Origin of the sequence: Lacrimispora amygdalina (genome assembly GCF_003432035.1) — a bacterium.
Classification (GTDB): Bacteria; Bacillota; Clostridia; order Lachnospirales; family Lachnospiraceae; genus Lacrimispora; species Lacrimispora amygdalina.
Map to the genome: position 1 here is coordinate 1 of NZ_QOHO01000063.1, position 47,324 is coordinate 47,324.

44 protein-coding genes are annotated in these 47,324 nt (G+C 45.1%); 34 read left to right on the forward strand and 10 right to left on the reverse strand.

What is annotated here, in order from left to right:
- Positions 1-28 precede the first annotated feature (28 nt).
- The 5 genes from DS742_RS18635 to fsa are packed head-to-tail and all read left to right on the forward strand — an operon-like array spanning position 29 to position 3,705.
- Positions 29-865 carry a carbohydrate ABC transporter permease gene (locus DS742_RS18635; RefSeq protein ID WP_117418523.1) on the forward strand — a complete coding sequence of 279 codons (837 nt, stop codon included), beginning with the start codon at positions 29-31 and terminating at the stop codon, positions 863-865.
- A gap of 25 nt (positions 866-890) precedes the next feature.
- Positions 891-1,691 carry a transketolase gene (locus DS742_RS18640; RefSeq protein ID WP_117418480.1) on the forward strand — a complete coding sequence of 267 codons (801 nt, stop codon included), beginning with the start codon at positions 891-893 and terminating at the stop codon, positions 1,689-1,691.
- Positions 1,692-2,618 (forward strand): transketolase family protein, encoded by a 927-nt coding sequence (locus DS742_RS18645; RefSeq protein ID WP_117418481.1) that lies wholly within the window; start codon positions 1,692-1,694, stop codon positions 2,616-2,618.
- Positions 2,619-2,636: 18 nt separating this feature from the next.
- A complete protein-coding gene (locus DS742_RS18650; protein ID WP_117418482.1) occupies positions 2,637-3,032 on the forward strand; it encodes a cupin domain-containing protein in 396 nt (131 codons plus the stop codon).
- 16 nt (positions 3,033-3,048) lie between these two features.
- A complete protein-coding gene (gene fsa / locus DS742_RS18655; RefSeq protein ID WP_117418483.1) occupies positions 3,049-3,705 on the forward strand; it encodes a fructose-6-phosphate aldolase in 657 nt (218 codons plus the stop codon).
- A gap of 61 nt (positions 3,706-3,766) precedes the next feature.
- Here the strand turns inward: fsa and DS742_RS18660 are convergent, their stop codons facing one another.
- Complete coding sequence (locus DS742_RS18660; RefSeq protein WP_117418484.1) at positions 3,767-4,012, reverse strand: TIGR03905 family TSCPD domain-containing protein; 246 nt, start codon at positions 4,010-4,012, stop codon at positions 3,767-3,769.
- A gap of 121 nt (positions 4,013-4,133) precedes the next feature.
- Positions 4,134-5,036 carry a LysR family transcriptional regulator gene (locus DS742_RS18665; RefSeq protein WP_117418485.1) on the reverse strand — a complete coding sequence of 301 codons (903 nt, stop codon included), beginning with the start codon at positions 5,034-5,036 and terminating at the stop codon, positions 4,134-4,136.
- A gap of 413 nt (positions 5,037-5,449) precedes the next feature.
- Between DS742_RS18665 and DS742_RS18670 the strand changes: the two genes are divergently transcribed.
- The 10 genes from DS742_RS18670 (at position 5,450) to DS742_RS18715 (ending at position 15,247) form a co-directional block, all read left to right on the forward strand.
- Positions 5,450-6,889, forward strand: coding sequence for a non-oxidative hydroxyarylic acid decarboxylases subunit C (locus DS742_RS18670; RefSeq protein WP_117418486.1), 1,440 nt, complete (start codon positions 5,450-5,452; stop codon positions 6,887-6,889).
- Positions 6,890-6,916: 27 nt separating this feature from the next.
- The gene (locus tag DS742_RS18675; RefSeq protein WP_117418487.1) at positions 6,917-7,123 is read left to right on the forward strand and encodes a non-oxidative hydroxyarylic acid decarboxylases subunit D; all 207 of its coding nucleotides are present in this window, start codon (positions 6,917-6,919) and stop codon (positions 7,121-7,123) included.
- Between the two features lie 35 nt (positions 7,124-7,158).
- Positions 7,159-8,541, forward strand: coding sequence for an SLC13 family permease (locus tag DS742_RS18680; RefSeq protein ID WP_117418488.1), 1,383 nt, complete (start codon positions 7,159-7,161; stop codon positions 8,539-8,541).
- A 24-nt stretch (positions 8,542-8,565) separates the two neighbouring features.
- Positions 8,566-9,129 (forward strand): UbiX family flavin prenyltransferase, encoded by a 564-nt coding sequence (locus tag DS742_RS18685; RefSeq protein ID WP_117418489.1) that lies wholly within the window; start codon positions 8,566-8,568, stop codon positions 9,127-9,129.
- A 33-nt stretch (positions 9,130-9,162) separates the two neighbouring features.
- Positions 9,163-9,543 carry a prenylated flavin chaperone LpdD gene (gene lpdD / locus DS742_RS18690; protein ID WP_117418490.1) on the forward strand — a complete coding sequence of 127 codons (381 nt, stop codon included), beginning with the start codon at positions 9,163-9,165 and terminating at the stop codon, positions 9,541-9,543.
- A gap of 11 nt (positions 9,544-9,554) precedes the next feature.
- Positions 9,555-10,079 (forward strand): isopentenyl-diphosphate Delta-isomerase, encoded by a 525-nt coding sequence (idi, locus tag DS742_RS18695; protein ID WP_242996607.1) that lies wholly within the window; start codon positions 9,555-9,557, stop codon positions 10,077-10,079.
- 67 nt (positions 10,080-10,146) lie between these two features.
- Positions 10,147-11,961 carry a methyl-accepting chemotaxis protein gene (locus DS742_RS29555; RefSeq protein WP_242996609.1) on the forward strand — a complete coding sequence of 605 codons (1,815 nt, stop codon included), beginning with the start codon at positions 10,147-10,149 and terminating at the stop codon, positions 11,959-11,961.
- An 84-nt stretch (positions 11,962-12,045) separates the two neighbouring features.
- Positions 12,046-12,744 (forward strand): 5'-methylthioadenosine/adenosylhomocysteine nucleosidase, encoded by a 699-nt coding sequence (locus DS742_RS18705; RefSeq protein ID WP_117418493.1) that lies wholly within the window; start codon positions 12,046-12,048, stop codon positions 12,742-12,744.
- Positions 12,745-12,871: 127 nt separating this feature from the next.
- The gene (locus DS742_RS18710; RefSeq protein WP_117418494.1) at positions 12,872-13,789 is read left to right on the forward strand and encodes a hypothetical protein; all 918 of its coding nucleotides are present in this window, start codon (positions 12,872-12,874) and stop codon (positions 13,787-13,789) included.
- 111 nt (positions 13,790-13,900) lie between these two features.
- Positions 13,901-15,247, forward strand: coding sequence for a glucose-6-phosphate isomerase (locus DS742_RS18715; RefSeq protein ID WP_117418495.1), 1,347 nt, complete (start codon positions 13,901-13,903; stop codon positions 15,245-15,247).
- A gap of 112 nt (positions 15,248-15,359) precedes the next feature.
- On the opposite strand, the gene DS742_RS18720 is transcribed toward DS742_RS18715, so the two are convergent.
- The 6 genes from DS742_RS18720 to DS742_RS18745 form a co-directional block, all read right to left on the reverse strand.
- Complete coding sequence (locus tag DS742_RS18720; RefSeq protein WP_117418496.1) at positions 15,360-16,964, reverse strand: recombinase family protein; 1,605 nt, start codon at positions 16,962-16,964, stop codon at positions 15,360-15,362.
- 91 nt (positions 16,965-17,055) lie between these two features.
- Positions 17,056-17,289 carry a transposon-encoded TnpW family protein gene (locus DS742_RS18725; protein WP_170313519.1) on the reverse strand — a complete coding sequence of 78 codons (234 nt, stop codon included), beginning with the start codon at positions 17,287-17,289 and terminating at the stop codon, positions 17,056-17,058.
- A gap of 160 nt (positions 17,290-17,449) precedes the next feature.
- Positions 17,450-18,667: an IS110 family RNA-guided transposase gene (locus DS742_RS18730; protein WP_117418498.1), complete on the reverse strand. Its 1,218-nt coding sequence runs from the start codon at positions 18,665-18,667 to the stop codon at positions 17,450-17,452.
- A 218-nt stretch (positions 18,668-18,885) separates the two neighbouring features.
- Positions 18,886-19,980: a relaxase/mobilization nuclease domain-containing protein gene (locus DS742_RS18735; RefSeq protein ID WP_170313520.1), complete on the reverse strand. Its 1,095-nt coding sequence runs from the start codon at positions 19,978-19,980 to the stop codon at positions 18,886-18,888.
- Complete coding sequence (locus DS742_RS18740) at positions 19,958-20,287, reverse strand: MobC family plasmid mobilization relaxosome protein (RefSeq protein WP_117418500.1); 330 nt, start codon at positions 20,285-20,287, stop codon at positions 19,958-19,960. Before DS742_RS18740 ends, DS742_RS18735 begins: the two co-directional genes overlap by 23 nt.
- Before the next feature lie 280 nt (positions 20,288-20,567).
- Entirely contained in the window at positions 20,568-20,930 is a 363-nt protein-coding gene (locus DS742_RS18745) for a hypothetical protein (RefSeq protein WP_117418501.1), read from the reverse strand.
- Between the two features lie 345 nt (positions 20,931-21,275).
- Between DS742_RS18745 and DS742_RS18750 the strand changes: the two genes are divergently transcribed.
- The 5 genes from DS742_RS18750 to DS742_RS18770 all read left to right on the forward strand — a co-directional run bounded on the left by DS742_RS18750 (position 21,276) and on the right by DS742_RS18770 (position 29,535).
- Positions 21,276-21,473: a helix-turn-helix domain-containing protein gene (locus DS742_RS18750; RefSeq protein ID WP_117418502.1), complete on the forward strand. Its 198-nt coding sequence runs from the start codon at positions 21,276-21,278 to the stop codon at positions 21,471-21,473.
- A 3-nt stretch (positions 21,474-21,476) separates the two neighbouring features.
- Positions 21,477-22,214 carry a LytR/AlgR family response regulator transcription factor gene (locus DS742_RS18755; protein WP_117418503.1) on the forward strand — a complete coding sequence of 246 codons (738 nt, stop codon included), beginning with the start codon at positions 21,477-21,479 and terminating at the stop codon, positions 22,212-22,214.
- Entirely contained in the window at positions 22,211-23,497 is a 1,287-nt protein-coding gene (locus DS742_RS18760) for a sensor histidine kinase (RefSeq protein ID WP_117418504.1), read from the forward strand. Before DS742_RS18755 ends, DS742_RS18760 begins: the two co-directional genes overlap by 4 nt.
- Positions 23,498-23,667: 170 nt before the next feature.
- On the forward strand, positions 23,668-23,892 hold the full coding sequence (locus DS742_RS18765) for a hypothetical protein (RefSeq protein ID WP_242996611.1): 225 nt from the start codon (positions 23,668-23,670) through the stop codon (positions 23,890-23,892).
- 15 nt (positions 23,893-23,907) lie between these two features.
- A complete protein-coding gene (locus DS742_RS18770; RefSeq protein ID WP_117418506.1) occupies positions 23,908-29,535 on the forward strand; it encodes an S-layer homology domain-containing protein in 5,628 nt (1,875 codons plus the stop codon).
- Between the two features lie 67 nt (positions 29,536-29,602).
- Here the strand turns inward: DS742_RS18770 and DS742_RS18775 are convergent, their stop codons facing one another.
- Entirely contained in the window at positions 29,603-29,953 is a 351-nt protein-coding gene (locus DS742_RS18775; protein ID WP_117418507.1) for a TnpV protein, read from the reverse strand.
- Between the two features lie 135 nt (positions 29,954-30,088).
- Entirely contained in the window at positions 30,089-30,355 is a 267-nt protein-coding gene (locus tag DS742_RS18780; protein WP_117418508.1) for a hypothetical protein, read from the reverse strand.
- Positions 30,356-30,523: 168 nt separating this feature from the next.
- On the opposite strand from DS742_RS18780, the gene DS742_RS18785 reads away from it, so the two are divergent.
- The 14 genes from DS742_RS18785 to DS742_RS18850 all read left to right on the forward strand — a co-directional run bounded on the left by DS742_RS18785 (position 30,524) and on the right by DS742_RS18850 (position 47,262).
- Positions 30,524-31,615 (forward strand): hypothetical protein, encoded by a 1,092-nt coding sequence (locus DS742_RS18785; RefSeq protein WP_117418509.1) that lies wholly within the window; start codon positions 30,524-30,526, stop codon positions 31,613-31,615.
- Between the two features lie 140 nt (positions 31,616-31,755).
- Complete coding sequence (yyaC, locus tag DS742_RS18790) at positions 31,756-32,355, forward strand: spore protease YyaC (RefSeq protein WP_117418510.1); 600 nt, start codon at positions 31,756-31,758, stop codon at positions 32,353-32,355.
- Between the two features lie 62 nt (positions 32,356-32,417).
- Positions 32,418-33,656 (forward strand): LysM peptidoglycan-binding domain-containing protein, encoded by a 1,239-nt coding sequence (locus DS742_RS18795; protein ID WP_117418511.1) that lies wholly within the window; start codon positions 32,418-32,420, stop codon positions 33,654-33,656.
- 72 nt (positions 33,657-33,728) lie between these two features.
- Positions 33,729-35,003: a DUF5711 family protein gene (locus DS742_RS18800; protein WP_117418512.1), complete on the forward strand. Its 1,275-nt coding sequence runs from the start codon at positions 33,729-33,731 to the stop codon at positions 35,001-35,003.
- A complete protein-coding gene (gene tkt, locus DS742_RS18805; protein ID WP_117418513.1) occupies positions 35,000-36,979 on the forward strand; it encodes a transketolase in 1,980 nt (659 codons plus the stop codon). The genes DS742_RS18800 and tkt overlap by 4 nt, the downstream gene beginning before the upstream one ends.
- 46 nt (positions 36,980-37,025) lie before the next feature.
- Entirely contained in the window at positions 37,026-37,970 is a 945-nt protein-coding gene (locus DS742_RS18810) for an ROK family glucokinase (RefSeq protein ID WP_117418514.1), read from the forward strand.
- A 342-nt stretch (positions 37,971-38,312) separates the two neighbouring features.
- A complete protein-coding gene (locus tag DS742_RS18815) occupies positions 38,313-39,983 on the forward strand; it encodes a putative manganese-dependent inorganic diphosphatase (RefSeq protein WP_117418515.1) in 1,671 nt (556 codons plus the stop codon).
- 15 nt (positions 39,984-39,998) lie between these two features.
- On the forward strand, positions 39,999-40,637 hold the full coding sequence (locus tag DS742_RS18820) for a flavin reductase family protein (protein WP_117418516.1): 639 nt from the start codon (positions 39,999-40,001) through the stop codon (positions 40,635-40,637).
- Positions 40,634-41,167 (forward strand): shikimate kinase, encoded by a 534-nt coding sequence (locus DS742_RS18825; protein ID WP_117418517.1) that lies wholly within the window; start codon positions 40,634-40,636, stop codon positions 41,165-41,167. The genes DS742_RS18820 and DS742_RS18825 overlap by 4 nt, the downstream gene beginning before the upstream one ends.
- A gap of 302 nt (positions 41,168-41,469) precedes the next feature.
- Positions 41,470-43,152 (forward strand): peptide ABC transporter substrate-binding protein, encoded by a 1,683-nt coding sequence (locus DS742_RS18830; protein WP_117418518.1) that lies wholly within the window; start codon positions 41,470-41,472, stop codon positions 43,150-43,152.
- A gap of 90 nt (positions 43,153-43,242) precedes the next feature.
- The gene (locus DS742_RS18835) at positions 43,243-44,190 is read left to right on the forward strand and encodes an ABC transporter permease (protein WP_117418519.1); all 948 of its coding nucleotides are present in this window, start codon (positions 43,243-43,245) and stop codon (positions 44,188-44,190) included.
- A complete protein-coding gene (locus DS742_RS18840) occupies positions 44,177-45,238 on the forward strand; it encodes an ABC transporter permease (RefSeq protein ID WP_242996613.1) in 1,062 nt (353 codons plus the stop codon). The genes DS742_RS18835 and DS742_RS18840 overlap by 14 nt, the downstream gene beginning before the upstream one ends.
- 10 nt (positions 45,239-45,248) lie before the next feature.
- Entirely contained in the window at positions 45,249-46,328 is a 1,080-nt protein-coding gene (locus tag DS742_RS18845) for an ABC transporter ATP-binding protein (protein ID WP_205692774.1), read from the forward strand.
- A complete protein-coding gene (locus tag DS742_RS18850; protein WP_117418522.1) occupies positions 46,318-47,262 on the forward strand; it encodes an ABC transporter ATP-binding protein in 945 nt (314 codons plus the stop codon). The genes DS742_RS18845 and DS742_RS18850 overlap by 11 nt, the downstream gene beginning before the upstream one ends.
- Positions 47,263-47,324 lie beyond the last annotated feature (62 nt).

A 47,324-nucleotide genomic window follows, 5' to 3' on the forward strand; every position in this document is an offset into this window, starting at 1 on the left:
CATCATTATTATACTAGGAGGTATAAAGATGAAGAAGCGAGTTGATATAAGACAAATCATGTGTGTGTACCTTCCGCTGGGATTAATACTGCTCTTTATTTTGTTCCCTTTTTACTGGACGTTTATTACATCGGTAAAACCCGAGGAAGAACTGTATGGAATGGTGGTCACATACTGGCCGAAATCAATTACGTTTGAGTCCTACAGGAAGCTTTTTACAACTACGGTTAATTTCCTTGCAGCGATTAAGAACAGTTTTATTGTGGCGGCAATGACCACTTTGGTATCTTTGACGGCATCGACCCTTGCAGCATATGCATTCTCCAGATACCAGTTTGCAGGAAGAAAAATTCTTATGTGTACCTTCCTTTGCAATAATATGTTCCCGACAGTATTGCTGCTGATTCCGTTGTATTCCATTATGCGTAAGCTGGGGCTTTTGTACACACCCACCTCTCTGGTTTTATCTTATACCACATTTACCATCCCGTTTTCCGTATGGCTGCTGCTGGGATTCTTAAATGATCTTCCCATGTCTCTTGAGGAAGCAGCCTTGGTAGACGGCTGCAACAGAGGCGTCGCTTTTGTAAAGATTATACTTCCGATTCTGGGACCCTGCCTGGTTGCTACCGGTGTTTATATTTTTATGACATCATGGAATGAATACACATTTGCTGTGATGTTTACCAATACAGAAACACGTACCATTCCAGTAGCATTAAAAAGTCTGATCGGACAGCTTGGTGTTCAGTGGGATTTACTTACAGCAGGAGGAATCATAACGATTATACCGGTATGCATCATGTTCTTCTTCGCTCAGAAACGATTAGTAGAAGGTTTGACGGCAGGAGCTGTAAAGGGTTAAGCCGATAATAAGGAGGAAAAAAATTATGCAGTACGATTTGAAGGCAAAGGAATTGCGGGCAGACATTCTTAAGATGTTATTTGCCTGCCAGTCAGGACATCCAGGAGGTTCCTTATCCTGTTTAGAGATGCTTATGGCACTTTATTATGAGGTAATGAACGTTGACCCTGAGAATCCTGATAAACCGGACAGGGACCGGCTGGTATTGAGCAAAGGACATGCATGCCCCGCGTTATATGCGGTTCTTGCAGACCTGGGATATTTCCCGAAGGAGGATCTGGCGGGGCTCAGGCAGATTGACAGCCACCTTCAGGGGCATCCGGATTGTACAAAGACACCAGGTGTGGATATGAATACCGGTTCTTTGGGGCAGGGAGCATCCCTTGCAATGGGATTGGCACTTGCGGCCAGGCATGCGCAAGCAGCCTATCAGGTTTATGCAATCTTAGGTGACGGGGAATGCCAGGAAGGGCTTGTATGGGAAGCCGCTATGGCAGCAGCACATTATAATCTGGATAATCTTACATTCATGCTGGATTTTAACAGGCTTCAGATTGATGGAAGCAATGAAGAGGTAATGAGTCTGGGAGATATTATAAAGAAATTTGAAGCATTCGGCTTTTCGTGCATGGAAGTGGATGGACATGATATCAGTGCCATAACCAGGGCGTTAAAGACACCGGCAACAGGCAAACCAAAATTCATTTGCTGCAATACCATTAAGGGGAAAGGAGTTTCTTTCATGGAGAATCAGTACGGCTGGCATGGGAGACCTATGAATGCAGAAGAATTTGCCATGGCAATGAAAGAACAGGAGGTAGTTTAAATGGGAAAGTCGCTTAGAGTTGCATATGGAGAATCCCTTGTAAAATTAGGGGCACAAAATGAGAAAGTAGTGGTGCTGGATGCGGATTTGGCACATGCCACTCAGACCTGTATGTTTAAAGAGGAGTATCCCGACCGTTTCTTTAATATGGGAATTGCAGAAGGAAATTTGATGTGTACGGCTGCCAGCTTTGCAAGTACAGGATACATACCCTTTGCAAGTACGTTTGCTTTATTTGGTGCAGGGCGGGCCTATGAACAGATACGCAATTCAATCTGCTATACCAATGCAAATGTCAAGTTTGGATTTTCACATTCCGGGCTATCTGTAGGAGAAGACGGGGGAAGCCACCAGTCTTTCGAGGACATTGCTCTTATGAGAGAGATGCCGCACATGACAATCTTTGTACCCTGTGATCCAAGTGAAACAGAAAAAGCAGTAATGGCCGCTGCAGAAATTAACGGTCCGGTATATATCCGTGTAGCCAGACCTGTTTGTGATGATATAACAACATCAGATACACCTTTCATTCCAGGCAAGGCAAATGTGATGAAGGAAGGCAAAGACGTCTGCATCATATCCTGCGGTCTGATGATTCCTGAGGCATTAAAGGCTGCTGAGGTACTTGAAAAGGGAGGAATCCATACCGCTGTCGTAAACATGCATACCATCAAACCCATTGATAAAGATATTATTTTGAAAATGAATGAAACCTGTAAGGGTATTGTGACGCTGGAGGAACATTCCGTAATCGGAGGTCTTGGTTCTGCAGTCGCTGAAGTTCTGGCGGGTCATACAGGATCTAAATTTGCAATTATGGGAATTCAGGATAAGTTTGGAAAGTCAGGGAAACCGGATCAGCTTTTCGAAGCTTATGGTCTGACCGCAGCACATGTAGTAAAAACCTGCACAGAGATGTTAAAATAAAAGGAGAGTTACTTAAAAATGAATATTGAACATTATGAATTTGCCGGTGAAGGTATGCAGCGAGTTTATGAAAATAAAAAATGGATGGTTGGCATTAAAAACTGGAAACCGGCCAATGACATTACTGGTATTGACTGCCTGGAAAGGCATAATAAAACAGATGAACTCTTTGTGCTGACAGAAGGTGAATGTACCCTGATTTATGCCAATGAAACAAAAAACGGACTAGAATTTGGCTGCGTTAAAATGGTTCCCGGTAAGGTGTTCAACATACCGGCAACCTTGTGGCACAATACGATAACGCAGAAAGATACTAAAATGATTTTAATAGAAGACTCAAATACTTCTATGGAGAACAGTGATATATTAAAGCTTGATGAAGACCAGATTAAAAATATCAGAAGTCTTGTATAGGGAAGAAGAGGAGAAAATGAAATTTTTTATTGATACAGCCAATGTAGAAGACATAAGAAAAGCAAATGACATGGGGATCATCTGCGGTGTTACAACGAACCCTTCCCTGATTGCCATGGAAGGACGGGATTTTAAAAAAGTTATAAAGGAAATAACAGCCATCGTTGACGGACCGATCAGCGGGGAAGTTAAGGCAACAACGGTTGACGCAGATGGTATGATCCGGGAAGGACGGGAGATTGCTGCCATTCACTCCAATATGGTAGTAAAAATCCCCATGACAACGGAAGGTCTCAAAGCAGTTAAGGTACTAAATGCAGAAGGGATAAAGACCAATGTAACTCTGATATTTTCGGCGACACAGGCCCTTTTGGCCGCACGTGCGGGAGCGGCTTATGTATCACCGTTTATGGGGCGCCTTGACGATATTTCCATGAAAGGAATTGTTCTGATAGGGGAAATAACCGATATTTTTAAAACACACCATATCAAAACAGAAATTATTGCTGCCAGTATCCGCAACCCCATCCATGTAATCGATTGTGCAAAAGCAGGTGCCGATATTGCAACGGTTCCGTATAAGATCCTGGAACAAATGGTTAACCACCCGTTAACCACTCAGGGAATTGCTAAATTTCAGGCTGACTACAGAGCGGTATTCGGGGAATCTTAAATATAAAATAAGCGCTGCCATATGCCGGAAAAAATCCGCTCATATGGCAGCGCTTTTCATATTAATGACTTTCCTTATATTCCTTTAATGCTTTGGATAACTGGTCCGGACAGGAGGTTGGGCGGAAACCGCATTTGATTCCTTCCAGACGGCGAATGGCATCGTCAACTTCCATGCCTTCCACCAGTCTTGATACTCCCTGTGTGTTACCGGAACAACCGCCTACAAACTGTACATGAGCGACCTTGCTGCCTTCTATTTCAAAATTAATCTCCTGGGAACAGACTCCGTGTGTTTTATATTTCATCATTGATACCTCCGTATAATCATGACTCTTATCAGAAACTTTAAAGAATTATAGCGAATTCCAGAGTCAGTGTCAATAGATCATAGAAGGAAGGAAAACAAAATAACACACGAATCCGGTTTTAATTCTGTTCCTTCTGCTCCTTTAAATAGTCAAACAGCATATTGGATTTGTCGGTTAACTGGGGATTTATACTGCTGGAGGATAGTTTTGTGAAACCGATATTTGTCTTTACCGAATCTCTTATCCTATAATATGTAAGCGCAGGAAACATTTGAAGATTAGCAAGCTGCCTGGGTAATATAGCGCAGCCGCCTTTTTGAGACAAAAAAGACAGAAGCATCATATGCCGGGGGAAAGTCCCGGCAATACTGCCTGTATATCCAATATCATATAGCTGTTTTTTTGTAAGTCTGTAAATATCAGACTCTTTGGCAATGGTGTAAATATTATCAAATTTAAATCCGGTCAGATCAATTTCGCTGCCCTGTTCAAAGGGAAAGACATTTTTGCTGCAGATAAGAACCATCTCATCCGAAACCAGAGAAATGGTATCATATTCCGGATCAGAGAGTAAGTCCGTACGGCAGATAGCAGCATCAATCTCCTGCTGGGAGAGCATCTTAAGCAGATGCGACTGGTCATCTTCCACGATCTCTATGGAATAATTACCGAATTTCTCCTGAAAATTAAGGAGCAGCTGCATGATACCGCTTTCTGCAAGACATGGAATTGTTCCTACCGTTAAGTGAGTAATATAGCAGGAGGTACCAAATTTTTCTAATTTAGTCCTTAAGTCCTGGGTACACTGGCGGATGTTTATTGCATAATCCAGGAAAACATTCCCTGCTTCTGTGAGTTCTGCCTTAGTATTGCTTCTGATAAACAGCACGATTCCCAGTTCATTCTCAATTGCCTTAATGTGTTTTGACAGAGCAGACTGGGAAATATAAATGCTTTCGGCAGCTGAAGAAAAATTTTTATACTTTGCCAATGCTAAGAAATCATCAATCCATTTCGTCATAATCAAATTGCCCCCTTTAGTTACTGATAAATCGTAAAAATCTAAATTCAGATGTACGTTTTGTCATTAACACTATTATAATACAGAATGACGCGAAGGAAAATATGTTTATACTATTTTGTGATGACATTTTAGAATACTTATAAATGTAAAATATTTATAAAAATTAACTATTATTTTACAGTAAAAGTTCACTATATATGCATTTTTAATCCGACGTTTGCTTGTTTTATATTTTGCAAGGAATCATAATTGCAAAGATTTAAAATTTTTTGTTTCCATTTTGGAATAGTTGTACGAATTTAATCGAATTGCCACGAAAATTGTAATTGATTATAATTTTATTATGTTGGAAAAATTAACCAGCAGGCAACCGTATCAGCAGTATATGAAGAAGATCAGGAGGAAAATTTATGGCAAAAGTTTATCAGGATTTGCGCAGTTTCCTTTCCACTCTGGAAGAAAACGGTCAGTTAGTACGAATCAAGGAGGAGGTTAATCCAGAACCGGATATTGCAGCGGCAGGCAGAGCTGCGGCAAACATTGAGAGCGGTCCGGCAGTTTTATTTGAAAAGGTAAAAGGATATCCTTACAGCGTAGTCACCAACGTACATGGTTCATGGGCCAATCATGCTTTGATGCTGGGAATGGACAAAACAGCATCAACCAAAGAGCAGTTTCATGAAATTAACCGCAGATGGGACCGCTTCCCGGTCAAACCTGAAATTCTGAAAAGAGAAGAAGCACCCTGTAAAGAAAATACCATTGATAAAGCGGAGGATATCAATCTGTTTGAGCTCCTTCCATTATACAGAATCAATGATCAGGATGGCGGATTCTTCCTTTCCAAAGCGTCTATTATCACGGCGGATCCCAATGAGCCTGATAATTTTGACAAGCTGAATGTAGGTACATACCGCATACAGGTGAAAGGCAAAAACCGTGTGGGCATTCAGGCTCTGGCATTTCACGACATCGCAATCCAGCTGGAAGCTGCTGAGCGGAAAAACGAAAAGGTTCCGATTTGTATTACGGTAGGAAACAGCCCGCTGGTGACTTATATGGCATCGACTCCGGTTATGTATACTCAGAATGAGTATGAATTTGTAGGCGCGCTCCAGGATGGGGTTCCGACCCAGATCGTTCAGTCCGATCTTTATAAGAATCTATATGTTCCTGCCGGTTCTGAGGTTGTTTTGGAAGGTTATATTGAGCCGCGGGTACGTGAGGTGGAAGGCCCGTTCGGAGAGTTTCCGGGTTCCTACTCAGGTTCCAGACGCCAGTGCGTAATTACAATTACTCATGTGACTCACAGAACAAACCCGATTTTTGAAAATCTGTATCTGGGTATTCCGTGGACCGAAATCGATTATCTTATGGCGTTAAATACATCGGTTCCCCTTTACCAGCAGATAAAACGGGATTTCCCGGAGGTTCAGGCAGTTAATGCCATGTATACGCATGGAATCGGATGCATTATTTCCACAAAAGTTCGGTTCGGCGGTTTTGGAAAAGAAGTGGCATTCCGCCTCCTTTCCACTCCTCACGGAGGTTCGTACAGTAAAATCATTATCATTGTTGATGAGTTTGTTGATCCATTTAATCTTCCCCAGGTTATGTGGGCGCTCACAACCCGTGTAAGACCGGATAAGGATGTTGTGGTTATTCCAAACTGCCCGGGAATGCCTCTTGATCCATCTTCTTACCCTGCCGGTATGCATTCCAAACTGATTATTGATGCGACAACTCCAAAGGATCCGGAGCCAAATCCAAGAGAAGTTGAACTTTTAGAGCCGCCTGCAGGCTATGAAAAGTATGAAGCTTTGATTCGTAAACTGATGGCTGAGATGTAAGCTCTATAACGAAAGGAGATTGAAACTATGAAGTGTCCCCGCTGTGACGGAAATAAAATTGAAGTGATTGCAACCTCTCCTGTAGGAAATGTCTGGGAAGTTTATGAATGTATGGATTGCTTTTATTCCTGGAGATCCACAGAGACTCCCCATATTCATGAAAAGTTTAAGCTTAAAAAAGAACAGATAGAAAATTTGCAGATTATTCCCCCGATTCCCCCTCTTGATAAATAATTTTTGAGACTCCAATCGTGAAAGGAGAAGCTTCAGTGACATTCACTAAACAGAAATCAGGTTTTTTAATCGGTATTATTATTTTTGTTCTTGTCCTACTTCTTCCGCTTGACGGCCTGTCCAGAGAAGGGCAGATCTGTCTTGGATTAACCTTAATGACCGTAGTCTGGTGGGCAGCACAGGTTGCCCAGTCAGGCTACGTGGGGGGATTCTATCTGGTCTCCGTCTGTCTTTTAAAGCTTGCTGATACGAAAGTGGTATTTGCAGGCTGGACAACTTCTACCCTGTGGCTGGTCATTGGTGCCTATATGATTGCAGCAGCTGTTAAAAAGTCGGGATTAGGGGAACGTATCTCTTATGCCTACATCCTGAAATTTGTAAGCTCATGGAAGAGCATCATCATCGGCATTTTTGTATTGACCTTTATTTTATCATTGTTTATCCCCCACCCATGGCCACGGGCGTTTTTAATCATGTCGGTCATGTCAGTAGTGATTAAGGCGGCAAATATGCCGAAGGAGGATGCAGTTAAGGTGGGATTTACGGTATTTGCCGCTTCTGTTCCGGTTTCACTTATATTCTTAACCGGAGACTCCGTCATTAACCCCCTGGTAGTGACTTACTGCACCACGGAAAGCATCAATTTTGTACGCTGGTTCCAGATTATGGGACCACCGGCCCTGTTTTTAAGTATTACCACCATGCTCTTGATTCTGATCCTGTTTAAGCCGTCAAAAGAGGTTGCAGTCAATTTTGATGAAGTGCGCACGGCTCAGTCAGCTCTTGGAAAGATGACTGAAAAGGAGAAGAGAACCCTGATCTGGATCCTGATCGCAATCGGTCTCTGGCTTACCAATGGTATTACCGGTCTTGATGTAGGCTGGGTCACGCTGGCAGTGGCAATGTGTATGGCTCTGCCGGTAATCGGTAATGTCCTGACGGTGAAAGAGTGGGGAGATGTTCCGGTTCATGTTCTGGTATTTTTAACTTCTGCCATTGCCATTGGAAAAGTGGGAGCGGTAACCGGCATGAATGAATGGCTTGCAGCGACCCTGCTTCCCAAAACCATGCCGGGCAACATACTGGTGCTGTCCCTGATGATTGCGGCAATCGCAATCCTGATCCATATGTTTATGGGATCTGTCATTGCAGTAATGGGTGTTGCCATACCGGCAATTCTAGTCTGTACCAATGCACTGGGAATCAATGAGCTGGCAGTGATTTTTGTTATTTATCTGGCCATTTCCGGCCATTATATTCTTCCTTTCCATCACCTTAATATTCTGGTTGGACAGGGAGAGGAAAACGGAATGTATACACAAAAGGAAACCGTAAAGATGGGGGTTCCGCTTCTCATTCCGATTTTCCTGACAGTTGCCTTTGCCGTAGCGTGGTTTGCGGTGCTGGGCGTTATTTAACTGTTTTTTAAGAGAGGTGTTTTAATGCGAATTATTGTAGGAGTATCAGGAGCAACCGGTGTAGTTATGAGCCTTTATCTGCTGAAAGCACTGAAGAGTTTTAAGGATTGTGAGGTACATCTGGTGGTATCGGATTGTGCCAGAAAAACCTGGAAGCTGGAGACGGATTATCCCTTTGAGAAGCTGACTGAACAGGCAGATTATTATTATGATGTACATAATCTTGCAGCAGCCATATCAAGCGGCTCTTATCAGACAGACGGAATGATTATATTGCCCTGCAGTATGAAGACGCTGTCTGGAGTTGTAAATGGTTTTACCGATAATCTCCTGATCCGGGCAGCTGATGTCTGTATGAAAGAAAACCGGAAAGTGGTTCTGTGCACAAGAGAAATGCCTCTTGGAAAGGTTCATCTTCGAAACATGAATGAGGCTGCGGATTTAGGCTGCACCATAATTCCTCCCATGCTGACTTTTTATAACGGTGCCCGTTCTCTGGACGATCAGATCAATCATGTGGTTGGAAAGATCCTGATGCAGTTTGGACTAGATTTTAAAAACTTTGTTCCGTGGCACGGTGCAGAATAGCTGCAGTGAAGAAAGGATAAAGGGAGAGATTTTATGATAAGCAAAACCTGGGGATCTGGAAAGTATGCAGTAAATCTTACGGTCCATGTGACGAAGGGGAACGGTCTGGCCGTTTTTATAAGCGGCGGTGAGAAACCCCATCTTGGCGGAGTGGCATTAGCGTCTCCCGGCGTACCAATAGATGGGCAGCAGCTTTCCAGCTGTGATTTATGGACCCTGACAGTACCCGGGCACAAGGATGCACAGCTGGCACAGAAAATTGCGAAGAAGCTTTGTAATGCAGCCAGAGAGCCGGTGTCTGTAAGCATGGGTGTTCATGTTGAACATGCAACAGCGGAAGATATTAAGCTTTTATGTGAAAATGTGGAAGCTGCAGCAGATTTATTTTTAAAGGAATATCTTGAAAATGACTGATTGGAGTAATTATGGATCATTTAATTTGTGTTGACATACTGGATCGGGAAATTGGAGAAGCAACCAAAGAGGAGTGTCACCAAAAAGGATTGCTTCACAGGGCTTTTTCGGTATTTCTGTATCATGAGGGGAAACTGCTGCTTCAGAGGCGTGCATTGGAGAAATATCATTCCGGCGGATTATGGACCAATGCATGCTGCTCCCACCCCCGGAGTCAGGAAACCTTAGAGGAAGCAGTTGAAAGGCGGCTTTATCAGGAACTTGGGGTCGCCTGCAGCTGTGAAGAAGCAGGTTCATTCGTTTATTATCACAAGTTCCATCAGAATATGTTCGAATACGAATATGATCATATTTTTATTGGTCAGTATAGTGGAGAAATCAGTCCGGACCCCAACGAGGTTATGGATCTGAAATGGATGGAAATTGCTGATCTCTCTGAAAGCATGCTGCAAAATCCCGAACGATACACCGTATGGTTTCTGACTGCAGCACCTATCGTTATTGAAAAACTGAAGGGCGGAAAAGAACCAGGGTAAAAACCTGGATTTTTCGCTGTCCAGAGATAGATTGGTTAAAAATAAATATACAATGGGAGGTACACTTATGAGTGACAAAAGAGGTTTTAAAGATTTTATCAGAGGGTTATCAGTAAAATGGAAGCTGTCCTTAGGATTTGGGATTTTATTTGCAATATTACTGGTTTCTCTTGCAACATCAGCTCACAGCATATCAAAAATCGGGGCGCAGGTAGGGATGTATTCAAAATTCACCTATCCCCTTACCACCTATAATTTAACTGCTCAGCGGGAAATGGTGTCTGTCCAGAGATATTTGCTGATGACAATTCTTCAGAAAGAAGCAGGGGAGGATTACCAGTCATCCCTTGACTTATCTGGAAAGAGTGCAGAAAACTTTATGACCGTTCTGGAAGAGTTTGCAACCCATCAGCGCAGTTCAGCAAATGATAAGAACATAGCGGATGTCAAAGCTCATGTACAGGAGGCTGAAACCGCACGTAATAAAATACTTGATTTGATTAAAGATTCCTCTAATAAAGATTCCAAGGAAGCTTATCTTATTTTTCAAAATGAGTTTTTACCTGCCTTTAATCAGATTGCAGATATTATGGAGCAGATGAATGTTGTTGGAGCACAGAAGGCAGATATTCAGAAACAGACCGCTCAAAGTGCAATTGCCCAGTCATGGGTTATTCTTTGTGCTGTACTGGTGCTGTCTACGTTAGCCACACTTGTGATCATTTTTGTACTTACGAGAGCAATTTTAATTCCTGTCAGAGAGATTGAAGCTGTTTATAAAAATATGGCAGAAGGAAATCTTCATTCCGAAATTAAGTATGAGAGCCGAGATGAACTTGGACGAATGGCCGACAGTATACGATCTACTAATATAAGACTTGTTTCATATATTGAAGATATTATTGCAAAACTTACAATGCTTTCACAGGGGAATATGAGCTTTACGGTTGACCTGGATTACATAGGAGATTTTTCTTTAATCAAACAGTCTTTATTAAATACCATTGCTTCTCTTAATACTACCATGCAGGTAATTCATTCTGCTGCGGAGCAGGTTAATTCAGGAGCAGGTCAGGTCTCTGATGCTTCCCAGGCACTTGCATCAGGAGCAACGGAACAGGCAGCAACCATTGAAGAACTGACAGCTTCCATTCACAGTGTAACAGAAAAAGCGGAAAAAAATACAGTATCAGTGCGCAATGCAACGGAATCTGTTTTCCAGGCAGGCCAGGGAGTAGGAGAAAGCAACAACAGAATGAAGCAGCTGAATGAAGCAATGAAAGAAATCAGCCATTCTTCTGAAGAAATATCCAAGGTAACAAAAATTGTGGAAGACATTGCTTTCCAGACAAACATTCTGGCGTTAAATGCGGCAGTGGAAGCAGCAAGAGCCGGAGAGGCAGGAAAGGGCTTTGCTGTTGTTGCGGATGAAGTAAGAAATCTGGCTGCGAAATCTGCAGAAGCGGCCAAACAGACGGCAGATCTGGTACAGAAATCTACTGATAAGGTAGCAGAAGGAGAGCGGATGGCCAATGAAAGCTTGAAGCTTTTAGATGATGTTGCGGAAAAATCGGCATTGGTCGAAAAAGCCATTAAGCAGATTGAATCCGACACTCAGGATCAGGCAAACACCATTGTTGAGATTAACCAGGGACTTTCCCAGGTTTCCTCAGTCGTACAGACCAATGCTGCAACAGCAGAAGAAAGCTCTGCTTCCAGTGAGGAGCTGGCTGCACAGGCGCAGATTCTGCGAGAACAGATTTCAAAATTTAAGCTTTCTGCTGTATCTGGCACCACAGGTATTGAGTCATTCTCTGTAAAGCGTGTGGAACCGGAAGTAAATCAGTCTGCTGTTTATGATCATACATCCGGAAAATATTGAAATTATTAACACAATTGCTCCGTTTTCCGTTATAATAATACGGTAGCCGGTGAAACAATGGATAAAACATAAAGGAGGACTGCTATGTTAGGGATTATCGGAGCAATGGATGTGGAAGTAGCTGAAATAAAAGAATCCATGAAGGGCGTGACGGTTGAAACCATAGCGGCAATGGATTTTTATAAAGGAACATTAAAAGGGATGGAAACAGTTGTAGTCCGGTGCGGTATTGGGAAAGTTAATGCAGCTATCTGTACACAGATTCTGGCTGATCATTACCATGTGAGTGCTGTGATTAATACCGGAATTGCCGGTTCTTTAAAGAACGAGATCAATATCGGGGATGTGGTGCTTTCCACAGATGTAGTGCATCATGATATGGATGCCACTGGTTTTGGTTACCCTGCAGGACAGATTCCCCAGATGAAAGAATTCTCATTTCATGCGGATGAAAAACTCCGCAATCTGGCTGAGAATTGCTGCAAAGAGGTGAATCCTGAAGTTGGAATTTTTAAAGGAAGAGTGGTTTCAGGGGACCAGTTTGTTTCTGACAGGGTTAAAAAGACCTGGATCTCTGATACATTTCAGGGATTTTGTACGGAGATGGAGGGGGCTGCTATTGCACAGACAGCCTACTTAAACCAGATACCATTTCTCATTATCAGAGCAATCTCAGATAAGGCGGATGACAGCGCAAATATGGACTACAGCGAGTTTGAACAAAAGGCAGTAAAAGCTTCCGTGAACCTTATTTTAGCTATGACGGAAAAATATTCAGATTAACTTAAGAATCGAATCCTGACAGGATTTGACGAACGATTCTAGGCTCTCTCATCTTCCCAAAGGCAGTCCGGGTGTTTATAATAAACCTATCACCCGGAGACGCCGGGAAGAAAGGGGAGCTATTATTATGCTGGAATTTTTACAGACAGGCAAAGCGTTATACGTGCTGGCAGTTTTATGCGGCATTGGCATTATTACCAGATGGCTGACACGTAACCTCTACAAAAGACTGATTAAGGAATCAGATAATCTGACACTAACCAAAAACAGGAACCTTCGTGCATTTAAACAGAAGACCGAATCCACCTATCAGATGAACCAGGGGATTCCCAGGGTCAAGCCTTATTTGGAAAGACAGATGTATGATTTTAAACATATGGGTATTACACTTCATGGCTGGAACATGTTTTCCAATCAGATGACACTGTGGTGCTTTTTAGCGGGAGGTGCAGCCGCGTTTGGTTCTTACTGGTACCGCACGGATCCTTACTATATTGTACTGTATGGCTCCGTTGGAATTATGGCAGGGCTGTTTACCATACTGGTGGACCATGGTGCCGGGATTACAGAAAAACGTCAGCAGCTGTTTGCAGCGCTGGACAATTATCTGGAGAATACGCTGATCTACCGGCTGGATCAGGAACGGGAGGAATCAGCCTCTATGTCAGGACCGCGGCTGGAGCTCCGCGAAAATATCCGTTCGATTTACGGAGCACAGTCAAGAAGCGGGGCAGAACCGGAAGCAGAGCCGGACCGAAAGGCCGACAGAAGGAGCGCCAGACAAAGGGTGCGCAACCGTCCACAAAAGCAGGCGGAGGAATATTCTGATGAAATAGAGCATGTGACAATGAGAGGAGAATCCATGGAAGCATCGGAAGCAAAAGGTTCCGTCCGTGATGTGGACTATTTAAAAAAGAGTTTGGAGCAGATTGCGGCAAGCAGGGAAAAAGAGCGGGGAAACAGGCAGGGAGAAGACTGGCTTAAGGATTTAAACCCGGATGAATTAAAGCTGATCGGCGAAATTCTCCAGGAGTATTTAACATGAACGTTCGGAGAGCAGAAGAAAATAAAGTCGCATTTCGATGAGTTCTATGATATAATTTTCCTAAACAGGCAGACAGGAACCTGACATAATAGGAAAAGGAGAATATTAGCAATGGGAAATATAGTTTTTGATGATTCCAGGGCAGCAGGATTTGTATCAGCAGAAGAGATGAATAACATGAAAGCCACAGTACTGTGTGCAAAGGATGTGCTGATGAACAAAACTGGTGCAGGTAATGATTTCTTGGGGTGGATTGATCTACCGGTCAATTATGATAAAAAAGAATTCCAGGAAATAAAGGCAGCAGCAGAAAAGATTCAGAGTGATTCGGATGTACTGCTTGTTGTCGGGATCGGCGGCTCTTATCTTGGTGCCAGAGCAGCGATCGAATTTTTATCCCACAGCTTTTATAACGTATTACCAAAAGGAAAGCGTAAAACTCCGGAGATTTATTTCGTCGGCAACAGCATCAGCAGCAAGTATATACAGGATTTAAAGGACGTGCTGGAAGGAAAAGATTTCTCCGTTAATATTATATCCAAATCCGGTACGACCACAGAGCCCGCAATCGCATTCCGTGTATTTAAGGATCTGCTGATCGAAAAGTATGGACGTGAAGAGGCAAATAAAAGGATTTATGCCACTACGGATAAGGCGAAGGGTGCGTTAAAGAATTTAGCGGACCAGGAAGGTTATCAGACGTTTGTTGTTCCGGATGATGTGGGAGGACGTTTCTCAGTGCTTACGGCAGTCGGCCTTCTTCCGATTGCGGTATCCGGTGCTGATATTGATAAATTGATGGAAGGCGCGGCAGCAGCCAGAGAGGAGGCAGTAAACGCTCCTTATGAGTCAAACGGTGCTCTCCGGTATGCGGCGGTCCGCAACATTCTCTTAAGAAAGGGAAAAGCTGTTGAAATCGTGGCAAATTATGAGCCAAGCCTTCATTATGTTTCCGAGTGGTGGAAACAGCTGTTTGGAGAAAGCGAAGGAAAGGATCAGAGAGGTATTTTTCCGGCAGCGGTGGATTTGACCACAGACCTGCACTCTATGGGACAGTTTATTCAGGATGGGTCCCGAATTATGTTTGAAACTGTATTAAACGTAGAAGAATCTCCGGCAGAGATCCTTTTAAAGGAAGAAGAGGTTGATACAGACGGAATGAATTATCTGGCGGGAAAGAGCGTGGACTTCGTTAACAAGAGCGCAATGAATGGAACAATTCTGGCGCACAGTGATGGAGATGTCCCGAATCTGATGGTTAACATTCCGGGGCAGGATGAATACAGCTTAGGACAGCTGTTTTACTTCTTTGAATATGCCTGTGGTGTAAGCGGCTATATTCTGGGAGTGAATCCGTTTAACCAGCCAGGGGTGGAAAGCTATAAAAAGAATATGTTTGCTCTGCTTGGAAAACCTGGGTTTGAGAAGGAGAGAGAAGCGCTTTTAAAGAGATTATAATACGCTTTAGTATATAAAAAAGTCCTGCCATGCAAAGCCCCGTGTCAATAAGGATGTTTTCAGTTTTTAAGAGTTGCCGTAGGATTTAAAGTCCTACGGCTTTTCTCTTGCCTTAAACTTTGCCCATAAAGTTGAAGTAGACATCAACCTGCTGGGTATAGTTTTTCTTCTTCCAACGCTCAGAACGTTCATACACCACTATCTTCTCCACAAACTCCCGCACAATTTCAGGTGTCAGCTCCTGAATATCGGTGTACCTGTCCACAACTGACATGAAGCGGTCGGCATTGAGCATGGTGTCTTTCCCAGAACTGATTTCCTGCTCCAGCTTTCCAAAGCGCTGGGTAAGTTCCTGCCTTTCTGTTTCATAGCTTCCGGTCAGCGCCTTAAACTGTGTTTCAGACAGATTTTCCAATGCCAGCTGTTCAAACGCTTTCTGCAAGAGCCTATCTAAGTCTGAAAGGCGTTTCTGAGCCTTTTCCAGTTCACGTATCTTAACGGAAAGCTCCTGTTTTAGCTGGCTTTGGTGCTTATCCATTGCCCGTTGCAGGAATTGCTCTGAATGCTCCTTGGCTTCGGCTGTTACCCGCTGGATTTCTGCAAGTACAATCTGGTGCAGTGCCATGACCTTAATGGTGTGCGGGGTACACTCGTCCTTGTGCGTGTGGTACTTTCCGCAGGTGTAAGTATACTGTTCCTCGTTCCAACTCCCACAACGGCACAGGTAATGCTTTGTTCCGCAAGTTTCACACTCCACCAAACCTGAAAGCATATCCATTTCACCCATCTTATTAGGTCTGCGCTTGCCTTGCCGTACCCTCTGCACAATGTCCCATGTTTCTCGTTCAATAATCGGCTCGTGGGTATTCTCAAATCGCAACCAGTTTTCAGGCGGATTTTTCCGTTGTTTCTTGCTCTTGAAAGAAGGAATGTATCCTCTGCAATTCACCGTAGTGCCGATGTATTCCTCATGTTCCAGAATGCCGCTGACCGTTCTGCCTGACCATGCATAGGGTTTATCCACGTTCAAATGGGTATGAAGTGCTCCAGATTGTTGATATTCATACATGGCAGGCGTGATAATCTTTTCCTCTCGCAGAATGCGGGCAATATTGCTGGGGCCTAAGCCGCTGGCACACAAGGTAAATATCCGCCGAACAATCGGGGCAGTATCCTCATTGGGAACTATCCGTTTCGGGTCAATGGGGTCTTTCTGGTAGCCGTAGGGCGGTTTGGAGCCGATTCTCTCCCCACGCTTTGCAGCTGCCATCTTCACCGCCTTGATTTTCTTGCTGGTGTCACGGGCGTGCCACTCGTTAAATAAGTCCCGAATTGCGAGGCTTTCGTCCACTCCCTTGTCGGTGTCCACACCGTCATTGATGGCTATGTAGCGGATACCGTAATCGGGAAATTTTTCTTCCATCAAATAACCCATTACAAGACGGTTTCTGCCAAGCCTTGAGTGGTCTTTTACGATGATGGTGGATACGTTCCCAGCTTCGACCTCTGCCATCATTTCATTATAGGCGGGGCGGTCAAAGGTCACACCGGAAAAGCCATCATCTGCCCATATTCTGGGGTTGGGAAAGCCGTTTTTCTCGGCATATTCAGCCAGTATCTGCTTTTGGTGCTGGATACTGCCGGATTCTCCTGCAAGCTCGTCCTCTTGGCTTAAACGGCAGTAGAGTGCCGTAATTTTTTCGTTTGACTGTAACATCAAATACTCCTTTCCTCTGTACAGCCAAAACGATTCCGAATAAATTGTATGAATCTATTTTACTCAGAATCGCTTTGCGCGTCCAGACATTTTATTCTTTGCTTTGGTTACCCTCTATGTCACGCTCGATTAGGCGGATAATTTTATCCTCCGCAGATAGCGAGGACTCTTCTTTGAAATAAGCGTTTACAAGGTATTTGACACCGCCGATGATATAGCAAAGAGCCGGACGATTGCCCGGCTCTTCTCGTTCCCATGTACCTTTTTTACTCTCAAACAAACAGCGCAATCTTTGAAAAAACAGCTTAATGCGGTTACAGTTCATATTCATCTTCCTCCTCATATTCGTTGTAATCATCGTGACCATCTAAGTTTTGTCAAGAATTATTTTTGACAGAGCTGAATCAAAAAAGCGTATAACAAAACAGAGCCTTACAAGTGAAATTTTTGAAAGGCCCTTGAAAGAAAACGACTAAATTGTTATGCTATTGATATAAAGAGTTCTGATTGCACATGGCAAACAGAATGCGCAGCAGCTTGGTGGAACAGGCTGCTACACAGGCGTGGTGATGTTTGCCTTCACCACGTTTTTTTTCATAATACAGGCGGATCGGGTTATCCGGATAGGCTCGCTTTGTTACCATCAAAATCGACATGATGGCATTAAACAGTATTTTTCTTGAGAGCCGATTACCACGCTTAGAAATCGGTCCATGGTAATTGATGCTCTTGCCAGACTGGATAATGGTAGGGTCAAGGCCGCAGGCTGCTGTAAGCTTCTTTACATTGGAAAAACGACGAATGTCTTTCATCTCCGCTATGAGCAACGCGGCAGTGAGTGGACCGATGCCGGGGACGGAGATGTAGATAGTGAAAGCCTCTGTTGCCTGTGCCAGATCTATCAGCCGTGCCTTTAGCTGATCAATATACGCCTCCTGCTCCGCAAGCTGCTTTGTGATATCGGTGAGGCAACGCACGGTTTCAGAGTCCTCCGTAACGGCGGGAAAGCTATCCTGTAGGGCCGCCTTAATCATCTCGGCCTTACGCCGGTAATAGTTTGGATGGCGTTTATAGACTGAGCCAAGGCAGGATGCCAGCGCATCCACTCGCTTTTGCTTAACCATGTCGCAATGAGGGTAGCAGCCTATAAAATGCAATGCCGTTGGACTGTAAATGGAGTTGTCTTTGAAAATGCGGATGTACTCAGGACAGGTTAACGATAAAAGCTGCTTAAAGCGGTTCTTCGTTCGATTCTGCCCTTCCTGCACATGGTTCAGATGCCGAGAGATCGCTTGCAGCTCATAGTAAAGCTGCTCGTGGCTGCTCTGCTGGTTGTAATCATTGCGGAAGAATATGTTCGCCAGGTTAAGGCAATCCTCCCGGTCTGTCTTTGTCTTACGCAGATTGCGCTTGTTTTCTTTCGAGATGATTGGATTCAGGATAATAATCTCATACCCCGTATGCTCACGGAAAAACCGTTCAACGGGTAAATGGTAGATAGAAGTAGACTCCATGATAATATGGATATCTGTTTCATCAAGTGCCAGAAGCACCTCAAGCACAGCCTGAAACCCAGATATGCTGTGCCCATATTCCGTTGGCGGCATCACCAACTCTCCCATCTGGGAAAGAACACAAAACATGGATTTTGATTCGGCTACATCAATCGCAAGGCAGTATTGCAATGACATCGCTCCTTTCATCTTTTACAGTTGCGACATCTTGCCTATCTGCTCTTGTTCATGCGGTTTATATGGATTCAAAGACCCAACCATCTAAAACTAAAATGTCAGATAAGTAGATGAACGGCTGGTCACAAGAATGGATTCTAAGACCCATGGTAGGGTTTAGCCTGATCACAACTTACGTCTCATTATATCCCGCTCTATTTATGTACGAAATATGTTGTAGACTTCTTAGATCATACATGATAGGGTGCATTTTGTTGTCGTTCCTCCTGCCAGCGCAGAACCTCGACAAGGGTATCCGTTATGGTAGCCAGAAGCAATCCCGCCTGCTGGCTGTCTGCCTGTGCCTTTTCATGTGCCTGCCGTGCTTTCTCCAGCATGGAATCAAGTGCCTTGCGGGAGAGAGCGATCTCTATTTCCTGTTTCGTCATGCCGTCAAAAGGAATATCTCGCAAATACATATCCTGATAACGGTCTGGGGTATCCGGACAGTGTAGCCGACCCAGCTCCAATAAAACCTCCTGTAACAGCTGCATATCACTGCCTCCGATTCTTGCCAGCCCAGCATTGCAGTTCCATGTGTTGCGTATGTTTTCAGTGGTAAAATCTCCGTAAGACATCAATTTCCAGTTGGAACATTTACGTTCGGATTGCAAGCCGTATACACCAGCAGGAATGGTAAATAAAACACCTTTTCCACCCACATCAGCTTCTATTCCGAGGCTTGCCATACGGTGTATGAAGTCCGCACGGCTATGACTAATGTCAAGGTTATTTGCAATATCCTGTGCCAGCTGCCGTTTCCAGCTTGCTGTTTGAGAATACTCACCATAGGAACGGTGTCCCTTTCTGCCATGCTCAATAACGGATAAGCCATGTTCCAGACAGAGTTCATCGGAAAGAGAACGCATTCGTTTTAAATCCTCTGGACTGGACTGCCATTTACAGCCGTTTTCATGGCTGACGGAATTGACGATGTAATGTATGTGCATATGGGGTTCGTTGGTATGCACCGCCATCATCACTTGAAAACCATGAAAATGCTCATATCGTTTTATAAATTCCTGACCGATTTTGTATGCCAGTTCAGGGCTTACGTTATCTCTTGGGTCAAAGCTCTGGACAAAGTGGGCATACTGCCGTCCTGTATCTTTGCGAAAGGCACGTTTGGTAATGACCATCTGCTGGTATTCCTTGCCTTTTAGCAAGTTCTTACAATAGACCAGTGCACCGTTTTGGGTCTTGCGGTCATCCTTGATATAGTCCAGCACCGCTCGCAGTCCTGCAAGGTTGCCGACACGCACCTTAATCGGCTTGACTATCGCCATCGTCATCACCTCCAAGCACTGTGTAAATGCGTTCCAGCACTGCGGAAAGCTGGAGCTGTATTTCTTCAAGATTTGGATTCTGCACCGCCCTTTGATGGCAAAGTACAGTAAGTTGGTTGAGGTTATTTCCAATTTTATTTAGCTCATAGCTGCATTTTTCCAGTCCTTTGACGGTGCGGACTTCTTTTCCCAGCACAGCGTGACGGCAGAAATCGGACATTCGGGTACCTGATTTTTTGACCTTGGACTGTATTAGCTTGCGTTCATAGTCCGACACACGAAACGAAATTTTATGGATTCTGTTCATGGTAGTACTCCTTTCTGAATGGAGTTCCAAGGGTGCAAAATCATATGTATTTTTACCTCTGCGGAGCAGGAAAACTATCTGCGCACCGCAAGGGGTGAGGACGGATGTCCGACAGATAGGATGCTTGCCACACCCTTCGGGTGTGAATCCGTCCCTGTTGTCTGACGCTCTTCGCAAAAAGAAAAGAGGGGTAAGAGTGCAAGGTTACCTAATATAGGCATTTTGCACTCTCACCCTCAAACAGACGCAAAAATAGCTCTGTACGAAAAATCGCACAGAGCTATTCAGTCAAAAAGTCTATTTTGCAAATGAACATACTATCCCCTTGGAACCGGCTGTTTCTTTTTAAAAATCTGACATTCATAAAATAATAAAAGTGTAATAAAAAGGTTTTCCAGTCCACAATGCCGATTTGCTGGTCAAGCAAATCCCATAACAGCCGCCCCCGATTCTTTCTCAAATCAGGGTGATGCATGTTGCCCTTTTTCAGGCCTGCCGCCATGGCAGAAGTATCATGATTACGCACCGGGGTCGTTGCAATCCTGCTGTACCATACAGCAGTAACAGCCGCAAGGTTTATCGCCGGATATGAAAACCCGTCAGCGCCCTTCGGCTTGTCGCTCGCCCAATGCTCACGTTGCATTGCGGGATACGATGTTCATTTGTCAAGGTTCATGGTTATGAATTTATTTTACTGCAAAAATTGAAGCTTGTAAACAGTTTGTAAACAGCAGTTATTGCGATATAAAGCCGTATGTAGTCCCCTTGAATCTAAACTGCTTATATGAGCTTGTGTAAATAGTGCAAAATAAGTAATATGACGATGTATAAATAAAAACCCATATCTTTAGATGTTATAATCTAGAAGCTATACACTCAAGAGCCAATATCTAGATTTACTCAACATTACACAACAAGACAAATATATTGTAATTTCGTCTCTTTTTGCTATAATAGATAGCGTATACTGCATAAAGGAGAGTTTTCGATGCAGAATGAGGATAGGTGGTTGACCACAAAAGAGGTGTGTGCTTATTTAAGTATCAGCCGTCAGACATTGATGTTTTGGATAGAAACAAAAAACTTTCCCGCTGTTAAGGTTGGGAAGTTCTGGCGATACAGACAGGATGAGATTGACCGATGGATGCGCAGCAGTGACGAAAATCGTTCCGACAAGGAGGTGTAGCCTATGTTGAAGATCGCCATCTGCGACGACCAGCCAAGAGAGTTGGAAGTCATCAACAAATACATAACAGAATATCTTGACACACATGCATTGGAAGCAGAGATGAAAGAGTTCTCTCATCCTGATAAATTACTGACCTCCATTGAAACCGAAACTTTTCATCTCTACATACTGGATATTGTCATGCCCATGGTCAATGGAATTGAGCTTGGTAAAGAAATTCGCCATTTTAACCGTGAGGCGCAGATTGTCTATGCTACCACGGAACCGCAGTTTGCTCTGCAGGCATATGCGGCAAGCCCTATCAATTACCTCATTAAACCGATTGAAAAACAGCAGCTGTTTGATACACTAACCCTCGCCATTTCTAAAGCAGACCTTGCGGAAGATCAGACCTTTGCCGTCAAAACAGCAGAGAGCCTGCGGGTAATGAAGCTGTCAGATATTATCTGCTGTGAATACCGCAGCCACGCTGTCATCTTTAGCTTGGCAAACGGCGAAGAAGTATCCAGCCGCACCTTTCGTGAGAATTTTTCAGAATACTGTGCATCTATTTTGAAGGACAGGCACTTTCTGCAATGCCACACCTCGTTTATTATCAATATGCGCCGGGTGGAGCGGTTCGCCAAGGATAACTTCACGTTATACGGCGGCAAGATAGTGCCTATAGCGGCAAAGCAATATACGTCGGTACGGGATCAATACATGAACTTTCTGATGGCAAGGCAGGTGCGAACATGACTTCACTTTTCCCTGATTTTTTTCGAGCCATTGTCACCGATATCATGCTCATACTTTTGCTTTCCGTCATGGCTACACCCAAATACAAAAGCAAATCCGTGTATGTTTTTGCAACAGCGATCGTACTAGCTGCCAATATCGGTGTCAACTATTACTTTTACCGTACTGAAAACTATACTGCAGTATTTTATGTTGACCTTGTTATGCTATTGGTGATTGGGGTCGCCTTAAAGCCGCTTTTCACCGACAAGGTCATGCAGTGGTGCTTTAACTACATTACGATACTCAATATTTATATCGCAGTGGTGTTTTTAAGCTATATATGGGCTGATGTTTTTCCAAGACCGATGTATGGAAATTCGTATGTGCGCCTGATTTTATTTTCAATGATCATTGTTGTGTTTCGCAAGCAGGTATCAAAGCTGTATCGCACTGTGCTGGACTATTGGCACATCTACATATTGCCCGCCGTTTCCTTGTTTGCTTGCTTTTTGAGCTATCTTTTTGGCGGTGATATCAGGGATAGGCTGAGCGAAAACTACATACCGCTGATGCTTCTCATCCTTTTAGGCTTATCGGTCTATATTTCTATTATCCATTCGCTCAAAACCATAACAAAGCAATATGCCATGCGTGAGGAAAACCAAAAGATGCAGGCGGAGCGGGAGTATCTGCAACTGGCCGCAGGGAACATGTCCCGGCGACTGGAGCTCATGGAGGAAGTGTCGGCACAGAACAGCCGAGCTGCCCATGACCGCCGCCACTTTAACAATGTGCTTTTAGAGCTTTTAGAGCAGGAGAAAATCGGTGAGGCCACCGCTTTGCTGCAAAGTCAAAATCAAATGACGCAAAAAATTAGCAGGGTCTACTGCGAAAATCCCGCTGTCAACGCCGCTGTTTGCCACTATGCGGCACTCGCAGAGCAAGCGGGTATTTCCACAGAGACCCAACTGGATATTCCAAGGGAGCTAACCGTGGATTCCTTGGAGTTTTCCATGGTGGTGTCAAACCTTTTGGAAAATGCAATTCAGGCTTGTGGAAGGATTACCGACGGCACAAGGCTCTATCTCCGTTTTACCTGTAAAGGCGTGGGACGGCTCTTGTTGGAGATGGAAAACCCCTGTGGGTCGGATACTTCCCTTGATGGAAACGGTTATCCTCTTGCCGGTCAGGAGGATCACGGAATTGGTAGTAAGAGCGTTATTGCTTTTGCAAAAAAGTATGACGGAGAGCTGATTTACAACATCGAAAACGGTGTTTTTCGGGTGCGCCTGTTGGTGTGAGATAACGGAGATTTCCGTTTGTCAAGAGCAAATTTCAAATAAATATGAGTTTTTTAAGTGTAAAAATGAGCCTTTTAAGTGTAAAGGCTCGTTTTTTCTTTCTCTCGTGGTAACCTCTTGACTGTAACTTGTAGAAAAATCCGCATACTTTTCAGCGAAAGGAGTGTGATATGATGGAAAATCGTCGGCGCAGGCAGGAAGATACGCCCCTTTCTGTCCCCAATGCAGAGGGCAATGTGTGGCCCAAGCAGGTTTGTCCGGCTTTTGAGCCGAGAGCCGATACACCGGAGGGCTTACAGCAGTGCTGGTATTGCCGGTGTGCCGATTTTCATTTGGACAAGCCCCGTTCGCTCGATGTGGGCATATGCTACTGGCCGAAAAAAATATCAAAATAGGAGGATAAAGATAACGTGAGAAAGAGAATTTTAAGTATTTGGCTCTCGGTGTGCATGGTGCTGACCCTGCTGCCGATTTCGGCTATGGCGGAAGAAGCGGGCACGCCAATCGGCGTAAGCGAAGAAATTATTGCATTTGCCCCGCTTGACGAAACAGAAATGTCAGTTCCGATTGGCACATCCGTTGAGGATTTGGAACTTCCTGAAAGCCTGACGGCAACGGTGAGGGCAGCCGTGGTTGCCAATAGCGGCACAATAGAGGAAGCCGTACAGGATTCAGGAAACCCGGACAATTTGACAGAGGCCACCCCCGGCTCTGCCACTCCAACAGATTCCGGTGAACAGGAAAAGGCAGACGAGGTGACCGAACCTGAATGGAACGTAACGGCCTCGGATATTCCGGTTACATGGACATCTGAGCCAGAATATAACGGAAATGAAAACGGCGATTATGTATTTACGCCAGTTATAGAGGGCTACAAGGTGAGTGCAGAGCTGCCGGAAATCACCGTGACTGTAGGTGCGCAGCCTCGTATGATGCTAATGCGTGGGGCTGTACCCACCGACTTATGGGTGGGCACGACCAAGGTCACCGACGAAAACGCAAGCAATGTGCTCGGTGACAGCGGCACGCCCACCGTCACCTATGACGAGGAATCCAACACACTGACGCTAAACGGCGCAAATATTACAGGTGCAACGCAGAGCCTAAGCGGCGGCGGCAGCCGGACATGCGGCATCTTCAAGGAATCCGGCGACTTAAATATTGTCCTTCACGGAAATAACACCATTGGGTTCAGCGCGAACAGCGATTTTTCGATCGCCGGGATTTACACCGAAGGTCAACTGAGCATTAAAGGCACATCGACATCGACCGACAGCCTTTCCGTCACCAACACCTTTGCAACCCCAGGTGAATCCTTTGGCATTCGGGGAACAACGGGAGTGACAATCGAGGGCTGCACGGTAAACGCCACGGCGGGCTCAATTACAGATGACCAAAACACCTCTGGCATCTATGTTAATACCGGTAGCCTTTCTATTAAAAACGCTGTCGTCACAGGCACCGGCGGAAGCACGCAAGGTGAAAGCTTTGGCATATGCACCGATCAAGGCTTGCTTTCTATTGAAAACTCCACCGTTACGGCAAACGGCGGCGACGGCACAAGGGGCAGCTATGGCCTAGTTGCAGTATTGACTGCCACGATTTCCAACTCCACCGTTACCGCCACAGGAAACACTTGCGCATTTTTTTTCATTCAACCGCTGACCATCACAGGTCATACGGCGACCGCCTCGACCAATAGAAGCGGCGACGGCGCGACCGCCGTCACCCTCGATACAAACGTTTATGGCACGAGCAACACTTATAAGTACGTCAAAATTGCCCCGCCCCAAGCCCAATGGGGCGTGGCGGGAAGCGACGGGGCTGCGCCCACAACATGGATTGGCTCCGGTACGCTTGGGGATGCCATGACCTATGCCAACGCCAACAGCGGTGCGTACATCAAGCTGCAAGGTGACGTGGACACCACTGCCGTGCTGGACTTTGCGGCGGGCAAGACCACCGTGCTTGACTTAAACGGCTTTGACGTTAACCGTGGGCTTACTTCTGCAATACAAAATGGTATGGTTCTCAAAGTGAGCGGCGATTTGACCCTCTGCGACAGCAGCACAACCACCGTTGCCAATCAGGGCACAATCACCGGGGGTAATAGCAGCTTCAACGGCGGTGGCGTGAGTGTGCAGGAGTATGGGCGCTTTACTATGAATGGCGGAAATATCGCTAATAATTCGGTATCTGACTCCAGTGCAGGCGGAGGTGTTTCTGTAGCGAACAATGCTGTATTTACCATGAAAGATGGCAGCATTCATAACAACACGGCAATATGGGGCGGCGGTGTGGGCGTGCCTTATGCAAATTCCCCTAGTGGTGGTAGCTTTACCATGACAGGTGGCAGCATTACCGACAATACCGCAACAGGCAGCGCTTACTCCAGTTCCGGTGGTGTGATGCTAGGGGGCGGTATGTATACGTATTCTGCCATTATGTCAATAGGCGGCACAGCAAAAATCACAGGCAATAAAGTAGTCATAAGCGGAAGCGAAACGCCTAGTAATCTGCACATAACCACTCAAAGGATTCGTATAAGCACGCCTCTTACAAACGGTGCGCAAATTGGTGTTAGCACAAATACAGCCCCCACAGGGGATACCCCCGTTGCCATCACCGACGATAATAACGCCGATTACAGCGCCTATTTCCACAGCGACAACAGCAGCTACTTGATCCAAAATGGCACAGGTAATACCGTGCAGCTTGCGGTGCCCGTGCCCGTCATCGGCACGCTGTCTATTTCCGGCTCTTTTACGGCAGGACATAACCTTGCGCTGAGCGAGCTTACGGCCCCCACAGTAACAACAAAGGACGGTATTCTGATTACAGAGAAAGGCTGGCAGAGCTGTGTTGATTCTGGCAGTTGGACAAATTGGCCGGAGGGAGGAGTACTTCCGCTCGACACCTCGGCTACCTATAAGCTGCGCTATTATGCAACTTATTCGGGCGGCACAGTCTACTCCAACGAGGTGACTCTAAATGTAGTTGGCAACACGACTGCCCTTGCGCTGACGGCATCTCCCGAAAGCCAGCAAATTGTGGGTAGCTCCATCACTTTGACAGCGACCCTCACAGGTTACTTTACCGGTCCCGGTGTAAATGGGCAGGCGATTACCTTTAAGAACGGTGGCACAGATCTGGGCACGGCAAACCTGAATACCGGTGGTGTAGCCGTCTTTACATGGACGCCCGACAGTACGGGAACCTGTTCCCTGACCGCCGAGTACGCCGCCACCCCATACAACACCGCCGCCGCCTCAAACACGGTCAGCTACACAGTGACTGTCGATCCGGATATTGCAATCGTCGCCGCGGCGAAAACCACTCTGGTTGATGGAACGGTCAATGTTGCTTTTGGTGCAGATCAGACGGCAAAAACAGCCGCAGTACAAGCCTATGTGAATAGTCTGCTTACCGGGGAGGCCGCAGGGGTAACCGCAACTCTTACCTACAACAGCGGAACCGGGAAGTATGATGTTGCACTCTCCAAGGGCAGCGTGAATGATAGCAAGAGCCTTTCCATGACAGTGAATGTTGCTCCTGACCCGGATATTGCAATCGTTGCTGCGGCGAAAACCGCTGCACAGGGTACAAGCTATGCTGACATGACTCAGACTGCGGCAACCGATGAGGACGCTATTAAAGCGGCACTGAAAAATACTGCGGAAACGGCGGTCAATAACAGCGATATTACGGTCACCATAAACAAGGTAAGCTACATCGCACCGATTGCGGGAACTCCTGCAAATCCCAGCGGTACAAACGGCAGCTACACCTTTACCGTTACGGTATCCAAAGGCAATCAAAGTGATACCACTGTGCAGAAAACCATTGTTATTACGGCAACGCCTTATACCGGTGTTACCGATGCACAGGCAGTCTCCGCGGCAAAAACGGCTTTGGTTGACGGAACGGTCAATGTCGCATTCGGCGCAGATCAGACGGCAAAAACAGCCGCCGTGCAGGCTTATGTGAATGGTCTGCTTTCCGGGAATGCCGCAGGGGTGACCGCAACTGTTACCTACAACAGCGGAACCGGGAAGTATGACGTTGCACTCTCCAAGGGCAGCGTGAATGACAGTAAAAGCCTTTCCATGACCGTGAATGTTGCTCCTGACCCGGATATTGCAATCGTCGCCGCGGCGAAAACCGCCGCCGAGAGCGCAAGCTATGCCAACATGACCCAAGCGACGGCACCCAATGAGAACACAATCAAGACCGCTTTGAAGTCAACCGCAGAAACGGCGGTGAGTAACGGTAGCGTTGCAGTCACCATAAATCAAATCAGCTACACCCCGCCGATTGCGGGAACATCCACAAATCCCGGCGGCACAAATGGCAGCTACACCTTTACCATCACGGTGTCCAAGGGCAGCCAAAGCGAAACAACCGTGCAGAAAACTATCACCATCACGGCAACTCCCTATACAGGAGGAACTGGCGGTGGTGGGGGTAATGGTGGCGGCTCCGGCAGTGGTTCCAATACACCTGCTCCGTCCACTAAGCCCACCGAGCCTGTTACCGGCAATACGGAGAACAAGGCCACAGTGGACGGTAAGGGCAACGCCAACGTCAGCTTGACCGACAAGAATATCACTGATGCCATTGCAGACGCAAAGGCCGAGGCGACAAAAAAAGGCGTTAATGCAGGCGACATCACGGCGGTGATCCATGTCACCACAGGCGGGAGGGATGCCAACACCGTGACGGTCAATCTGCCCAAGACTACACAGGAGCAGGTCATCGACAACAAGATTGCCAGCGTTCAGCTTGTTATTGACCGCCCCGATCTTACCATCGGCATTGACCTTGCGGCGGTGATGGAGATCAACCGGCAGGCAAAGGCCGACGTACAGCTTTCCGCTACCCGCATAGACAACGCAAAGCTGTCCGGCGATGCGAAGTCCGCCATCGGCAACCGTCCTGCATATGACCTCAAAGCCCTCTACGGCAGCGGCAAGTCCGTAACCGACTTTGGCAAGGGCAGTGTCAGTGTGGAGATTCCTTACACCCTGAAAAAAGGCGAAATTGCGGGCAATGTCTATGCCGTGTATGTGGACGCAAAAGGCAAAGTGATCTATCTCACCGATTCCAGTTATGATGCAAGGCGCGGAACAGTGGTGTTTTCCACCAGCCATTTCTCTACCTACGGTATAGCCTACAAAGCCAGCTTCAACTTTACCGACATTGACGGTCATTGGGCAAAGGATGATATTCTCTTTGTCGCAAACCGTGGCCTCATGACCGGCACCAGCTCCACCACGTTCAGCCCAAACGGTTCTATGACACGGGGTATGTTTGTAACAGCGCTCGGACGTTTGGCAGACGCCGACGTGAGCGGCTATACAAAGAGCAGCTTCACCGATGTGAAAGCCAATGCCTATTACATGGGCTATATCGAATGGGGCGTAAAAAACAACATACTGGTCGGCATCGACGGCGACAAATTCGACCCTGACGGCCTTGTGACCCGTGAGCAGATGGCGGTTATTATGGACAGGTATGCCACGGCGATCGGGTTTAAGCTGCCGGAAGTTCACGCACAGAACACCTTTGCCGATAACGCCAAAATTGGCGCATGGGCGGCTTCTTCCGTAAAGCGCATCCAGATGGCAGGCATCATCCAAGGTAAGAGAAATAATCTCTACGACCCGCAGGGAACGGCCACTCGCGCTGAGGTTTCGGCGGTGTTGCGGCGCTTCGTGGAACTGGCAATTTTCAACGACACAGCCCAAGGCTGGTCAATGAACGACAGCGGCCAATGGATGTATTATGAAAATGGCAAGCCCATCATTGGGAAAAAGGACATCGGCGGCACGACCTATACTTTCGACCAGTACGGTGTGACGGCGGATGTGCCGAAAGACCGGACTTATTCCACCTACACGGTACAGCGAGGCGACAGTTTCTGGACGATTGCCCGTAAGTTTAACTGTACGATGGCTGAATTGGAACGGCTGAACAATAAAGGCCGATTCTCCCTCATCCATCCCGGCGATGTACTCCGGGTACCGGAACAGAAATAAAAAAGCTACAGGCTAAAGCGAAAATACCGCCAGACACCGTTGTAAAAGTGTTTGGCGGTATTCTTGCTTAAATACAGATAATTTGGGCTGTCACAATCTCGTCTGCAATTTCCTGCGCTTGTTCGGATAAGCGAATGCGCTCCATAGTATCATCTTCAGGCATGGGGTGTTTCCTCAGATAATCAGCACGGATTCGTTCCGCCAGTTCAAAGGCAGTTTTGTCAATGCTGGCACAATGTTCTGCCAACTTGCCGGTGAGAAGCAGTTCTCGATACATACCTGGTTTCTGTTCGCACAGATAGTTCAAGCGAAGCCATCCATATCTCCCCAAGTCAGCAAGTTCGGCTTTTCCGTCAATCTCAATGTTGGGGTACAGTAACCCATCAATCTCTGTGTATTCAAATTCAAATTTTGCCATAAAGCAAATCCTCCAATAAAGATCATTTACAATTCATCGGTAATCGTCTGGCTGTTGGCTAAACAATTATGATTTTCGTAAACATCCTTATTGGAGGATTGCTAAAGTGGAGGACTTTTTTAATGCGAATAAATATTATTCTTCTATAATCTGTATTTCAAGAAAATCAAAATCAATTGGTTCCATAAAATTATCCTGAGTAAATCGTGCTTTTGAATGAATTTTAAATTCCTTAACGGTGGAATCAAGCCATATGGGCTTTCCAAGATCAAACTGATAGCAGATCTCCTCCAGAGACTGAAAGACCATGGAAGTCCTGGACAGACTGTAATCGGAGATGCATATGACTGTATCCTTAACGATCCGTGTGTTGTTTATTAATTTTGCCCACATACGAAACATAATGATTTTCCCTTCTATCTGACAAATTTCGGTTAAACGGCAGTATTTTTCTGAAACGATTATAGCATTATGTGCAGGAATATGGCAAGGAAGAAATACAGGACATTGTAAAACCAATCAACCTATGATAAAATTGTGAGAGGAAAAACCGAAGGAGGAAGACAAAAGATGGCACAGCCTATAGAAGATCAGGTTGGATTTCTTGGAGAGGCATGCAGAGCCGTTCAGGAACTATCGGTAAGCAGGAGTTTGCTGGAGAAATACCGTCTGGAAGAAAAGAGTCTTTTAAGAGAACTGGAAGCAGAGAGAAAGGCTGTGACCGATGCCATCAGCCTTACGGTGAAAAAGAGGATCCAGGAGATTAACGATACCTATGACGGGGAGATCGCTAAGGAACAGGACCATTTAAAGCGCTTAAGGAACAAGCGGGAGAAAGCGAAAACCCAGGGAGTAAAGGAACGGATTGAAGAAGAGACTCAGGAGCTTAAGGACAAAAACAGGGAGCTCTTTTCTGAGTTAAAATCTGTTTTTAAACGGGATCATGTTCCGTCCTACTGTAGAAGCACATGGTATTACGCGCTGTTTTTTACCAGGGGATTTTCTGAATTTATCATACTTTTTTTTACTGCGCTCATTTTCTTTCTTGCCATTCCCTGCGGGATCTATTTTCTGATACCCGAAAGAAAAGCATTTTACCTGGCAGGTATCTATTTTGTGTCCATTCTGCTTTTTGGAGGAATTTATATACTGATTAATAACCGGACAAGAGTCAGACATCCGGAGGCGTTAAAAAAAGGAAGAGCGATTAAAAATTCGATAAAGTCCAACCGGAGAAAGCTCCGTTCCATTGTCCGTTCTATAAAAAAGGACCGGAATGAGACCGTATATAATCTGGAACGGTTCGATGATGAGATAGCTAAGACAGAACAGGATCTTGCTGATATTGCAGATAAGAAGCAGGAAGCATTAAATACATTTGATAAGGTGACAAGTACCATTATTTCCGATGAGATCGCCAGCAGCAAGAGAGAGAAGATTTCGCAGCTTGAGAAAGAGCATGAAGACGCGGTCAATAACTGGAAGGAAGCTCAGATACGGGTTAAGGAACAGACACTGTTTATCAATGATAACTATGCTTCTTATATCGGATCTGAATTTATGATCCCGGAAAAGCTTGACCAGCTGGCTGATATTATACGAATGGGAAAGGCCTTAACCATCAGTGAGGCCAAGGAAATTTATAATACCATGAAAGACTAAAATGAAGGTACAGGAACCTGCCGGGGCAAGTGGCAGGCCTGTACTTTTTTTGCATTTTTCTAAAGGAATGGGGTGAATAATTCCAGGAAACCCGGCTTATAATAGAACAGAGAAAAATAAGGACAGCAGGGCAGTATATTATGAAATTATGGGAAAGAATTGCGATCCGGGGAAATCGGGATGTTTTTTATTACGACACCAGGCAGACCTTTGAAGCAGAGGAGTTTGCATCCAGACTTTACAACATGATATGCTCGGAGCAGGAGAATGGGAAATCGGCCGGTGTGCTGTTTTTATGTATCGGCACCGACCGTTCCACGGGAGACAGCCTTGGGCCCTTAATTGGTTATAAGCTAAATGAAATGGGACTGGAACATTTGGAGATACTGGGTACGTTAGAGCGTCCGGTTCATGCCATGAATTTAGAAACGTATCAGACAATTTTGAAACTGCGATACCCCAATCATGTGGTGGTGGCAGTGGATGCTTCGGTAGGAAATATAGAGCATATTGGTTATATTACCCTTGGAAAAGGAGCGTTAAAACCAGGCCTTGGAGTGAGCAAGGAGCTTCGGGCTGTTGGGGATATATTTATCACAGGTATTGTGGGAAGCTGCGGAAATTACGATCCCCTTATGCTTCAAAGTATCCGGCTTTCTGTTGTCATGCGCATGGCGGACTGCATCAGCAGCAGCATCTGTATTGTCGAAAAGTTATGGGAAAATACGTACTTTCTTTGACACGTTTTTTAAATACCATATGCTATGATTCATTGGATTAAATAGAATAGCGGGGTGATCCAATGGATGAATTATACAATCCTTTCCCAAAACTGCCGAAAAATATCAGACAGATTGGGGAGAGGGATGAAATCGTAAAATTATATGTAGAGGATTATGTTAACACATATTTAAAACGTCTGTACCCTGTAAGCGGACAAAGGCTGCGGGTTGGACTTCTGTTAGGAAGTATGGAATTAAATGACGGGACTCCATATATCTTTATTGACGGAGCGCTTGAGATGGAGGATGTAACAGAGGATGGCCGGAAGGTATCTTTTACAGAACTGTCATGGAAAAGAGCTTCCCAAAATATGGAACAGCTTTTTCCCAAACGGTCCATACAGGGCTGGTTTCTATGTGGAAGTCCCGGGGATGATTTAAGTCCTTTGAATTACTGGAAGCAGCATATGCAGTATTTTGGAGGTCCCAACAAATTAATGTATTTAAGCTGTGGAACAGAAGGAGATGAAACAGTTTATGTAACCTCGGAGGATGGCTTTTACAAGCTTCAGGGGTACAGTATCTATTATGAACGAAATCAGATGATGCAGGACTATATGGTACTGCGTAAGGATGTAAAACGTATCGAAACCGATACAAATGATAAGGTAATTGAAGAATTCCGCAAGCGAATGGGCGAGAATAAGGAAGAAGCAGCGGACAGGCATCAGACTGTCGGACTTCTCCGGGGCATGTGCATGGCCATGTCAGTCGTCATATTAGCTGGCGGAATTGTTATGTTTAACAACTATGAACAGATGGACAGTATGGAGAGCGTGGTAGTATCTGCAATTCCTGCCAAAGCTGAAAAACTCCTGCTGGGTGATAAGGCTCAGCAGAAAGACGGAAAAAAGGAATCCGGAGTTATAGTAGAGGAAGCAGACGGAGAGGTTTATCCAACTTCTGCAGTCAATAAGGAAACGATGTCAGAAACCATGCCGGAAACTTCACAGGCGCAGACCGCGGCACAGGCTGGGGAATCAGCCGGGGAGACGGCTGCAGCGGCAGAAACAACGGCCGCGGCCCCAAAAATTACGGAAGAAACCGTGACAAAGGCAGCAAAGCCTGAGACTTCTCCTGCGACGGAGGCTGCAGCAGCTGACGGCCAGCGGACGCATACAGTGGTAGAAGGGGAAACGTTGTATGGGATCTGTATTGCCGAATACAACAACGTCAATAAATTAAAGGAAATATGTGAGCTGAATGGGCTGGAGGACGAAAATAAGATAGTTGCGGGTCAGAAATTGCGTCTTCCATAGAAAAACTTAATGCGTTTCTCTCTGATTTGATGTATACTACAATTATATATGGGCATTTTTAGGAGAAACTGCATGAGCGATATGAACTCTATGAACAGAGAGATAAAGAAAGACCAGCTGCGGCGTCAGATTGTCCCGGCTTCACCGCAAAAGGACGAGGACAGTAATGAAATCATAAAAAGAGCCCGCACTAAGGTGAAAAAGAAAAAATTAAAGATTTTTCTGGTGGTGTTTTTTATCCTGTGTGCAGGGGCAGTCAGTCTGTATACATATTTTAACTATTGTCAGTATACTGGATACAGTGTCATCTGGGAAAAAACGCTGAATGAGGGAAGCTATGTAGGATATTTAAATTTCGGCAGCAATGTGCTGAAATACAGCAAAGATGGGGCTTCGTATATAGATGCTGAGGGAAAAGAGGTATGGATACAAAGCTATGAGATGAAATCACCGGTTGCCAGTGTAAACGGTCCCTACGCGGTTATTGCGGATCAGCAGGGGAATTCGATCTATATCTTTGATAAGACAGGAAATACCGGAGTGGCTAATACTGTGCTTCCCATTATAAAGGCTTCTGTATCTGCTCACGGTGTAGTAGCGGCAATCTTAGAAGATACTACTTCCAATTATGTGTATTTTTATAAACGGGATGGAAGCTCTCTGGATGTGAAGATTAAGGCTCTTTTAGGAGGCGATTCCGGTTATCCGGTAGATATCAGTTTATCTCCTGATGGAACACAGCTGATTGGATCCTATGCATTTTTAAAGAATGGAACCATGAATGGAAGGGTTGCTTTTCATAATTTTGCAGAAATTGGGAAAAGCGTACCGGACAGGCTTGTGGGGGGATTTGATGAACCTTATGAGTCAACACTAGTAGCACAGGTCAGATTTCTTGATGATACATATTCCTGCGCATTTGCAGATAACGGTATTTCGTTTTATTCCACGAAGAATGCGCTTTCTCCGGAACTGATTAAGCAGGTGCCTGCAGAGGAGGAAATTAAAAGTGTATTTTATTCGGACAAGTATGTGGGAATGATTCTGGACAATCCTGAAGGGGAAAATCCTTATAAGCTTAATGTATATAAATCCAATGGGAATCCGGTGTTTACCAGTGGTTTCCAATATCAGTATACGCATGCCGATATTGACGGAAACCTGGTAATTTTGTATAATGAAGACTCTTGCAGAGTCTATAATATGTCAGGAAGGCTTAAGTTTTCCGGTACATTTGATTTTCCCATATCGAAAATCCGAAACGGCAGATTTCCCAATACTCTGATCGTGACAGGACCCCAAAACATGAAAGAAATAAGATTACAAATAGGAGGACAATACCAATGAGCAACATCGATACTATGTCAATTAATGCAATCCGCATCCTTTCTGCCGATGCAATCCAGAAAGCCAACTCCGGACATCCGGGACTTCCATTAGGCTGTGCCTCTGCGGCATATGAATTATGGGCAAATCACATGAACCATAATCCGGCAGACCCGACATGGGCCAACAGAGACCGCTTTGTTCTATCCGGAGGTCATGGATCCATGCTTTTGTATTCTCTGCTCCATCTGTTCGGATACGGTAATTTATCCAGGGAAGATGTGATGAATTTCCGCCAGCTTGGTTCTAAAACCCCGGGACATCCCGAGTATGGCCATACGGTTGGTGTTGAAGCAACCACAGGCCCTCTTGGTGCTGGTATGGGTATGGCAGTCGGTATGGCAATTGCCGAGAGCCATCTTGCTGCGGTATTTAACAAGGACAACTATCCGGTAGTTGATCATTATACCTATGTTATGGGCGGAGACGGCTGCATGATGGAAGGAATCTCCTCCGAAGTATTTTCCCTTGCAGGAACTCTTGGTCTGGGGAAATTAATCGTTATTTATGATTCCAATAAGATTTCCATTGAAGGAAGTACAGATATTGCATTTACAGAGAATGTACAGAAACGTATGGAGGCATTTGGTTTCCAGATCATTACAGTTGAAGACGGAAACGATTTAGAAGCGATTGGCCGTGCAATTGAAGATGCAAAGGCTGATACCGAACATCCGTCCTTTATCACCATAAAGACCCAGATTGGGTATGGCTGTCCTGCAAAGCAGGGAAAAGCAAGTGCTCACGGAGAGCCTCTGGGTGCAGACAATATCACTGCATTAAAGGAAAACCTGGGATGGCCTTCTATGGAGCCGTTCTATGTTCCGGAGGAGGTTTACAGTCATTATAGAAAGCTGGCTGAGGAAAAGGCGGAAACAGAAGCTGCATGGAATGTGATGTTCGCAGCTTACTGCCAGGAGTATCCTGACATGGAAGAACTGTGGAATGCTTATCACGATCCGGATGCAGCAGAAAAATCCATTGAAGCATGCGCTGATTTCTGGAAAAAACCTGAAAAAGCAGATGCTACCAGAAATTTATCCGGACAGATATTAAACAGAATTAAGACCTATATGCCGAACTTAATCGGCGGCTCTGCGGATTTGGCACCTTCCAACAAGACAAATATGTCGGATATGGGTGATTACAGTAAGGAAAACCGAAGCGGCAGAAACATGCATTTTGGAGTCCGGGAACTTGGAATGACAGCGATCGGAAACGGTATGATGCTTCATGGCGGACTTCGTACCTATGTATCCACTTTCTTTGTTTTCAGTGATTATACCAAGCCAATGGCACGTCTTTCCGCTTTGATGGGAGTTCCGTTATCCTTTGTATTCACGCATGACAGTATTGGCGTTGGCGAAGACGGACCGACTCATGAGCCAATCGAGCAGCTTGCCATGTTACGGGCATTGCCGAACTTCCATGTATTCCGTCCCTGTGATGAGACAGAGACAGAAGCAGCATGGTACTCCGCACTGACCTCCAAAAAGACACCTACTGCTCTGGTTCTCACAAGACAGAATCTGACTCCTATGCCGGGAAGCAGCAAAGAGGCATTAAAGGGAGGCTATATAATTGACGACTGCGATGGAACACCGGATCTGATTCTTATTGCAAGCGGATCAGAAGTGGAACTGTCCGTAAAGGCAAAAGCTCTTCTTTCTGACAGAAAAGTCCGCGTAGTTTCCATGCCATGTATGGATTTATTTGAGGAACAGAGTGAAGTGTATAAGGAATCCGTACTTCCAAAGGCAGTAAGAAAACGTGTGGCAGTGGAAGCATTAAGTGATTTTGGCTGGGGTAAATATGTAGGCCTTGACGGCGCTTATGTGACCATGACCGGGTTTGGAGCCAGCGGACCGGCAAATCTGTTATTTGACCATTTTGGATTTACCCCTGAGCATGTAGCGGAAGTGGCAAAATCCTTATAATTATACTTCGGCTGTGATACAAAAGCATAAAGGAGCGTATCTGGACATGGGAAAAAAGTGTGTTGGCATAGATGTGGGAGGAACATCTGTTAAGATCGGAATATTTGAAACAACAGGGGAACTTCTTCATAAGTGGGAGGTTGGAAGCAGAACGGAAGAGAACGGAAGATACATTCTGGATGATGTATCTGCTTCCATTCTGGAGACGCTTAAGAAGCATAATATCTCTCTTGATGAGGTCAAAGGCATAGGAATGGGGGTTCCAGGTCCGGTTATGCCTGACGGATATGTGGAGGTCTGCGTTAATTTAGGCTGGCGTGATTTATATCCGGGAAGAGAACTGAGCAGCAGGCTGGACGGAATTCCCGTGCTCTGCGGAAATGATGCCAATGTAGCAGCTCTGGGAGAGATGTGGCAGGGCGGTGGAAAAGGCTACGAAGACATAGTTATGGTCACTCTGGGCACAGGCGTGGGCGGAGGTGTAATCCTGGGACAGAAGATCATTTCCGGCAAACATGGACTGGCAGGGGAAATTGGTCATATCCATATCCGGGATGAAGAGACGGAGCATTGCAACTGCGGCGGTGTAGGCTGCGTGGAACAGATTGCAAGCGCCACCGGTATTGCAAGAGAAGCAAGGCGGAAAATGGCTTCTACAGAAATACCATCTGTTTTAAGGGACTTCGGAGATGACGTAACTGCCAAGGAAGTGCTGGATGCAGCCAAGGCAGGAGATGAACTGGCAAAGTCTGTTATGGACACAGTTGGTCATTATCTTGGTCTTACGCTGGCTCAGATTTCCATGGTCATAGATCCGGAAGTCTTTGTTATAGGCGGAGGAGTATCAAAGGCAGGACAATTTCTCATTGATGAAATATTCCGTCATTATGATTCATTTACCCCCATATCAAAAAGCAAGAGCAAAATTGTTCTTGCAACACTGGGGAATGATGCCGGTATCTACGGGGCGGCAAGACTGATTCTTGACTGATGATGCTGTAACAGAAAAGGAAGGCAGGGAGAATGGACGCTCTCTCTGCTTTCCTTTTGCGTTGGAAGGGAAATGTTCTCACTAAAAGCACGTTAGCAGCTGCCAACGCTTATTTACAATTTACTAAATTATGATATAATGGGAATACTTCACAAAGGATGAATCCTTGTAAAATGAGGAGACCCCGGCTGCCAGGCAGTCGGGGCAATTATGAAAAATCTATGTGCAATTTGACTATTTAAGCGTTTTTGTTTGTTTGATTTCTATACAATTAGTATAAAAAACACATGTGAACACAATATGAACGCTGTGTAAACAGATTATGAAATAAAGGAGGAAAGCATGGAAGAGAACCGTAGAAACAGAAAAACAATTGTGATTGGACATAAAAACCCGGATACAGATTCGATCTGTTCAGCTGTCTGTTATGCCAATTTAAAAAGGCTGCTGACGAAAGAAGATTATCAGCCGGGCAGAGCTGGGCGGGTAAACGAAGAAACCCAGTTTGTACTTAATTATTTTGGGGTGGAACCTCCGGAACTGATTGAGAATGTGAAGACTCAGGTGCTGGATATCGAGATAAGGGAGACCCGTGGAGTAAAGAAAAACCTTTCTTTGAAAAATGCGTGGAATATAATGCAGGAGGCCAATGTTGTGACTATTCCTGCCGTGACTGATGACGGAATGCTGGAGGGTCTTATTACGGTAGGTGATATTGCCAAATCCTATATGAACGTATATGACAGCAGCATTCTTTCCAAAGCCAATACCCAGTATGCGAATATTGTGGAGACTCTGGAAGGAAACATGGTAGTCGGTGAAACAGGAGATTATTTTAATAATGGTAAGGTGTTAATTGCCGCTGCCAACCCCGACATGATGGAATACTATATTGCAAAAGGTGACCTGGTTATTTTAGGAAACCGTTATGAATCCCAGCTTTGCGCCATTGAGATGGAGGCTGCCTGTATTATTGTATGTGAAGGAGCAGCAGTCTCCATGACGATAAAGAAACTGGCACAGGAACGCGGCTGTGCAGTTATGACTACTCCTTATGATACTTATACCGCTGCCCGCCTTGTAAATCAGAGTATTCCCATCAGTTATTTTATGAAGACAGACGGACTGATTACTTTTGAAGTAGAAGATCACATTGATGATATAAAGGATGTGATGGCAAGCAAGCGCCACCGTGATTTCCCTGTACTTGATAAGAATGGAAAATACAAAGGTATGATCTCACGCCGGAATCTCCTTGGTGCAAAAGGCAAACGTCTGATACTGGTTGACCATAACGAACGGTCCCAGGCAGTTGAGGGAATGGAAAGTGCTGAAGTTCTGGAGATTATTGACCATCACAGACTGGGAACTGTGGAAACCATAGCTCCTGTCTTCTTCCGCAACCAGCCGGTTGGGTGCACGGCTACGATCATATACCAGATGTATCAGGAGAATCATGCGGAGATTGAACCGAAAATTGCCGGTTTATTATGCAGCGCGATTATTTCCGATACTCTTCTGTTTCGTTCTCCCACCTGCACAGAAGCGGATAAGAAGGCGGCTCTGAGTCTTGCCGAGATTGCCGGAATCCAGGTGGAAAAGTATGCTTCATCCATGTTTGCGGCAGGAAGCAACTTAAAAGGAAAGACAGACGGAGAGATATTTTATCAGGATTTTAAGAAGTTTACATTTGGAAAGGTGAACTTTGGAGTGGGACAGATCAGTTCTTTAAACACCAAAGAGCTGGATGAATTAAAAGAGAGAATGCTTCCCTATATGAAAAAGGCAAGAGAGGAGCATGGGGTAGACATGATGTTTTTCATGCTGACCAATATTCTTACGGAATCTACAGAACTTCTCTGTGAGGGACAGGGCGCAAAACAGCTGATTACAACAGCGTTCCGGGCAGAAGATGCACAGGAAAACGGAGAAGACCATCTGGTAAGTCTCCCGGGTGTTGTATCCAGAAAAAAACAGCTGATACCCGCAATTATGCTGGCAGTACAGGAATAATGGGAGGCTGGATTCATGAAAGATAAGAATAGCAGAGAGTCCGGACTGGTGAAGCCATCAGGCAAGACAGACTGGAAGCCTGGAAATATGCTTTATCCGGTACCTGCTGTTATGGTGAGCTGTATGCGTCAGGGAGAAAAGCCCAATATCATTACGATAGCCTGGGCCGGGACGATCTGTTCTTCTCCTGCCATGCTGTCTGTTTCAATCAGGCGTGAGCGCTATTCCTACGATATTATAAAGGAAACGGGTGAGTTTGCAGTAAATCTGGTAACTGCAGATCTGGTGCGGGCAGCGGATTACTGCGGCGTGAAATCAGGTAGAGACGTGGATAAATTTGCTGATATGAAATTGACTCCCTGTTCCTTAACCAATATCGGGGTTCCTGGAATAGCAGAAAGTCCCGTGATTCTCTCCTGTAAGGTTACGGAGATTAAACCGCTTGGAAGTCATGATCTCTTTCTGGCTGAAGTAGTGGGCGTGACGGTAGACAGCCGGTATATGGATGAGCAGAATAAATTTCATTTAAATCAGTCTAAGCTGATTACCTATTCCCACGGGGAATATTTTGAACTGGGAAAAAAGGTGGGTAGCTTTGGCTATTCGGTCAGAAAGCCGGAGAAAAAGTCAAAGGACAGGAGGAAAAGGAAATGAGAAGGAACCAGAATCTTGATAACATCACATTAATCGGGATGCCGGCATCAGGGAAGAGTACGGTAGGCGTTCTTCTGGCAAAGCGTCTTGGCTATTCCTTTGTTGACGTGGATATTGTAATCCAGGAGCAGGAAGGAAGGCTGTTAAAAGAGATTATTGCCGAGGAAGGACAGGAAGGTTTTCTTGATGTGGAGAACCGGGTGAATGCAGAACTTTCCGTCCATAACAGCGTCATTGCTCCGGGTGGAAGCGTCATCTACGGAAAGGAAGCCATGGAGCATTTAAAGAAGATCAGCACAGTGGTTTACTTAAAACTCAGCTATGAAGCAGTGGAGGAACGGCTGGGGAATTTAACGGACCGGGGTGTTGTGCTGAAAGACGGAATGACATTAAAGGATCTGTATGAGGAACGGATCCCTTATTATGAGAAATATGCGGATATTACCGTTGATGAGACCGGAGTTGATGCGGGCGGTATCGTGGATATTCTAAGAAACATGTTGGAAGAACGTTTCGGTCTGGAAACGTAAGGGAATGAAAGCAAGACGTTGAATTGATAAGATTCTGCGTCTTATTTTATTTATATCAGCATATTTATATAGAAAAAGTACCGGTATTGTTGGCTTATTTAGGAGATAATCTTTTTATATAAAGTAAGTGATTGAAATATTAACTTATTGATTTTATTATATGGAGAAAAGTTGGAAAACTATTGACAAATATGGGAAAATATCATAAAGTTATAGAAAATTAAGACTAAGGTGTCTGAACAGGAAATAATTCTGCCAGATGCCTTTGTTTTTTTAATTTAATAGAATTGGGAGGTAGTTAAATGAAGAAAGCCATGAAAAAAATGGTATCACTGGGGATTTCGGGACTAATGGTCTGGTCTTTAACCGCTTGTGGGAATTCCAAACCCGCAGCGCCAGCATCAGGCACAACCCAGGCTGCAGCTCAGACAGAGGCGGCAAAAGCAGCAAAAGGAAATGCATTAAATGTACATATTGATGTGGAGGTCGCTTCCATGGACCCACAGATTGCTACCGATGGGACCTCATTTGAAGTAATTGCGGATACTACGGATGGACTTTATGAGTTAGATGCAGACGGAAATCCAGTACCGGCACTGGCAGAGAGTGTGGATAAGAGTGCAGATGGACTGACGCTTACCTATCATTTAAGAGATGCAAAATGGTCCAATGGAACGCCTGTCACAGCTAAGGATTTTGTATTTGCATGGAGAAGGGCAGTTAATCCGGTAACAGCCAGTGAATACGCTTTTATTGTAGGAATCGCAGGTATTAAGAATGCGGATGCAGTCTACTCGGGAGAAAAACCTCTGGAAGAGCTGGGAGTGACTGCGGTTGATGATAAGACACTGAAAGTAGAGCTTGACGTACCGGTACCATTTTTTGAATCTCTGATGGCTTTCCCAACTTTCTATCCGGTAAATGAAGAATTTTTCACCAAGTGCGGTGACCAGTATGCAAGCACACCGGATACGCTGCTGTCAAACGGACCATTTAAGATTACAGCCTACGAACCGGCTGCTACTACCATTACGCTGGAGAAAAATCCGGATTACTGGGATGCAGATAAGGTAAAGCTTGAGGGAATCAATTATCAGGTTATTAAGGATTCCCAGCAGGCAATGCTTGCATATCAGAACGGAGATTTAGATTTAGTTACACTTTCCGGTGAGCAGGTGGAGCAGTTCCAGGCTGATCCGGAATTTAAGAATATCATGGCAGGTTATTTATGGTATATGTCACCCAATACCAAAGTGGCAGGTCTTGAGAATCTCAATTTAAGAAAGGCTTTATCTCTCTGTTTTGACAAAGAGGCTGTTTGTGCAAATATTTTAAAGGATGGATCTATACCTGCGTACTTTGCAGTTCCAACCCTTCTGGCAACTGGTCCTGATGGAAAGGATTACCGGGAGGATGCAGGCAGCAATTATTTTAAGACGGATAAGGCAGAAGCTTTAAAATACTGGGAAGAGGCGAAAAAAGAACTGGGAGTGGAGAGCCTGACCTATACCATGATTGTAGAAGATACGGAATCTGCCATCAATGTGGCACAGTTCCTTCAGTCAGAGATTCAGACCACACTTCCCGGAATTACTATTAACTTAGAGCAGATGCCAAAGAAAAATCGTGTAGAGCGTATGCAGGCAGGTGAATTTGAGATTGGTCTTACCCGCTGGGGACCAGACTATGCAGACCCTATGACCTATCTGGATATGTGGATTACCGACAGCCCAAACAACTATGGATTCTGGTCTAATCAGGAATATGATTCCATCATCCAGTCTGCCAAGAAAGGGGAACTTGCACTTGATCCCGCTGCAAGATGGAAAGCTTTAATCGGTGCAGAAAAAATCGTTTGTGACAATGCAGTTATTTTCCCTGTTTACCAGAAGGGGAATGCAGTGATGCAGAAGACCGGTGTTGAGGGTGTGGAATTCCACTCCATCGCGATCAATCGTTATTTTAAGAATACAACTAAGAAATAAGACTTTGCGGGTTTTATATTCTGGCTGCCGGAGGGGTTGCAGGCCTTGCCTGTTATTCCTCTGGCAGCTTAAATTGGGAGGGTAACGTTTGTGAAACGATATATTGTAAAGAGAATCTGCATTTCGGCGGCAACTTTGCTGGCGATCCTGCTTATTTTGTTCCTGATGCTGGAACTGATGCCTGGTTCCCCGTTCAATGATGAAAAACTAACCCAGTCTCAGGTGGCGCTGCTGAATGCCAAATACGGTCTGGATAAACCGGTATTTATACGGTTCCTTAACTATGTAAAAAACATGCTTTCCGGCGACTTTGGGGTATCCTATACTATTTCGAAGAATACGTCAATTACCACACTTTTAGCAACCAGACTTCCCATTTCAATCAGAATCGGAGGGCAGGCAGTTTTACTTGGAACTGTGGTGGGACTGGTATTGGGACTCATAGCAGCTTTGAAACATAATACTATCTTTGATACCATAACAACGGTTATATCTGTTCTTGGTGTCAGTCTTCCTTCTTATGTGTTTGCACTGGGGTTGTCTTATACTCTTGGTTACCATTTTAAATGGTTTCCTCTATTGTATCAGCAGCAGGAAGCGGTGAAATCCTCCGTTCTTCCCACCATTTCCTTAGCCATGTTTACTGTGGCAACAGTCGCCAGGTTTACAAGAACGGAAATGCTGGAGGTCCTGGGTTCCGATTATATGCTGCTTGCAGAGAGCAAAGGACTTCCCGGATGGCGGCTCATACTGATTCATGGGTTAAGAAATGCGCTTATTCCCATTGTCACAGTCCTGGCACCGCTTGTTGTCAGCCTGATGACCGGTTCTCTGGTGGTGGAAAAGATATTCTCCATTCCTGGAATCGGAAGCCTTCTGGTTACGGCCATCCAGTCCAATGATTACAATGTGATCGTAACCCTGGCATTTATATATAGTGCCATGTATATCGGAATCATGCTTGCTGTGGATATTTTATATGGTCTCATTGATCCGCGAATCAGGCTGGCAAAGGAGGATGACTATGAGCAGTCATAATAAGGAAACAGTATCTATTGAATTCAAGCCGGATGACTTTTTACCGGCAGAAAACCACAGCATAGGAATTGACCGGGTTTATCCTGCACAGTCTTACTGGAAGGATGTCCTTTCCTCCTTTTTGAAGAATAAGGGAGCGGCAGCCGGTTTCATTGCTATTATTTTTGTTATTTTCATGGCTATTGCAGGTCCTTATATGAACGGTTATACATACAATGAACAGATTATAGCAAACCAGAATCTTGCTCCCAGAGTTCCGGTTCTGGAACGATGGGGAATTCTGGATGGTTCGGAAACTATAAGTACCTCCACTGGTAAAGTAACAGTGAACCGGTACACAGATCCTAAAAAAACCACCGGGCTTGAGAATACTTATTACTGGTTTGGTACGGATGTACTGGGGAGAGATATATTCACCAGGACATTTATGGGTACCAGAATTTCTCTCTATATTGCATTGATTGCTGTTCTTGTTGATATGTGCTTTGGTATGAGTTACGGTCTGATCAGCGGATATTTCGGAGGTACAGTGGATAATGCCATGCAGCGGTTTGCAGAAATTTTAAATGGAATACCCACCCTTGTCATTGTTACGCTCTTGATGCTGGTGCTGAAACCTGGGCTTGCAACCATCACACTGGCACTTGCCATTACTGGCTGGATAGGTATGAACCGGGTCGCAAGAGCCCAGGTGCTGAAGCTGAAGGAACAGGAGTTTATACTTGCTTCCAGGACATTAGGAGCGGGAGATTTCTACTTGATTTTCAAAGAAATACTTCCCAACATTTTTGGCCAGCTGATCATTATGTCCATGTTTTCCATTCCAAATGCGATCTTTACAGAGGCATTCCTGGCGTTTATAGGCCTGGGTGTCCCGGCGCCGTTAGCTTCTCTTGGTTCACTGATCAGCGATGCATTTAAGTCCTTTACTACCCATCCATATATGATCATATCCCCGGTGGTGGTTCTGGCAGTTATTATGCTTAGTTTTAACATGCTGGCAGATGGACTGAGAGATGCGTTTGATCCCAAAATGAAAGAGATGTAGGAGGCAGATTATGAACAAAGATAAGGTTTTGTCAATCAGAGAATTATCCATCTCTTTTCAGACCTCTGCCGGTGAAGTAAATGCCATCAGAGGAGTCAATCTGGATTTATATCAGGGGGAGACGCTTGCTATTGTTGGGGAATCAGGTTCTGGTAAATCAGTGACTGTGAAGGCGATTATGGGAATATTGAGTGGCAACGGAAAAATAAAAAGTGGGACAATTGACTTCACTTCCCGTAAGAAGGGGGAGGAGATGAGAGAGAATCTGCTGTCATTCAGCAAAAAAGAGATGCGCCGCCGGATAAACGGAAGACGGATTGCAATGGTCTTTCAGGATCCCATGACTTCCTTAAATCCTACCATGCCCATTGGCAGTCAGATTATGGAGGGAATGCGTTATCATTATAAAACCAGTAAAAAGGAAGCGTATGAAAAGGCGGTGAGGCTTCTTGATCTGGTAGGGATTACAGAGCCGGAAAAGCGAATGAAGAGCTATCCACATCAGCTTTCCGGAGGGATGAGGCAGAGAGTCGTAATTGCAATTGCCCTGTCCTGTGATCCTGAGGTTTTGATCTGTGATGAACCGACTACAGCTTTGGATGTGACCATTCAGGCTAAGATCCTGGAGCTGATTAAGGAGATTCAGAAAAAGACGGGAATCTCTGTCATCTATATTACCCACGATTTGGGAGTTGTGGCAAAAGTGGCTGATTATGTGGCGGTTATGTATGCGGGAAAAGTGGTGGAAAAAGGACTTTCAGAAGAGATCTTTTATGATCCTAAACACCCTTACACCTGGGGCTTATTATCTGCAATGCCGGATTTAAATACGGATGATGAGGTGCTGTACACCATTCCCGGAAGTCCCTTTAATTTGTTAAATAAAACAGAGGGTGATGCATTTGCAGAAAGAAACCGGTTTGCACTAAACATAGATTACCGCCTTGAGCCCCCAATGTTTCAGGTTACCCAGACTCATTATGCAGCAACCTGGCTTCTTCATGAAAATGCACCCGATGTGCCAATGCCGGAGGCATTACAGGAAAGGATTAAAAGAATGCGGGAGGAGGTGGTACTAAGTGGAGAATAAAAAACCATTATTGGAGGTCCGGGATTTAAAGCAGCATTTTAAGCTTGGAAGAAAGTTTTCCATAAAAGCTGTAGATGGGGTATCCTTTCAGATCTATCCTGGAGAAACCTTTGGTCTGGTGGGAGAATCGGGGAGCGGAAAGTCCACCATCGGAAGATCTGTGATTCGACTGTATGAGCCAACTTCCGGAGAGGTCTGGTTTCAGGGGGCTAAGATATCTGGAAAACTTTCCGCCGAAGAGACAAAGCATCTAAGAACCAATATGCAGATGATCTTTCAGGACCCTATGGCATGTTTAAATCCAAGAAAGAAAATTCTGGATATCGTTGCTCAGGGTATTGATATTCACCACATGTATTCCACGCCGGAGGAAAGGGAGGAAAAGGTATACCGGATTCTTGAAATGGTGGGCCTTTCCAGGGAACATGCCAACCGTTATCCCCATCAGTTTTCAGGAGGCCAGAGGCAGCGGATCGGGATTGCAAGAGCTCTTATTATGGAACCGGAACTGATTATAGCTGATGAGGCCATCAGTGCACTGGATGTTTCCATTCAGGCACAGGTAGTAAACTTAATGAAAGAGCTTCAGAAGCAGACGAAGACAGCCATATTATTTATCGCTCACGATTTATCCATGGTAAAATACATTTCAGACAGAATCGGAGTTCTCCATCTGGGGCATATGGTGGAAACGGGTACAACAGAAGAGATATTTTCCAGACCGATTCACCCTTATACCAGATCTCTGCTGTCTGCCATTCCAAAGCCGGATCCTGTATCAGAACGAAGCCGGATGTCGTTTACCTATGATATGAAAGGAATGGGAATTGATTATCCGGCAGGTTCAAAACATCATATAGCCGGGCAGCATTTTGTTCTTGGTACAGATGCAGAGGTGGAACGGTGGAAAGCGGTTGACTTTTTACAGAAATAAGGAAAGAGGGTATGGCTCATAATCTGACTGAGCATACCCTCTTTATGTGTGCGCCTTGCGGC

What these genes read in the sequence shown, in the direction of transcription:
- DS742_RS18795 (WP_117418511.1), top strand. Translation starts at nt 32,418, where the DNA reads ATGGATGAATTATACAATCCTTTCCCAAAACTGCCGAAAAATATCAGA.
- DS742_RS18650 (WP_117418482.1), top strand. Translation starts at nt 2,637, where the DNA reads ATGAATATTGAACATTATGAATTTGCCGGTGAAGGTATGCAGCGAGTT.
- DS742_RS18720 (WP_117418496.1), bottom strand. Translation starts at nt 16,964, where the DNA reads ATGTTACAGTCAAACGAAAAAATTACGGCACTCTACTGCCGTTTAAGC.
- DS742_RS18815 (WP_117418515.1), top strand. Translation starts at nt 38,313, where the DNA reads ATGGAAGAGAACCGTAGAAACAGAAAAACAATTGTGATTGGACATAAA.
- DS742_RS18735 (WP_170313520.1), bottom strand. Translation starts at nt 19,980, where the DNA reads ATGGCGATAGTCAAGCCGATTAAGGTGCGTGTCGGCAACCTTGCAGGA.
- DS742_RS18775 (WP_117418507.1), bottom strand. Translation starts at nt 29,953, where the DNA reads ATGGCAAAATTTGAATTTGAATACACAGAGATTGATGGGTTACTGTAC.
- DS742_RS18830 (WP_117418518.1), top strand. Translation starts at nt 41,470, where the DNA reads ATGAAGAAAGCCATGAAAAAAATGGTATCACTGGGGATTTCGGGACTA.
- lpdD (WP_117418490.1), top strand. Translation starts at nt 9,163, where the DNA reads ATGATAAGCAAAACCTGGGGATCTGGAAAGTATGCAGTAAATCTTACG.
- DS742_RS18730 (WP_117418498.1), bottom strand. Translation starts at nt 18,667, where the DNA reads ATGAAAGGAGCGATGTCATTGCAATACTGCCTTGCGATTGATGTAGCC.
- DS742_RS18810 (WP_117418514.1), top strand. Translation starts at nt 37,026, where the DNA reads ATGGGAAAAAAGTGTGTTGGCATAGATGTGGGAGGAACATCTGTTAAG.
- idi (WP_242996607.1), top strand. Translation starts at nt 9,555, where the DNA reads ATGGATCATTTAATTTGTGTTGACATACTGGATCGGGAAATTGGAGAA.
- DS742_RS18645 (WP_117418481.1), top strand. Translation starts at nt 1,692, where the DNA reads ATGGGAAAGTCGCTTAGAGTTGCATATGGAGAATCCCTTGTAAAATTA.
- DS742_RS18845 (WP_205692774.1), top strand. Translation starts at nt 45,249, where the DNA reads ATGAACAAAGATAAGGTTTTGTCAATCAGAGAATTATCCATCTCTTTT.
- tkt (WP_117418513.1), top strand. Translation starts at nt 35,000, where the DNA reads ATGAGCAACATCGATACTATGTCAATTAATGCAATCCGCATCCTTTCT.
- DS742_RS18800 (WP_117418512.1), top strand. Translation starts at nt 33,729, where the DNA reads ATGAGCGATATGAACTCTATGAACAGAGAGATAAAGAAAGACCAGCTG.
- DS742_RS29555 (WP_242996609.1), top strand. Translation starts at nt 10,147, where the DNA reads ATGAGTGACAAAAGAGGTTTTAAAGATTTTATCAGAGGGTTATCAGTA.
- DS742_RS18675 (WP_117418487.1), top strand. Translation starts at nt 6,917, where the DNA reads ATGAAGTGTCCCCGCTGTGACGGAAATAAAATTGAAGTGATTGCAACC.
- DS742_RS18760 (WP_117418504.1), top strand. Translation starts at nt 22,211, where the DNA reads ATGACTTCACTTTTCCCTGATTTTTTTCGAGCCATTGTCACCGATATC.
- DS742_RS18670 (WP_117418486.1), top strand. Translation starts at nt 5,450, where the DNA reads ATGGCAAAAGTTTATCAGGATTTGCGCAGTTTCCTTTCCACTCTGGAA.
- DS742_RS18715 (WP_117418495.1), top strand. Translation starts at nt 13,901, where the DNA reads ATGGGAAATATAGTTTTTGATGATTCCAGGGCAGCAGGATTTGTATCA.
- DS742_RS18705 (WP_117418493.1), top strand. Translation starts at nt 12,046, where the DNA reads ATGTTAGGGATTATCGGAGCAATGGATGTGGAAGTAGCTGAAATAAAA.
- DS742_RS18665 (WP_117418485.1), bottom strand. Translation starts at nt 5,036, where the DNA reads ATGACGAAATGGATTGATGATTTCTTAGCATTGGCAAAGTATAAAAAT.
- DS742_RS18825 (WP_117418517.1), top strand. Translation starts at nt 40,634, where the DNA reads ATGAGAAGGAACCAGAATCTTGATAACATCACATTAATCGGGATGCCG.
- DS742_RS18820 (WP_117418516.1), top strand. Translation starts at nt 39,999, where the DNA reads ATGAAAGATAAGAATAGCAGAGAGTCCGGACTGGTGAAGCCATCAGGC.
- DS742_RS18740 (WP_117418500.1), bottom strand. Translation starts at nt 20,287, where the DNA reads ATGAACAGAATCCATAAAATTTCGTTTCGTGTGTCGGACTATGAACGC.
- DS742_RS18785 (WP_117418509.1), top strand. Translation starts at nt 30,524, where the DNA reads ATGGCACAGCCTATAGAAGATCAGGTTGGATTTCTTGGAGAGGCATGC.
- yyaC (WP_117418510.1), top strand. Translation starts at nt 31,756, where the DNA reads ATGAAATTATGGGAAAGAATTGCGATCCGGGGAAATCGGGATGTTTTT.
- DS742_RS18635 (WP_117418523.1), top strand. Translation starts at nt 29, where the DNA reads ATGAAGAAGCGAGTTGATATAAGACAAATCATGTGTGTGTACCTTCCG.
- DS742_RS18710 (WP_117418494.1), top strand. Translation starts at nt 12,872, where the DNA reads ATGCTGGAATTTTTACAGACAGGCAAAGCGTTATACGTGCTGGCAGTT.
- DS742_RS18640 (WP_117418480.1), top strand. Translation starts at nt 891, where the DNA reads ATGCAGTACGATTTGAAGGCAAAGGAATTGCGGGCAGACATTCTTAAG.
- DS742_RS18780 (WP_117418508.1), bottom strand. Translation starts at nt 30,355, where the DNA reads ATGTTTCGTATGTGGGCAAAATTAATAAACAACACACGGATCGTTAAG.
- DS742_RS18745 (WP_117418501.1), bottom strand. Translation starts at nt 20,930, where the DNA reads ATGCAACGTGAGCATTGGGCGAGCGACAAGCCGAAGGGCGCTGACGGG.
- DS742_RS18765 (WP_242996611.1), top strand. Translation starts at nt 23,668, where the DNA reads ATGATGGAAAATCGTCGGCGCAGGCAGGAAGATACGCCCCTTTCTGTC.
- DS742_RS18660 (WP_117418484.1), bottom strand. Translation starts at nt 4,012, where the DNA reads ATGAAATATAAAACACACGGAGTCTGTTCCCAGGAGATTAATTTTGAA.
- DS742_RS18725 (WP_170313519.1), bottom strand. Translation starts at nt 17,289, where the DNA reads ATGAACTGTAACCGCATTAAGCTGTTTTTTCAAAGATTGCGCTGTTTG.
- DS742_RS18685 (WP_117418489.1), top strand. Translation starts at nt 8,566, where the DNA reads ATGCGAATTATTGTAGGAGTATCAGGAGCAACCGGTGTAGTTATGAGC.
- fsa (WP_117418483.1), top strand. Translation starts at nt 3,049, where the DNA reads ATGAAATTTTTTATTGATACAGCCAATGTAGAAGACATAAGAAAAGCA.
- DS742_RS18750 (WP_117418502.1), top strand. Translation starts at nt 21,276, where the DNA reads ATGCAGAATGAGGATAGGTGGTTGACCACAAAAGAGGTGTGTGCTTAT.
- DS742_RS18755 (WP_117418503.1), top strand. Translation starts at nt 21,477, where the DNA reads ATGTTGAAGATCGCCATCTGCGACGACCAGCCAAGAGAGTTGGAAGTC.
- DS742_RS18840 (WP_242996613.1), top strand. Translation starts at nt 44,177, where the DNA reads ATGAGCAGTCATAATAAGGAAACAGTATCTATTGAATTCAAGCCGGAT.